This is a genomic window from Arthrobacter sp. Soil736 (assembly GCF_001428005.1).
Lineage (GTDB): Bacteria > Actinomycetota > Actinomycetes > Actinomycetales > Micrococcaceae > Arthrobacter.
On record NZ_LMSB01000001.1, the window covers coordinates 397,469 to 454,006 of the forward strand.

The 56,538-nt window shown below is 65.3% G+C and carries 53 protein-coding genes, 1 tRNA gene and 1 riboswitch (2 of these 55 only partly in view); of the genes, 33 read left to right on the top strand and 21 right to left on the bottom strand.

Annotated features, from left to right (window positions below; all coding sequences use genetic code 11):
• Window positions 1–1,359, bottom strand: partial view of a hypothetical protein gene (locus tag ASG92_RS29450; protein WP_056623559.1) — the 5' portion only. It extends 138 nt beyond the left edge of the window; the window shows 1,359 of its 1,497 coding nt (coding positions 1–1,359); the start codon lies at window positions 1,357–1,359; its stop codon lies beyond the left edge, outside the window.
• Window positions 1,360–1,604: 245 nt separating this feature from the next.
• Here ASG92_RS29450 and ASG92_RS01870 point away from each other — a divergent pair, with 245 nt between their 5' ends.
• The 6 genes from ASG92_RS01870 (at window position 1,605) to ASG92_RS01895 (ending at window position 7,396) form a co-directional block, all read left to right on the top strand.
• The gene (locus ASG92_RS01870; protein ID WP_082579239.1) at window positions 1,605–2,279 is read left to right on the top strand and encodes a multicopper oxidase domain-containing protein; all 675 of its coding nucleotides are present in this window, start codon (window positions 1,605–1,607) and stop codon (window positions 2,277–2,279) included.
• A 76-nt stretch (window positions 2,280–2,355) separates the two neighbouring features.
• Window positions 2,356–3,000, top strand: coding sequence for a LacI family DNA-binding transcriptional regulator (locus ASG92_RS01875; protein ID WP_056623565.1), 645 nt, complete (start codon window positions 2,356–2,358; stop codon window positions 2,998–3,000).
• 351 nt (window positions 3,001–3,351) lie between these two features.
• Window positions 3,352–4,260, top strand: coding sequence for an ABC transporter ATP-binding protein (locus ASG92_RS01880; RefSeq protein WP_056623569.1), 909 nt, complete (start codon window positions 3,352–3,354; stop codon window positions 4,258–4,260).
• A complete protein-coding gene (locus ASG92_RS01885) occupies window positions 4,260–5,183 on the top strand; it encodes an ABC transporter permease (protein ID WP_056623572.1) in 924 nt (307 codons plus the stop codon). The genes ASG92_RS01880 and ASG92_RS01885 overlap by 1 nt, the downstream gene beginning before the upstream one ends.
• A gap of 39 nt (window positions 5,184–5,222) precedes the next feature.
• A complete protein-coding gene (locus ASG92_RS01890) occupies window positions 5,223–6,692 on the top strand; it encodes an LLM class flavin-dependent oxidoreductase (RefSeq protein ID WP_240986957.1) in 1,470 nt (489 codons plus the stop codon).
• A gap of 98 nt (window positions 6,693–6,790) precedes the next feature.
• Entirely contained in the window at window positions 6,791–7,396 is a 606-nt protein-coding gene (locus tag ASG92_RS01895; protein ID WP_056623575.1) for an NAD(P)H-dependent oxidoreductase, read from the top strand.
• Between the two features lie 34 nt (window positions 7,397–7,430).
• Here the strand turns inward: ASG92_RS01895 and ASG92_RS01900 are convergent, their stop codons facing one another.
• Window positions 7,431–8,456 carry a bile acid:sodium symporter family protein gene (locus tag ASG92_RS01900; protein ID WP_056623578.1) on the bottom strand — a complete coding sequence of 342 codons (1,026 nt, stop codon included), beginning with the start codon at window positions 8,454–8,456 and terminating at the stop codon, window positions 7,431–7,433.
• A 156-nt stretch (window positions 8,457–8,612) separates the two neighbouring features.
• Here ASG92_RS01900 and ASG92_RS01905 point away from each other — a divergent pair, with 156 nt between their 5' ends.
• Window positions 8,613–9,752 (top strand): GGDEF domain-containing protein, encoded by a 1,140-nt coding sequence (locus ASG92_RS01905; protein ID WP_056623581.1) that lies wholly within the window; start codon window positions 8,613–8,615, stop codon window positions 9,750–9,752.
• A gap of 190 nt (window positions 9,753–9,942) precedes the next feature.
• Here the strand turns inward: ASG92_RS01905 and ASG92_RS01910 are convergent, their stop codons facing one another.
• The 4 genes from ASG92_RS01910 to ASG92_RS01925 form a co-directional block, all read right to left on the bottom strand.
• The gene (locus ASG92_RS01910) at window positions 9,943–10,464 is read right to left on the bottom strand and encodes a hypothetical protein (protein WP_056623584.1); all 522 of its coding nucleotides are present in this window, start codon (window positions 10,462–10,464) and stop codon (window positions 9,943–9,945) included.
• Window positions 10,465–10,673: 209 nt separating this feature from the next.
• On the bottom strand, window positions 10,674–11,441 hold the full coding sequence (locus tag ASG92_RS01915) for a hypothetical protein (protein ID WP_056623586.1): 768 nt from the start codon (window positions 11,439–11,441) through the stop codon (window positions 10,674–10,676).
• Window positions 11,442–11,444: 3 nt separating this feature from the next.
• Window positions 11,445–11,645: riboswitch (cyclic di-AMP (ydaO/yuaA leader) on the bottom strand.
• 102 nt (window positions 11,646–11,747) lie between these two features.
• Window positions 11,748–13,250: a SulP family inorganic anion transporter gene (locus tag ASG92_RS01920; protein ID WP_056623588.1), complete on the bottom strand. Its 1,503-nt coding sequence runs from the start codon at window positions 13,248–13,250 to the stop codon at window positions 11,748–11,750.
• Between the two features lie 6 nt (window positions 13,251–13,256).
• Window positions 13,257–14,363 (bottom strand): (p)ppGpp synthetase, encoded by a 1,107-nt coding sequence (locus tag ASG92_RS01925; RefSeq protein WP_056623591.1) that lies wholly within the window; start codon window positions 14,361–14,363, stop codon window positions 13,257–13,259.
• 259 nt (window positions 14,364–14,622) lie between these two features.
• Here ASG92_RS01925 and ASG92_RS01930 point away from each other — a divergent pair, with 259 nt between their 5' ends.
• The 10 genes from ASG92_RS01930 to ASG92_RS01975 all read left to right on the top strand — a co-directional run bounded on the left by ASG92_RS01930 (window position 14,623) and on the right by ASG92_RS01975 (window position 25,196).
• Window positions 14,623–15,450 (top strand): alpha/beta hydrolase, encoded by an 828-nt coding sequence (locus tag ASG92_RS01930; protein WP_056623917.1) that lies wholly within the window; start codon window positions 14,623–14,625, stop codon window positions 15,448–15,450.
• Between the two features lie 323 nt (window positions 15,451–15,773).
• The gene (locus ASG92_RS01935) at window positions 15,774–16,868 is read left to right on the top strand and encodes a ferredoxin reductase (protein ID WP_056623921.1); all 1,095 of its coding nucleotides are present in this window, start codon (window positions 15,774–15,776) and stop codon (window positions 16,866–16,868) included.
• A gap of 13 nt (window positions 16,869–16,881) precedes the next feature.
• The gene (locus ASG92_RS01940; protein WP_056623594.1) at window positions 16,882–18,060 is read left to right on the top strand and encodes an acyl-CoA desaturase; all 1,179 of its coding nucleotides are present in this window, start codon (window positions 16,882–16,884) and stop codon (window positions 18,058–18,060) included.
• Window positions 18,061–18,164: 104 nt separating this feature from the next.
• Entirely contained in the window at window positions 18,165–19,127 is a 963-nt protein-coding gene (locus tag ASG92_RS01945) for a carbohydrate kinase (protein WP_056623924.1), read from the top strand.
• A 9-nt stretch (window positions 19,128–19,136) separates the two neighbouring features.
• On the top strand, window positions 19,137–19,661 hold the full coding sequence (locus tag ASG92_RS01950; protein WP_056623597.1) for a YbhB/YbcL family Raf kinase inhibitor-like protein: 525 nt from the start codon (window positions 19,137–19,139) through the stop codon (window positions 19,659–19,661).
• 140 nt (window positions 19,662–19,801) lie between these two features.
• Window positions 19,802–20,713 (top strand): LysR family transcriptional regulator, encoded by a 912-nt coding sequence (locus tag ASG92_RS01955; protein ID WP_056623600.1) that lies wholly within the window; start codon window positions 19,802–19,804, stop codon window positions 20,711–20,713.
• A gap of 117 nt (window positions 20,714–20,830) precedes the next feature.
• Window positions 20,831–21,928, top strand: a complete 1,098-nt coding sequence (locus tag ASG92_RS01960; protein ID WP_056623603.1) for a tartrate dehydrogenase — start codon at window positions 20,831–20,833, stop codon at window positions 21,926–21,928.
• Window positions 21,929–22,098: 170 nt separating this feature from the next.
• On the top strand, window positions 22,099–23,574 hold the full coding sequence (gene dctA / locus ASG92_RS01965; RefSeq protein WP_056623606.1) for a C4-dicarboxylate transporter DctA: 1,476 nt from the start codon (window positions 22,099–22,101) through the stop codon (window positions 23,572–23,574).
• A gap of 1 nt (window position 23,575) precedes the next feature.
• Window positions 23,576–24,736: a glycerate kinase gene (locus ASG92_RS01970; protein ID WP_056623608.1), complete on the top strand. Its 1,161-nt coding sequence runs from the start codon at window positions 23,576–23,578 to the stop codon at window positions 24,734–24,736.
• Window positions 24,737–24,866: 130 nt separating this feature from the next.
• Window positions 24,867–25,196, top strand: coding sequence for a PepSY domain-containing protein (locus ASG92_RS01975; RefSeq protein WP_056623611.1), 330 nt, complete (start codon window positions 24,867–24,869; stop codon window positions 25,194–25,196).
• A gap of 133 nt (window positions 25,197–25,329) precedes the next feature.
• On the opposite strand, the gene ASG92_RS28005 is transcribed toward ASG92_RS01975, so the two are convergent.
• A complete protein-coding gene (locus tag ASG92_RS28005; protein WP_157372022.1) occupies window positions 25,330–25,752 on the bottom strand; it encodes a hypothetical protein in 423 nt (140 codons plus the stop codon).
• Window positions 25,753–26,047: 295 nt separating this feature from the next.
• Between ASG92_RS28005 and ASG92_RS01980 the strand changes: the two genes are divergently transcribed.
• Window positions 26,048–26,734 (top strand): response regulator transcription factor, encoded by a 687-nt coding sequence (locus ASG92_RS01980; protein ID WP_056623613.1) that lies wholly within the window; start codon window positions 26,048–26,050, stop codon window positions 26,732–26,734.
• A gap of 28 nt (window positions 26,735–26,762) precedes the next feature.
• Here ASG92_RS01980 and ASG92_RS01985 read toward each other — a convergent pair whose 3' ends face one another.
• A complete protein-coding gene (locus ASG92_RS01985; RefSeq protein WP_082579241.1) occupies window positions 26,763–28,217 on the bottom strand; it encodes an ATP-binding protein in 1,455 nt (484 codons plus the stop codon).
• Between the two features lie 292 nt (window positions 28,218–28,509).
• Between ASG92_RS01985 and ASG92_RS01990 the strand changes: the two genes are divergently transcribed.
• Complete coding sequence (locus tag ASG92_RS01990; protein ID WP_157372024.1) at window positions 28,510–29,958, top strand: sugar porter family MFS transporter; 1,449 nt, start codon at window positions 28,510–28,512, stop codon at window positions 29,956–29,958.
• Between the two features lie 47 nt (window positions 29,959–30,005).
• On the top strand, window positions 30,006–31,064 hold the full coding sequence (locus ASG92_RS01995) for a LacI family DNA-binding transcriptional regulator (RefSeq protein ID WP_056623625.1): 1,059 nt from the start codon (window positions 30,006–30,008) through the stop codon (window positions 31,062–31,064).
• Window positions 31,065–31,535: 471 nt separating this feature from the next.
• Here ASG92_RS01995 and ASG92_RS28010 read toward each other — a convergent pair whose 3' ends face one another.
• Window positions 31,536–31,850 (bottom strand): substrate-binding domain-containing protein, encoded by a 315-nt coding sequence (locus ASG92_RS28010; RefSeq protein WP_157372026.1) that lies wholly within the window; start codon window positions 31,848–31,850, stop codon window positions 31,536–31,538.
• On the opposite strand from ASG92_RS28010, the gene ASG92_RS28015 reads away from it, so the two are divergent.
• Window positions 31,828–31,957: transfer RNA gene (locus tag ASG92_RS28015), tRNA-OTHER, on the top strand. The two genes, ASG92_RS28010 and ASG92_RS28015, sit on opposite strands and share 23 nt — an antisense overlap.
• 52 nt (window positions 31,958–32,009) lie before the next feature.
• On the top strand, window positions 32,010–32,285 hold the full coding sequence (locus ASG92_RS28020; RefSeq protein ID WP_157372028.1) for a hypothetical protein: 276 nt from the start codon (window positions 32,010–32,012) through the stop codon (window positions 32,283–32,285).
• A gap of 388 nt (window positions 32,286–32,673) precedes the next feature.
• Here ASG92_RS28020 and ASG92_RS02005 read toward each other — a convergent pair whose 3' ends face one another.
• Window positions 32,674–34,032, bottom strand: coding sequence for an MFS transporter (locus ASG92_RS02005; RefSeq protein WP_056623631.1), 1,359 nt, complete (start codon window positions 34,030–34,032; stop codon window positions 32,674–32,676).
• 204 nt (window positions 34,033–34,236) lie between these two features.
• On the opposite strand from ASG92_RS02005, the gene hisD reads away from it, so the two are divergent.
• The 3 genes from hisD to ASG92_RS02020 are packed head-to-tail and all read left to right on the top strand — an operon-like array spanning window position 34,237 to window position 37,359.
• Window positions 34,237–35,583 carry a histidinol dehydrogenase gene (gene hisD, locus ASG92_RS02010; protein ID WP_240986958.1) on the top strand — a complete coding sequence of 449 codons (1,347 nt, stop codon included), beginning with the start codon at window positions 34,237–34,239 and terminating at the stop codon, window positions 35,581–35,583.
• A 9-nt stretch (window positions 35,584–35,592) separates the two neighbouring features.
• Window positions 35,593–36,339, top strand: coding sequence for an SDR family oxidoreductase (locus ASG92_RS02015; RefSeq protein ID WP_056623634.1), 747 nt, complete (start codon window positions 35,593–35,595; stop codon window positions 36,337–36,339).
• Between the two features lie 54 nt (window positions 36,340–36,393).
• Window positions 36,394–37,359: a 3-hydroxyacyl-CoA dehydrogenase family protein gene (locus ASG92_RS02020; RefSeq protein ID WP_056623930.1), complete on the top strand. Its 966-nt coding sequence runs from the start codon at window positions 36,394–36,396 to the stop codon at window positions 37,357–37,359.
• Window positions 37,360–37,365: 6 nt separating this feature from the next.
• Here ASG92_RS02020 and ASG92_RS02025 read toward each other — a convergent pair whose 3' ends face one another.
• Complete coding sequence (locus ASG92_RS02025) at window positions 37,366–38,079, bottom strand: NAD(P)-binding domain-containing protein (RefSeq protein WP_056623637.1); 714 nt, start codon at window positions 38,077–38,079, stop codon at window positions 37,366–37,368.
• Between the two features lie 254 nt (window positions 38,080–38,333).
• On the opposite strand from ASG92_RS02025, the gene ASG92_RS02030 reads away from it, so the two are divergent.
• A complete protein-coding gene (locus tag ASG92_RS02030) occupies window positions 38,334–39,086 on the top strand; it encodes a lytic transglycosylase domain-containing protein (RefSeq protein ID WP_056623640.1) in 753 nt (250 codons plus the stop codon).
• Here ASG92_RS02030 and ASG92_RS02035 read toward each other — a convergent pair.
• The 3 genes from ASG92_RS02035 to ASG92_RS02045 form a co-directional block, all read right to left on the bottom strand.
• Entirely contained in the window at window positions 39,081–39,335 is a 255-nt protein-coding gene (locus ASG92_RS02035; protein WP_056623642.1) for a hypothetical protein, read from the bottom strand. The two genes, ASG92_RS02030 and ASG92_RS02035, sit on opposite strands and share 6 nt — an antisense overlap.
• The gene (locus ASG92_RS02040; RefSeq protein WP_056623645.1) at window positions 39,322–40,494 is read right to left on the bottom strand and encodes a Glu/Leu/Phe/Val dehydrogenase dimerization domain-containing protein; all 1,173 of its coding nucleotides are present in this window, start codon (window positions 40,492–40,494) and stop codon (window positions 39,322–39,324) included. The genes ASG92_RS02035 and ASG92_RS02040 overlap by 14 nt, the downstream gene beginning before the upstream one ends.
• A gap of 181 nt (window positions 40,495–40,675) precedes the next feature.
• Window positions 40,676–41,599, bottom strand: coding sequence for a LysR family transcriptional regulator (locus ASG92_RS02045; protein WP_056623648.1), 924 nt, complete (start codon window positions 41,597–41,599; stop codon window positions 40,676–40,678).
• Window positions 41,600–42,057: 458 nt separating this feature from the next.
• Between ASG92_RS02045 and ASG92_RS02050 the strand changes: the two genes are divergently transcribed.
• The 4 genes from ASG92_RS02050 to ASG92_RS02065 are packed head-to-tail and all read left to right on the top strand — an operon-like array spanning window position 42,058 to window position 45,008.
• Complete coding sequence (locus tag ASG92_RS02050; RefSeq protein WP_056623650.1) at window positions 42,058–42,855, top strand: amino acid ABC transporter ATP-binding protein; 798 nt, start codon at window positions 42,058–42,060, stop codon at window positions 42,853–42,855.
• Window positions 42,856–42,860: 5 nt separating this feature from the next.
• Window positions 42,861–43,499: an amino acid ABC transporter permease gene (locus ASG92_RS02055; RefSeq protein ID WP_056623654.1), complete on the top strand. Its 639-nt coding sequence runs from the start codon at window positions 42,861–42,863 to the stop codon at window positions 43,497–43,499.
• On the top strand, window positions 43,496–44,149 hold the full coding sequence (locus ASG92_RS02060) for an amino acid ABC transporter permease (protein ID WP_056623659.1): 654 nt from the start codon (window positions 43,496–43,498) through the stop codon (window positions 44,147–44,149). Before ASG92_RS02055 ends, ASG92_RS02060 begins: the two co-directional genes overlap by 4 nt.
• Before the next feature lie 22 nt (window positions 44,150–44,171).
• Entirely contained in the window at window positions 44,172–45,008 is an 837-nt protein-coding gene (locus ASG92_RS02065; protein WP_056623662.1) for a transporter substrate-binding domain-containing protein, read from the top strand.
• 91 nt (window positions 45,009–45,099) lie between these two features.
• Here the strand turns inward: ASG92_RS02065 and ASG92_RS02070 are convergent, their stop codons facing one another.
• From ASG92_RS02070 to ASG92_RS02085, 4 genes are all read right to left on the bottom strand, one after another.
• On the bottom strand, window positions 45,100–46,449 hold the full coding sequence (locus ASG92_RS02070; RefSeq protein ID WP_056623666.1) for an FAD-linked oxidase C-terminal domain-containing protein: 1,350 nt from the start codon (window positions 46,447–46,449) through the stop codon (window positions 45,100–45,102).
• 240 nt (window positions 46,450–46,689) lie between these two features.
• Window positions 46,690–48,228, bottom strand: a complete 1,539-nt coding sequence (locus ASG92_RS02075; protein ID WP_056623670.1) for an aldehyde dehydrogenase family protein — start codon at window positions 48,226–48,228, stop codon at window positions 46,690–46,692.
• A 25-nt stretch (window positions 48,229–48,253) separates the two neighbouring features.
• Entirely contained in the window at window positions 48,254–49,666 is a 1,413-nt protein-coding gene (locus tag ASG92_RS02080) for a VOC family protein (RefSeq protein ID WP_056623674.1), read from the bottom strand.
• Window positions 49,667–49,734: 68 nt separating this feature from the next.
• Complete coding sequence (locus ASG92_RS02085) at window positions 49,735–50,925, bottom strand: FAD-binding oxidoreductase (RefSeq protein WP_240986959.1); 1,191 nt, start codon at window positions 50,923–50,925, stop codon at window positions 49,735–49,737.
• 112 nt (window positions 50,926–51,037) lie between these two features.
• On the opposite strand from ASG92_RS02085, the gene ASG92_RS02090 reads away from it, so the two are divergent.
• Window positions 51,038–51,952, top strand: a complete 915-nt coding sequence (locus ASG92_RS02090; RefSeq protein ID WP_056623680.1) for a LysR family transcriptional regulator — start codon at window positions 51,038–51,040, stop codon at window positions 51,950–51,952.
• Window positions 51,953–52,032: 80 nt separating this feature from the next.
• Here the strand turns inward: ASG92_RS02090 and ASG92_RS02095 are convergent, their stop codons facing one another.
• From ASG92_RS02095 to ASG92_RS02100, 3 genes are all read right to left on the bottom strand, one after another.
• Window positions 52,033–53,322: a GNAT family N-acetyltransferase gene (locus tag ASG92_RS02095; protein WP_056623683.1), complete on the bottom strand. Its 1,290-nt coding sequence runs from the start codon at window positions 53,320–53,322 to the stop codon at window positions 52,033–52,035.
• Window positions 53,323–53,380: 58 nt separating this feature from the next.
• Window positions 53,381–53,533, bottom strand: coding sequence for a hypothetical protein (locus tag ASG92_RS28030; RefSeq protein ID WP_157372030.1), 153 nt, complete (start codon window positions 53,531–53,533; stop codon window positions 53,381–53,383).
• Between the two features lie 307 nt (window positions 53,534–53,840).
• A partial coding sequence (locus ASG92_RS02100; RefSeq protein WP_240986960.1) for a hypothetical protein occupies window positions 53,841–54,086 on the bottom strand: 246 nt, incomplete at its 5' end.
• Window positions 54,087–54,665: 579 nt separating this feature from the next.
• Between ASG92_RS02100 and ASG92_RS02105 the strand changes: the two genes are divergently transcribed.
• Both ASG92_RS02105 and ASG92_RS02110 read left to right on the top strand, forming a co-directional pair.
• Window positions 54,666–56,114, top strand: a complete 1,449-nt coding sequence (locus ASG92_RS02105; protein ID WP_200951854.1) for an MFS transporter — start codon at window positions 54,666–54,668, stop codon at window positions 56,112–56,114.
• A gap of 202 nt (window positions 56,115–56,316) precedes the next feature.
• Window positions 56,317–56,538, top strand: the beginning of a protein-coding gene (locus ASG92_RS02110; protein ID WP_056623688.1) for a DUF5996 family protein. The gene runs 771 nt beyond the window's last position; only the first 222 of its 993 coding nucleotides appear in the window; it begins with the start codon at window positions 56,317–56,319; the stop codon falls past the right edge of the window.

Genomic DNA, 56,538 nt, shown 5'->3' on the forward strand with positions numbered 1-56,538 from the left:
AAAGCTCGAGCTGGCCGTGATGGCGCGGGCACCCCAGCCGGTGCCGATCTGCGGGCGGGCTTCGCTGCGGAAGTTGCCCCTGCCGTCCTGGCGGTAGAGGCGCAGAACACCGTCCCGGCCCGGTGCCAACAGGTCCGGAATCCCGTTGTCGTCCCAGTCCGCAATGGTGAAGTTTGTCAGGGTGCCCCACCCGCTGCCCACGAGACGGCGGCCCGCCAGTCCCCGCCCGGCGGGGTTGTCATAGAGCCAGAGCTTGCCCGCGGCGTCGCGCGCCAGGACGCCGGGGTACCGGCGGGAGGTGTCCCACGTGCCGGCCGTGATGGCCATCTGCTGCCACCCGGCGGTTCCGGCCGTGAAGGCAGCGCCGAAGCCTCCTGTGGACCGGCCGGGGTGGACGGTCAGCGTGCCGTTGGGCCACTGGGCCAGCAGGTCCAGCGTGCCGTCCCGGTTCCAGTCCACCTTGGACACCGAGCGGGCAGTTCCCCACCCCTTGCCGATCGGGGCGCGCTGGCCAAGGCCGCCGTTGCCGAGGGCCGGGTGGTTCCACAGCGTTCCGTCTGCGGCCACGCCCAGGGCATCTGAACTGCTGTGGACGGAGGAAAGGGACTTTCCTCCGGTGTCCGCAGGGCCCGTCCGTGAAGCTGATCGGAACACGTCGCCCACGGCGCCCATGACGATGCGGTCTCCCGGCCTGCTGGTCCGCAGGAACCTGGTCACCGTGGAGAGCGTGGTGGAGATGCAGCCTGCCGACGGGACGTTGCCGGCGTGGAGGAAGATGGCGTACGAGGCACCCTGGACCGTGGAGGCATCCGGCAGGCGGTTGTAATTGATGACGGCGGCCTGCTCGTAATAGCCCTGGTTCATGTACGTCCACAGGTTCTCGTCCGCAGGCCCGCCGCGGCCGTCAAAGTACTGGTTGTAGGTGGCTCCGCGCTCGCCTCCCCACCGGGAGGACGGGTTGATGGCGCGGTACCTGAGCGCCGTGCCCGGATTCCGCCGGCCCAGGGCCTCTGTGACAGTGAACGATCCGGTAGGGGAGCGGTAAGTGTCCTCCCAGGCCTGGCCCGGTGCGGAGAACCCCCGGCTGCCCGCGAAGCCGGTGGTCTGCCATTCGGTACTGTAGCCGGCACCTGATTTCACGCAGCCCGTAATGACCACCCGCGTCTGGTTCCGGTCCGGGGCCGTGGCGAAGGTGACCCGCGTGGCCCCGTAGGTGTTGAACTGCACCTGTCCTGCCGAGAGCCGTGCGCAGGCGTTGTAGACCGGGGCGGCGGCGCCGGACGGAGGAACAGTCCCCAGAGCCAGCAGCACGACCAGGGTTAAAACCACCAGGGGCCGCAGTCCGGACGGACGGTTCAACGAAAATAGCCTCAATTTATCCCCCCAATAAACGCGCAGCAGGGCCGCGCAGCCTGATCCGCCGCAGCGGATACCCCCTGTAGTAAACCACCCATACAGGTGGGTTCCCGCCTGGACAGGTGCCTTCCCCAAGGTTTTCAGAAGTCGACCGGCGCACGATGGCCTTGTTCCACTCCCGGATCGGTAGTTGTGCATGAAGTTGGTAGCCGCAGCCCATACGAACTACCAGGAACTTGGAGGAGGCCATGGCAACACGAAGGGACGTGCTGAAGCTGAGCATGCTGGGCGGCGCTGTAGCCATTACCGGGATGAAGGAGGGCCCGGTCCTGAACGGTGTATCGGCGAGACGTGGTGCCGATGATGCCACCACTTCTACGCCGATCACCACCCCGAGCAAGCTGGCCGCGAAGAACACGCCGGTCCCGTATACCGCCACGTTCCGCCGCCCTCCGGAACTTGTCCCGTTCTCCACGGGATTCGACGCTGACGGCCAGCCTTTCGCAAAGTACTCGCTGACCCAGAAACTGGGGCAGGCCCAGATCGCGCCGGGGCTGTCCACCACACTGGCCGGGTACAACGGGATCTTCCCCGGCCCCACCATCCGGGTTCCGCAAGGGACCCGCACCGCGGTCAGGATCAGCAATGCCCTCCCCGCGAAGGGACTCCTCTACACGGAGCCGTTCAACACCGTCACGCACCTTCATGGCTCGGCGTCGCTGCCGCAGTACGACGGCTACGCGAACGACCGCACCGCCCCGGGGAAAGTGAAGAACTATAAGTACCCGAACTGGCAGGTGGCGCGGACGCTCTGGTACCACGACCACAACCACATGCTCGCCGCCCAGGGCGTGTACTCAGGACTCGCCGCCACGTACGCGCTTTCCGACGCGCAAATAGACCACCCCCATACGGATGGCTGAGGCCAACCGACAAGTTCAATCAATCCGGTACGAAAATGCCGGCGCCGCTTAGCGGCGAGAGTGACAGGAGTAGGCAGTGAGGAGCGTATCCAACCCCACCATTCGCGATGTTGCCGAAAGGGCGGGAGTCTCCTTGACCACGGTTTCTTACGTGCTGTCCGGCAGGAGCGGCGGCACAACCCGGATCAGCCAGCCCACCCAGGAACGCGTGCTGGCCGCCGTCGGGGATCTCGGCTACGTACCCAACCAGGCGGCCCGCGGAATGCGCCGCGGGCGGACGGACCTGGTGGCCATCGCCATCGGCGATCTTGAGTGGCCGCCGGACCGCGCGCTGGCCACGGCGGCGGCTTCCATCCTTCCGCGCCACGGCTACCAGCCCGTCATTCTGCTGGGCCAGACCTGGCGGCAGTTCATGCTGTCCGGCGGTGCGGACGGCGTCATTGTGGGTGTGGCCCCGCATGCCGCCGCCGAGGACGGCACCATCACCGAACTCGCCAGGCGCGGCGTGGCGCAGGTGGTCATCTCGGAAACCATGCACGCCGAACAGGCCGTCGCACTGCTCATGGACCAGATGGAGGGAGGCGCGCCGCAGGACGCCGTGAGCCCGGCTCCTTGGAAGCGGCTCAGCGAAAACGTCCTGTTTGGCGGCGGTGTGCTGCACGTGCTTCACGAGGTGCTGTCCGCCGTCGACGTCTTTGCGCAGCAGCTCCCTGGCCTCTAGGAACCGGACGAGGGCGGCCGCGTAACAATCGGACCTGCTCCGTGCCCTTTTCCGGCTGAAGGGGAGGCGCCGCCGGGCTGCCGCTGCTGTCATTGTCCGTAGCCGTCCGAAACATCAGCCTGCCTTCGCGCCCGTAGCGGGCGCAATGCGTCATCCGATGGCGCCGGAAGACGCCCGCCATTACTCAGTGTTTCCTCGCGAGTCTCGTCGCGTCGTGGAACCAACTTTCCCAGCCGGCGCCGGGAGATTACGCCGCATTGCCCCTCATGACCGCGCCCTTCAGGCGGTGATCCATCTCTGCTCTCATGGTGGACACACCGCATTCAACGACCTGCTGAAGGGAAGCACAGCATGACCTCCGGTACCGGCCCCACCCCGAAAATCAGCCTCCAGAACATCACGAAGAAGTTCACCGTCCGGCCCACCAGGGAGAACCCAGAAGGCTCCGTCCTGACAGCCCTCGACGGCATCTCCCTGGACGTCTCCACCGGTGAGTTCATCACGCTCGTCGGGCCCAGCGGCTCCGGTAAAACCACGCTCCTCGACCTGCTGGCCGGGCTGACGAAGCCGGACGCCGGCAAAGTCCTGGTGGACGGCAGGGAAGTCACCGGACCGGGCCGGGACCGCGCCGTCGTCTTCCAGCAGTACGCGCTGTTCCCCTGGCGAACCGCGGCGGCGAACGTCTCCTTCGGCCTCGAAGGAGCCGGCAGCGACGGGAAACGCTTCAACCGCAAGGAGCGCGCCGAGAAGGCGCGCGAATACCTCGAACTCGTGGGCCTCGGCGGCTTCGAGGACCGGTACCCGCATGAGCTGTCCGGCGGGATGAAGCAGCGCGTCGCCATAGCCCGCAGCCTCGCCTACGAACCGGACGTCCTGCTGATGGACGAGCCGTTCGCGGCCCTGGATGCCCAGACCCGCGAGCAGCTCCAGGAGGAACTGCTGCGCATCTGGGCCGCCACCGGGAAGACCATCATCTTCATCACCCACGGCATTGACGAAGCCGTGTACCTGGGCCAGCGCGTGGCGGTGCTCAGTTCCCGGCCCGGCCGGCTCAAGCAGATCGTGGACATCGATCTGGGCGACCGGTCCGGGGACGAGGACGTCCGCTCGAACGCGGCATTCGTGGAACACCGGCACAAGGTCTGGTCGCTCCTTCACGACGAGGTGCGGCGGGCCCAGGAAGCCGGGCACGCCAAGATCCAGCCGGACGGCTCGGCACCCGATGAAGCAAGGAACATCCCCACCGGAAAGGCAGCCTGATGAGCACGCCAACACTAGCCAAAGACACGAACACCCTGGACGGTTCTGCGACGGGCCGTTCCGCAACGGACGGTCCTGCGACGGCCGCCGCGACTCAGGCGCCTCTTGCCGGCATCGCCGGGCCGTCACGGTTCCGCCTGGCTGCCTTGACGGCGGGGCGCGCCGTCTGGGGCGCGGGAGCCATCCTGCTGTTCCTGCTGCTGTGGGAACTGGGCCCGACGTACCTCGCGCCGGCGTCAACACGCGTCTTCCTTCCGCCCCTGCACGTGGTGCTTCAGGCGCTGGGAACCCTCATTGAGAACGGCCAGCTGCAGAACCACCTGGCGGCCAGCCTGACCCGCTCGGCCAGCGGCTTCGGCATCGCCGTGGTGGCCGCCGTCGCCCTCGGCCTGCTGGTGGCGTGGTACCGGGCCCTGGACCGCTTCCTGAACCCGCTCCTGGAGGTGTTCCGGAACACGGCGGCGCTCGCACTGCTTCCGGTTTTCACGCTGCTCCTGGGCATCGGGGAAACATCCAAGATCAGCATCGTGGCCTACGCCGCATTCTTCCCCGTCCTGCTGAACACCATCGCCGGCGTCCGGACCGTCGACCCGCTGCTGATCCGGGCCGCCCGCTCGCTGGGGCTGTCAAACTTCCAGCTGTTCCAGAAGGTCATCCTGCCCTCCGCCGTGCCCACCATCTTCACGGGCATCAGGATGGCGGGGACATCCTCCATCCTGGTCCTGATTGCCGCGGAAATGGTGGGAGCCAAGGCCGGCCTGGGCTATCTGATCGTCAATTCACAGATGAGCTTCCTGATCCCGGACATGTACGCGGGCATCCTGACCGTTTCGCTGCTGGGCCTGCTGGTCAACTACCTGCTGGTCGCCGCCGAACGCCATTTCTCCCGCTGGCGGACCGCCGTCGGATCACAGGCCGCCTGAGCGGCGCCCCATTACCGCCCCCGAACACCAAGGAACGTCATGCCAGAACGCACACAAACCACGCCCGCAGCGGCCGGCGGCGAACGCCAACTGCACCTGAACGCCTTCCTCATGAGCACCGGACACCACGAGGCGTCGTGGCGGCTGCCCGAAAGCGACAGCTTTGCGGGGACCCAGGTGGCACATTTCCAGCGGCTCGCCCGCACGGCTGAACGCGGAACCTTCGATTCGATCTTCTTCGCGGACTCGCCGGTGCTGCACGGCGACGTGCGCCAGCGCCCCTACGGCACGCTGGAACCCACGCTCCTGCTGAGCGCCATCGCCGCCGTCACCAAACGGATCGGGCTGATCGCCACGGCGTCCACCACCTACAACGATCCCTACAACCTGGCCCGGCGCTTCGCCTCGCTGGACCACATCAGCGGCGGCAGGGCGGGCTGGAACGTGGTGACCACCGCGGGCGAAGCCGCGGCGCGGAACTTCTCGCTGGATGACCAGCCCGCCCACTCGCGCCGCTACGAGCGGGCCGCCGAGTTCCTTGACGCCTCGCGGAAGCTCTGGGACAGCTGGGAGGACGACGCCCCGGTGGGGGACAAAGGCGCCGGCGTCTGGGCGGACAGTTCCCGGGTCCACGCCGTCAACCACACGGGCCGGTACTTCCGGATCCAGGGGCCGCTGGACGTGCCGCGGCCGCCGCAGGGCCACCCGGTGATAGTGCAGGCCGGCTCCTCCGAGGACGGCAAGGACTTCGCCGCCCGTTACGCCGAAGCCGTGTTCACCGCGCAGCAGACGCTCGCGGACGCCCAGCGGTTCTATGGCGACCTGAAGCGGAGGACTGCCGCCGTCGGACGGAACCCGGACCACATCAAGATCCTGCCCGGCATTGTTCCGATCATCGGCTCCACCGAGCAGGAAGCCCGACGCCTGGAACGCGAACTCGATGAGCTGATCCACCCGGAACACGCGCGGAAGCAGCTGGCGGGCATCCTGAGGGTTTCGCCCGAGTCGCTCCCGCTGGACGCACAGCTGCCGGAGGACCTCCCGTCGGAGGACGAGATCGAGGGCGCCAAGAGCAGGTACACGCTGATCGTGGACCTCGCCCGGCGGGAGCGGCTCACCGTCCGCCAGCTCATCGGCAGGCTGGGCGGCGGCCGCGGCCACCGCACCTTCTCCGGCACCCCGGAGCAGGTGGCGGACGCGATCCAGGGCTGGTTCGAGAAGGGCGCGGCGGACGGGTTCAACATCATGCCCCCCGTGCTTCCCTCGGGCCTCGACGCGTTCGTGGACCACGTCATCCCGATCCTGCGGGCCCGGGGACTGTTCCGGCGCGAATACACGGGCAGCACCCTGCGGGAGCACTACGGACTGCACCGGCCCGCCAGCGTTTTCGCCGCGGCCGGCCCGGCCGGCAGCTCCGGCTCGGCCCGCACCTCGGGACCCACCGGACCCGCCGCGCGCACCGAGCCCGCCGCGCCGACGAAAAGAGAATTCGTCGTTTCTGAACCGTGATTTAGGCCCGCCCGCCGCAGCCTTCCGGGGAAGAACGGGCGGTGTCCGGTTGTTAATACATAGTGGCAAAGCAAAGGTCGCGCCGAGGGAGGCCCGACATGACAAGGATTGCGATCGTACTGGGAAGCACCCGGCCCGGCCGGCTCGGAAAGGCGGTGGCCGACTGGGTGCTGCAGCGTGCTGCCGAGCGCACCGACGCCCAGTTCGAGCTCCTCGACGTCGCCGACTTTGACCTCCCGCTGCTGGATGAACCATTGCCGCCGTCGCTGGGCATGCACGAGCAGGGTCACACCAGGGCCTGGGCGGAAGCGGTGACCGGCTTTGACGGCTACATCTTCGTGACGGGCGAGTACAACCACTCGGTTCCGGGCGCGCTCAAGAACGCACTGGATTACCTCTACGCGGAATGGAACAACAAGGCGGCGGCCTTCGTCAGCTACGGCAGCGCGGGCGGCATCCGCGCCGTGGAGCACCTGCGCGGCGTGGCCGCAGAGCTGCAGATGGCCGATGTCCGTGCCCAGGTTGCACTGCCGCTGTCCACGGAATTCGAGCACTACAGGACGTTCACGCCCTCCGCCGCGGCGGAGAAGAATCTGGTCACCGTGTTCGATCAGGTCATTGCCTGGTCGGGGGCGCTGAAGGTGCTGCGCCCGCCGGCCGGAAAGAACACAGAGAACCGCGGTCATCTGGCGGCGTCCGCCTAAGACCCTCGTCGGCCGAACGCCCGGGCGGCTAGTCTTACGAGCCGCTCGGCGTGGAGTCCTGGAGGGGCCTCCGGGCCAGCCAGGCGGCCACGACGGCACCGGAAATGTTGTGCCACAGCGAGAATACGGCGGACGGAAGCGCGGCCAGCGGCGTGAAGTGGGCGGTGGCGAGTGTCGCCGCCAGTCCGGAGTTCTGCATGCCTACCTCGAACGCCAGTGCCCGGCGGGCCTTGTCGTCCAGGCGGCCCAGCTTGCCGGCCAGGTACCCGAGCCCAAGGCCGAAGCCGTTGTGAAGCACAACCGCCAGGAACACGATGCCGCCTGCTGCCACGATCTTGCCGGCACTTCCCGCCACCACCACGGCGACGATGAGGGAGATAACGACGGCGGATGCCCAGGGCAGCGCCGGGAGCGCCTTTGCGACGAGGTTCTTGAGGAACAGCCGCGCCATCAGCCCTGCAATGACGGGCACGAGGACGGTCTTGACGATGTCCAGGACCATGGCGCCGGCGTCGATGCTCAGGAAGGATCCGGCGAGGAAGAGCACCAGAATGGGCGTGACGATCGGGGCGATCAGCGTTGACACGCTCGCCACGGCCACGGACAGGGCCACATCGCCCTTGGCCAGGAAGGCCATGACGTTGGAGGCGGTGCCGGACGGTGCGCAGCCCACCAGGATCAGGCCCACGGCCAGGGCCGGCTCAAGCTGGAGGATGGTGGCGATCAGCCATCCCGCCCCCGGCATGATCACGTAGTGGGCAACGATGCCCAAGACCACGGCCCAGGGCCTCCGGGCCACAGCAGCGAAATCGGGAGGCGTCAGCGTCAGCCCCATGCAGAACATGATGATGCCCAGCAGGTACGGAACGGCGGGGCCGAGGGGCTGGAAGGCGCCGGGGAGCAGGAATCCGGCCACGCCGGCAGCCAGCACCAGCAGCGGGAACACGGTCACGGCAATACGCGCGACCTTGGCCTCCGCCGCGAGGGCCGGGTTCAGGGGCACGACGCCGGCCGCCGTGGCCAACGGAGCAGTTTCGGGGGTCTTTGTTGCCTCAAGCATTCAATAATGCTGGCACCGAAGAGCGGCCCCAAACCAATTCATGACTGATGTCAGACAAATGTGTCAGCCGCACAGAATAAGTCCGCGGCAGACCAATCGTTGGCGCAGTGCGGGTGCGATACTGGGTTGCACTGGATCGCGGTGCAGGGGGCGGAAATGATCCTAGACACGGCAACACTCCGCGTTGCCTTCAGCGTGATGGCTTTGGTCATGGGCATGCTGTTCTACTTCTCGGCGTTCCGCAGCACCCGTTCCGCGTACAGTGCCTGGTGGTGTGTGGCTCTGCTGCTGTTCCTCGCGGGCGCGGCATGCTTCCTTCTCGACGGCACGCCGCACCAGGTGTGGGCCAACCCGCTGGGAAACGTCCTGCTCGTTTCGGGCGTAGCAAGCGTGTGGGCCGCTGCACGCTCTCTGCGGATGCTCAAATGCAGCGTCTGGCTCTCCATCGCTGTGCCGGTCATCGCAGGCATTGCTGCTGCCCTGGACAATCCGGCATCCAATACCTGGGCCGGGGGCGCTGTGTTCCTGGCCTCTATGTGCCTCTTCATTGGCCTGGCTTCCCGCGAGCTGTGGCAGCTGGAGCCCGGCTACTCCCGGGTCCGGATACCAACGGCCATAGCTGCCGGAAGCGTCGCCGTCTTCTACGTGGGCCGCCTGGTCGTCTTCATCGCGGAGGGGCCGGCGGGGCCCACCTTCGTCACCTACTTCGGATCCTCCGTGACCACGCTGGTCACCATGGTGTTCCTCGTGGTGGGCTCTTTCAGCATGGCCGAGCTCAGCACGGAACAGCAGACGCGGGCACTCCGGACCGTGGCCAGGCAGGACGGCCTGACCGGCCTCCTCAACCGCAGCGCGTTCATTGAGCTGGCGACGGCCGAGCTGGGCCGCAGCCGGCAGTCAAACACCTACGGAACACTGATCATTGCCGATCTGGACCACTTCAAGACAGTGAATGACACGTTCGGACACGCGGCCGGCGACCTTGCCCTGCAGGCGTTCGCGGATGCCTGCACGGAGACGGTCCGCTCCACGGATCTTGTGGGGAGATACGGCGGGGAGGAGTTCATTCTCATGATTCCGGGGGTTGGTCCGCGCCGCGCCGAGGCCATCACCACGGAGATCAGCCGACGGTTGGCCAAGCACGTCTTGCCGGAGGTGCTCCGGATGCCGACTGTCAGCTACGGCCTCTCCAAATTCACGGCAGAAACGCAAGATCTGGACGAGCTGATCGCTGCCGCCGACGTGGCCCTGTACGAAGCAAAGTCGCAGGGGCGGAACCGCACCGTCCAGGGCTGATTGGTCTACGGCGGCCGTGGAACAGGCCTCCGGTACAGCGAGGGTGCTTCTGCGCAGCTCCTACGGCTCTCCTCAAGCGCGCAGTAGTGCGGCACGGGGCCCCGGGACAAGAAGACATGGGATGACGCGGTACCTGATCTCGTTCGATGACGGCGCCATGATGTCCGTGGGGCAGCGGTCTGACCGCACGTCATCCGTCGGACTTGAAGAAGCGCTCCGGCGTCGAGTCCAGCAGAAGCGCGTCAAGTTCCCGGATCTGCTCCGTTGCGCGGTCCAGGAGGCGGTTGGCCGTGGCGGGGTCGATGCGCTCGTCCGTTCGGGAGAGGACGAACAGTGTTTTCCAGAGCAGGGACTTTCCGGTGACCGCACTGAGGAGGCCTTCGAGGGCGAGCTGGCCGCTGGCTCCGTCGGGGGAGTGCAGCGGATTCAGCGGATCCATGGTGCCGAGCTGGGCGCTGATCCACGACAACGGCTTCTTATAGGCCGGCATGTGCAGATGCAGCTGGTCCGAGATCTCGTGCAGCGCTGCCTTGTCCGCGCTCACTTCGGCGGCAAGGTGGCTGAGGGTGGCGCCGTGCGGTGTGCCGTTCCAGCTCTTGGCTGCCTGTTCGAAGAGGCGCTCGCCGGCGGCTGCCGCTATCAGATGGCTGTGCAGATACGCGGACAACGATTTGTCGTCGATTGTTCCGCCGTTTACGTTGCTCTCATTCACGGTCTTTTCCTCCCCGGTGGCGGGCAGTCGTATTCGCTGTCCTGTCAGCATACTGAGAAGTTCGCGGCCGGTGCAGGGAAATGCGGGCGCATCCCGGGATACGGCATCGGAGCAGCCAAAGGGCCGGCGCTCCGCTGCCCCCAAGGCAGCGGAACACCGGCCCTTCACGCGATGCCCTAAGGCTTCGGTGAACGCAGGCTGCGGCGCTGTTAGGCCGCTGCCCGCACGAAGGTGACCGGGCCCGTGGCAGTCAGCCAGGACAGCGGGTGGACCACAGTCTGGTTGGAGCCGTTCATGCCGCCGCTGAGAACGTTTCCGTTGCCGACGAAGATTCCCACGTGGCCGGACTGGACCGCCATGTCCCCGGGCTGGGGCGTGGACACGACGCTTCCGTAGTTCATGAACTGCATCGGGGCCAGGTCGCCCACCGGAATGCCCGAGGCGCCCAGTGCCTTTTCAACCATGGCGGTGCAGTCCTGGGTGATGCCCAGCTGGGCGTAGGCGGACGAGACCATGGAGGCGTTGACGCTGCCGGCGGCAGCCGCAGGGGCCTTGGCCGGAGTCGCCGCGGCCTGGACGGTGATCTTGGCCGGTGCCGGTGCCGGTGCCGGTGCCGGAGCGGCTGCGGGCGCAGGCGCCGGGGTCTCTGCCGCGGGCGGTGCTTCCACGACGGGAGCCGGAGTGGACTTCACCGTGGGGCGCTCGTAGTCAATCCGGACGCTGGAATCCGCACTCAGCGGAGCCTGCGCCTGGCTGACGGCCTCGGGTGCGGCGGCGGGGGCCGCGTCCTGCTGGACGGGTCCGTTGGCGGCATTCGCCGCGATGCTTCCGGTGAAGGCAAGCCCCGACGCCGCGAGGATGACGGCGGTCTGGCGACCCAGTCCTCCGGCATTGGCCGTGACGGCGCGGGAGGCGGAGACGAGTGGATTTGGACGGGTGGCCGCTGCACGGCGGCCAGGGGTAATGCGTGACGACATGAAGGAGCCTCTCCCGATGCCTGCGAGGTGAGCTGTCGGATTCGGATGGGAGACACCCGGCCGCACGTCCTGAACAGAAGCAGGATCTTCGCGGCTTCACCCCAAGGCCCGTCTCAAGCGGGCCGAAAATTGGTTTCCCCGTCTCTGCCGTACATGGTCTGCGAACGGATCCCGGGCTGCGGCAGAGTTAGGCAATCAGCACGGGAGTGCCCTCTTCGGTGAAAAGGGCACCTTTTCCACGGTACGGGAGGCTCCTGCGAAAGTCACATTAAGGTAACGGCGCCCCCGGCGGCCGGGGCTCAGGCCCTAATGGCCGCCGTTGAGCTTCCCGGCGAGGCGTTCGCGCATCTGGATGCTGGCGGCGTTCAGGCCGATCAGTTCGACGTCCCTGCCGTGTCTGCGGTATTTCTCCGTCACCGCGTCCAGCACGGCGACGGTGGAGGCGTCCCAGAGGTGCGAGGCGTGCAGGTCGATCACCACTCCGGCGATGTGCGGCTCCGAGTCCCGGGCGTAGTCGAACTGGGTGTAGAGGTCATTCGAGGACGCGAAGAACAGCTCGCCGTCCACGGTGTACGTGGCCACGGTCCGGCCGTTCAGCTCCACCTCGGTCCGTTCCACCGTGGCAAAGTGGGCAACGCGCCGGGCGAACATCGCCATCGCGGCGAGCACACCGACGCCGACGCCGATCGCCAGGTTGTGGGTCACCACCACGGTGGCGACGGTGATCAGCATGACGGCTGTTTCGGAGCGGGGCATCCGCTTCAGGGTTTTCGGGGCAACCGAGTGCCAGTCGAAGGTGATGGCCGACACGAAGATCATGACCGCCACCAGCGCGGCCATGGGGATGAGCCCCACGACGTCGCCCAGCACCACCACCAGCACCAGCAGGAACACGCCAGCCAGGAACGTGGAAACCCGGCTCCGCGCGCCCGAGCCCTTGACGTTGATCATGGTCTGGCCGATCACCGCGCAACCGCCCATGCCGCCCAAAAATCCGGTGACAATGTTGGCCACGCCCTGGCCCCAGGACTCGCGGGTCTTGTTGGAGCGGGTGTCCGTGATGTCGTCCACGAGCTTGGCCGTCATGAGTGATTCCAGCAGCCCCACGAGCGCCATGGACAGCGCAAACGGGGCGATGGTCTGCAAGGTCTCCAGCGTCAGCGGCACGTTGGGCACGAATAGCGAAGGCAGGCTTTCGGGCAGCTGTCCCTTGTCCCGGACGGCGGGGACATTGATCCTGGCCAGGACTGCAAACAGGGTCAGGAGCACGATCGCCACCAGCGGCGACGGCACCGCCGTCGTGATCCGGGGAACGCCGACGACGATCAGCAGTCCCGCGGCCACCAGCGGATACACCGGCCACGGGACGCCGATCAGCTCCGGCAGCTGGGCCATGAACACCAGGATGGCCAGGGCGTTGACGAATCCCACCATCACCGAGCGGGGGATGAAGCGCATCAGCCGGGTGACGCCGAGGACCGCCAGGAGGATCTGGAAGACGCCGGCCAGGATCACGGCGGAAATCAGGTAGTCCAGACCGTGGCTGCGCATCAGCGGGGCGATCACCAGGGCCACGGCACCGGTGGCCGCCGAAATCATGGCGGGACGGCCTCCCACGAAGGAGATGGTCACGGCCATGGTGAAGGAGGCAAACAGGCCGATCCGGGGATCCACGCCTGCGATCACGGAGAAAGCGATGGCCTCCGGGATGAGCGCGAGGGCCACCACCAGGCCCGCCAGTGCCTCGGTCTTGAGGCGGCGCGGGGAGCGGAGTGTTGCCCGGACGGACTGGAGCTGCTCGGGCTTCATGGATCCCTATTTCTTGGTCTGGCGGTAGCGCTCGATCTGTTTCAGCCGCCGCTGGAGGCTGTCGCGCCGCGGGTGCGGAACGGCGTCGGGCGCCTCGGCGGTGAGGTCAATGTGTTTGGTGCCGTACTGCCAGAGGAGGAGGTCATCCAGCAGCCGGTCCGGGCCGGGGGAGTAGCGGTGGTCCAGGGCCTTGCGGACCTCGGTGATCCGGCTGGCGCTGAGCAGGCCGGCGAGCTGGACCGTCTGGTTGAGGCCGTGGGCTGCCATGAGCTCGGCGGCCCATCCCCAGTCGTCATCTACTTTACGGTCCACGTGCGGCAGCAGCGTACGCCAGACGTCGCGGATGCGGTTGGGCGTGAGCTGGGCCGAGCCCTCGCCGTCCATGTCCCAGTAGCCGCGGACCTCCTCGTAGCGTTCATGCAGGTCAGCGAAGGCGGTCTCCACCGTTTCGAGCATGGCGGCCGTGGCAGTGAACTGGCGGTCAAAGTGCGGGGTCCAGGCCCGCGGATCCTCCGCCTTGAACCGGATGTCGTGCTCGATTTCGCTCCACGCATGCGCAAACACGGTGCGGATCTGGCATTCGAAGAAGTAGCTGCCGTTGGGCTGCGCATCCGGATTGAAGACCTGCTGGTAGTCCTTGACTGCCTCGTTCTGGATGGTCCGCAGGATGAGGTGGCGGCTGGAGTAGCCGTACGTTCCGGACTCGATGGAGCCGATGTCCTTCTCGCGGTCGCCGCGGCAGTCGAAGAGCTGCCGCTGGCGCTTGATGAGGTTGGCCACCGCGGCGTTTTCCGCCGGCAGTTTGGTGATGACGCGGACGCCCACCATGTCATTGAGCGTGCGGAACGGATCGGGGAACTTCAGCACCCTTGGGCCGCCCGGTTCAAGCGGCTCCTCAGTGCGGGAGATTTTTTCCCGGAAGGACTCCACGGACTTGGTGCGGCCGGTGACGAACAGCGGTGTGACATCGGTGTCCTTAAGCATGGTCCGGAGGGTCAGCAGGACCTCGCGGGTGACCAGCTTCAGGGCAGGCCGGACACGCTCGTAGAGCTCTACGTTTTCCTGCACGGAGTCGCGCTGACTGACGTCCAGGCGATCCCAGTTGCTTGCCATGGTTCCAAACTATCAAGGGGGTGCGACAGCGGCGGGGGTGACACCCCCGCTGCCGGCCGCCGTCGCTATCCCTGAAACCGTACCGCTTGCCCGTTGCGGCGCCGGCTTCCGCCCGCCGGGACCAGCTCCCCTGTAGGCTCGGCATATGGCTGATGTGCGCCGTCGTGCCCTGCTGTCCAACGGACTGCAGGGGGCTGCGGCAGTGGTGACGCTGGCGGCGCTGGGCGCTTCCTGTTCACCGGGACCCAAGGAGGATGCAGTGAAGCGGCAGAAGTACAAGTACGGCGACCACCCCAGCCAATGGGGCGAGCTCTTTCTGCCGGAACCGCCGCCAGCATCCCCGTCCCGGAGCAAGCACTCCGTGACCCGCGGCGTGGTGGTGGTCATCCATGGCGGCTACTGGCGCTCCCAGTACGGCGCGGAGCTGGGCGAACCGCTCGCCAAGGACCTCGCCGCGCACGGGATGGCGGCCTGGAACCTTGAGTACCGGCGGGCAGGCAACGGCGGCGGCTGGCCGCACACCTTCGAGGACGTACTCGCCGGGATCGACAAACTGCGCGGAATTGCCGACGAGCACGGACTTGATATCTCCCGTGTCGTGGCGCTGGGACACTCCGCCGGCGGCCACCTCGCCGTCTGGGCCGCCGGCCGGGACCGGCTCGCCGGGCTCGGGACGCCGGACGCCGACCGGCAGGTCCTGCGGAACCTCAACGGCGAGGCGGTGCACCTTACGGGCGTGGTCAGCCAGTCCGGGCTGCTCAACCTGGCCCAGGCCGACTGGCTCGATCTCAGCAACGGCGCAGTGAGCAACCTCATGGGCGGCTCTGCCGGCAAGTACCCCAAGCGCCACAAGTATGCCGATCCCATGAGCGCCGTACCGCTGGACGTCCCGATCTACGCGGTCCACGGACTTGAGGACGACACCGTGCCCATGAGCCAGTCAGAGGCCTATGTGGCCGCCGCCCGTGCCGCGGGGGCGCCGGTGCAGGTGGTCAAGGTGCCGGGTGACCACTTCGCCCTGATCGACCCGAAGGCCTCGTCCTACCGGAAGTGCCGCGAGCTGGTGCAGGAGCTGCTGGGACTCTAGGTGAGGACGGCCCGCAGGACTCCGACGTGAACGTCAGCTCAATCCCGGCTGTGGCCCGTCCACCCAGAAGACGGGAACTCCGTCGACGTCTGTTCGTTGCACTGTCATGGGGTAGATAGTAAGGCCGCTGCCGGCTGAGGCCGGTCAGGGGCACGCCAGCCCTGCCCCGGAGCCACCCGGTCAGGCGCCCTGCACCGTACCCGGTTGCTAGCGGCATCTGCATGGGGGACTCTAGTAGCTGGGGGTTGGGGTAGTTTTGTATATTACGATCACCGGTTTCACTAGGAGAAATATATGGGTGAATCCAACAGGTGGTGGACAACATGATTCGGCTTCGCAAATTGGCGCGCGCCGCCTCCGTTCTGACCACCCCGTTGGCGCCGGAGGATGTTCTTGCGCTTTTTAACCCTGTGTTTTCCGCCCGCCAGCTGCGCGGCGTGGTTACCAAGGTTGTCCCGGAAACGGCGGATTCCGCCACGATTTTCTTCCACCCCGGCCGCGGCTGGAAGGCCCACAAGGCCGGCCAGTGGGCGCGGATCGGCGTGGAGCTCGACGGCGTGCGCCACTGGCGCTCGTATTCGCTCAGCGCGCCCGCCGGGCAGGATCCGGCCATCACCGTGAGCGACGTCGGCGCGGTTTCCGGCGTCTTGGTCCGGCAGACCAAGCCCGGGGACGTCCTGTTCCTGGCGCCGCCGCAGGGCGACTTCGTCCTGCCGGAACACCCCCGTCCGCTGCTGATGCTCACCGCGGGCAGCGGCATCACGCCGGTCATGTCCATGGTCCGCACCCTGGTGCCGCACCGCCCGGATGCCGACGTCGTGCTCATCCACTCGGCCCGCACGCCGCAGGACAGCATCTTCCACGAGGAACTGTCCGAGCTCGCGGACCAGTTCCCCAACTTCCGCGTCACCCATTGGTACACGGGCGAACGCGGCCGGCTGGACTTCGGGTCCACCACCCAGCTGGAGGAGCTGTGCCCGGACTGGCGCCAGCGCGCGGCCTACGCGTGCGGCCCCGAGGAGTTCCTTGACGACGCCGAGGCCTTGTGGTCCAGCGAAGCCGCCGCCCACGAGAAAGCAGCACCGGGTCCGTTCGCGGCCGACCCCATCAACCTGATCATCGAACGCTTCAACACCAGCCTGGTGGGCGGAGCCGGGCACGACGGCGGACTGGTCACCTTCGAGACCTCCGACCGCGAGGTCGAGGCGGACGGGAACACCCCGCTGCTCGACGTCGGCGAAGACGCGGGAGTCCTGATGCCCAGCGGCTGCCGCATGGGCATCTGCCACAGCTGCCTGCTCCCGCTGCGGGCCGGCCAGGTCCGTGACCTGCGCACCGGCGAAGTCCACGGCGAACCGGGCCAACTAATCCAGACGTGTGTTTCGGCAGCCGCCGGGCCCGTTAACCTCGAGATCTGAGGAGCAACACCGCATGACTGCAATATCTGACCGCACAGCCGCGAAATCAACGTCGATCAACGGGGAGGCGGCAAAACACCGCCCCGGTGCGCTGGCATCCTCCGGGAGCCCGCTGGTGCGTCCGCCCGCTGCTGCCCACCTTTCGGACGAACAGGTTGCCGAGATGGGCCGCGAACTGGACGCCATCCGCGACGACATCCTGGCCAAGCGCGGGGCGTCCGACGCCGCGTACATCCGGCGCGTCATCAAGATCCAGCGCGGCCTCGAGATTTCCGGCCGCGCCGCGCTGCTGATGGGCCGCAACAAGGGTGCCTGGGTCGCGGGCACCACGCTGCTGAGCCTCGCCAAGATCCTGGAAAACATGGAGATCGGGCACAACATCCTGCACGGCCAGTGGGACTGGATGCGGGACCCGGACATCCACTCCACCACCTGGGAATGGGACTTCGTCACCCCGGCACGTTCGTGGCAGCACACCCACAATGACCTGCACCACCGCTGGACCAACGTGGTGGGCAGGGACAACGACGTCGGATACAACCTCCTGCGCATGGACGCCGATCAGCCGTGGAAGCCCCACAACCTGGGCAACCCGCTGTACAACGCCATCCTGGCCCCCATCTTCGAGTGGGGGATCGCCATCTACGACCTCGAGCTGGCGGACTACCAGGAGGGAAAGAAGTCCAAGGAGGCCATGAAGCGTGACCTCAAGGCCCTGGGCATCAAGGCCATCAAGCAGTTCACCAAGGACTACGCCGCCACCCCGGCCGTTGCCATGCTGACCGGCTCGGGCAAGCAGGCGCTCTACGGGACGCTGACCGCCAACGCCGTCCGCAACGTCTGGGCCCATGCGGTGATTTTCTGCGGCCACTTCCCCGAAGGGGCGGACACGTTCACCGAGGAAATGGTGGAAGGCGAGACCCGCGGCGACTGGTACGTCCGGCAGATGATCGGATCCGCCAACATCTCCGGCTCCAAGTTCATGCACCTCATGACCGGAAACCTGTCCCACCAGATCGAGCACCACCTCTTCCCCGACCTGCCGTCCAACCGGTACGCCGAGGTTGCCCCGAAGGTGCAGGAAATCTGCAAGCGCTACGGCCTGCCGTACACCACCGGGCCGCTGCTCAAGCAGGTCGGATCGTCCTGGGCCAAGGTCTTCAAGCTCGCGCTGCCGGGAAAGAAGTCCTAACGAAGTACCGCAGCGGGCGTGTGCAGCGGGCCGGACGGTCCGCTGCACTGTTGCCTGCCCGGATCAACTGAGCGCCGGGCCGCGTTCTCTGGCAGAGTATGTCCATGCTCACAGTTATTGGCGAGGGCCTCGTTGACGTGGTCCAGCGCAGCTCCGGAATCGAAGCCCACGTCGGCGGAAGCCCGCTCAATGTCGCGGTGGGCCTCGCGCGCCTCGGCCACCCCGTGCAGTTCATCGGCCGCTACGGCCGTGACGCCTACGGCGAGTCGGTGGCCGCCCACCTGAAGGCCAGTTCGGTCATGCTCCCGCAGGCACCGGACGGCCTGCCCACCAGCGTGGCCACCGCACTGGTGGACGACGACGGCGCCGCCACCTACACGTTCGACCTCGCCTGGGAGCTTCCCGGACTCGCGGAACGGCTGCCGTTCATGCTGCAGGGCACCACCCTGCTGCACACCGGCTCCATTGCCACGATGCTGGCGCCGGGCGCCGCGGACGTCCTGGCCGCCGTCGAACATTCCCACCCCTCGGCCACCATCAGCTTTGACCCCAACTGCCGCCCCAGCATCATCACGGATGCGGACTATGCCCGGCGGCAGGTGGAGAAGTTCGTGACCCTTTCGGACATCGTCAAGGCCTCCGACGAGGACCTGGCCTGGCTGTACCCGGGCGTGGACGTGCTGGACTCGGCGCGGCGCTGGCTGTCGCTGGGCGGCGCGGAAGGCCCGGCCATGGTGGTGGTGACGCGCGGAGCATCAGGACCGTGGGGCATCACGGCCGCAGGGGAAGCCGAATTCGCCGTGCCCCGCGTGGACGTGGCGGACACCGTGGGCGCGGGTGACTCCTTCATGGCCGCGCTGCTGTCCGGCGTGGTGGACCGCGGCCTGGCCGGTGCCCAGAACCGGGCCGACCTCCGCGCCCTGCCGGCCAAAGACCTCGCCGCGCTCCTGGCACACGCCTCCCGCGCCGCCGCCGTCACGGTGTCCCGGCCCGGAGCCAATCCGCCCACGCGGGCCGAACTCAACCGCGTGGAAGCAGCAGCAGAGGAAGCAGAAGCCACCATCTGAAAGGCAGCCATGACATCCGCCAGTCCCTTTCCCAACCTCCCGGACGTACCGTCGTTCGAACTCACCAGCAGGTCCTTCCAGGACGGTGAGACCCTGCATCCCGCACAGCGCAGCGGCAGGCTGCATGCCGGCGGGGCGGACGAATCCCCGCAGCTGAGCTGGAGCGGCGCGCCGGCGGGAACCGGAAGCTTCGCCGTCACGGTCTTTGATCCCGACGCCCCTGGCGCCGGCGGTTTCTGGCACTGGGCCGTGCTCAATATCCCGGTCGACGTCACGTCGCTGGCAGAGGGAGCCGGAGCCGAGGCCGGCGCGCAGCTCCCGCCCAGCGCCGTTCAGCTGAAGAACGACGCCGGCTTCCGGGGCTATCTGGGCGCCGCGCCGCCGCCCGGACACGGCCGGCACCGGTACGTCGTTACCGTCTATGCGCTGGACGTCGAAGAACTGAAGGCCGGGAAGAGGCCTGCGGGGCTGGAAGACCAGCTGGCCAAGCACCTGCTGGGCAAGGCAACGCTGACGGGAATCTACAGCCGCTGATTGACGCTGATCGAGCTTGTCGAGATCGAGGTGGTTCCGGCAGGCTCAACCAGCGCGCGGGTATCCGATAGGCGTAGGCTATCTATGCTTTCTCGCTGCGCGTCGGAAGCCCTGGGATCGGAAGCGGTGAAGAAGCTGGCATGGACACGCGGAAGCTGAAGTATTTCCTTGCCGTGGTTGACCATGGCGGCTTCAACCGTGCCGCAGAACATCTGCTCATCGCCCAGCCCTCCCTGTCCCAGACCATCGCCGGCCTGGAGAACGAGCTCGGCGTGCCGCTCTTCCACCGCATTGGCCGCCGTGCGGTGCTCAGCGAAGCCGGCAAGGAACTCGTCGGACCCGCGCGGCTCGTGATGCGCGATCTCGACGCGGCGCAGTCGGCGGTCCAGGCTCTACGGGGCGTCCGCAGCGGCCGGCTGGACATCATCACCATGCCGTCGCCGGGTATTGAGCCGTTGACCTCGATGATCGCCGGCTTCATCCGGGCCCACCCGTCGGTCCGTCTCAATGTCAGCGCCGCGTTCACCCCGGAAGAGGTGATCGAATCCGTCCGTAGCGGAAGCACCGAGATTGGCCTGGCCGGCTCCTCCAGTGCCATCAAGGTTCCCGGCGTCCAGGTGCTCGACCTCGAGCGCCAGCCGCTGATCCTCATCGTCAATCCCCACGCGGACACCTTCGGTCCAGGGGAGGCAATCCAGCGTGAGGACCTTGGCGGGCACCGGCTGATCGCCAGCCAGCGCGGCTCGCTGATGCGCTGGCTCGTGGATGACGCCCTGGCCCACGGCGTCAACACCGAAATCGTCGTCGAGGTGGCGCACCGGACGTCGATCCTGCCCCTGGTGCTCGCGGGTGTGGGCCACGCGGTGATGCCGTCGTCCTGGGCCCCGACTGCCCACAAGGCGGGGCTGCGCACGCTGCTGATTGAACCGGTATCGCACCTGGAGGTGGCCATCCTGAGCCGGAAGGAAGACCTGACGCCGGCGGCGCGGGCGTTCCTGGCAGTCGCGGAGCTGCATGCCGTCCAGAAGGTCCAGGACGCCGCGAACCAATAGGCTGAACCTATCTACCGTATCGAATCTTGGTCTTGGACGCCGTTCGAGGTCATGGCCTCTACTTGAAGAGGAAGGGCAGTGTGACGCTGCTAACAGACTCAACGAGGAGGTAGGCACATGAGCGCCACCCAGAAATTCAGCATCGCTTCAATCCCCGCAGACGGGGTCGGCAAAGAGGTCGTTTCCGCAGGCCGCCGCGTCCTGGACGCCCTGGCCGAGAATTCCGGCGGCAAGTTCTCCTTCGAGTGGACCGAGTTCCCCTGGGGCTGCGGCTACTTCGAAAAGACCGGCCAGATGATGGACCCCAACGGCCTAGAGACCCTCAAGGACTTCGACGCCATCTACTTCGGCGCCGTCGGCTGGGAAAACGTCCCGGACCACATCAGCCTCTGGGGCCTGCGCCTGAACATCACCCAGAACTTTGACCAGTGGGCCAACATCCGCCCGGTGAAGTTCCTCCCCGGCATCCAGTCGCCCCTCCGCAAGGCCGACAACACCGAGCTCGACTGGGTGGTTGTCCGCGAAAACAGCGAAGGCGAATACGCCGGCCTCGGCGGACGGAACCTCAGCGGCCGCGGCCCGGGCAACGAGGTCGCCCTGCAGACCGCACTGTTCACGGAAAAGGGCTGCGAACGCATCATGCGCTTCGCCTTCGACCTGGCCCGGACCCGCACGGTCAAGAAGGTCTCCTCCGTGACCAAGTCCAACGCCCAGCAGTACGGCATGGTCCTCTGGGACGAAACCTTCCAGCGGGTGGCCCTGGACTACCCGGACGTGGCGACCGAAAGCGTACTGGTCGACGCGATGAGCGCGAAGTTCATCCTCAAGCCGGAGGACCTCTCCGTCGTCGTGGCCTCGAACCTGAACGCCGACATCCTCTCGGACCTTGGCTCGGCCCTGGCCGGAAGCCTGGGCCTGGCGGCCAGCGCGAACCTGAACCCGGAGCGCCGCTTCCCGTCCATGTTCGAACCGGTCCACGGCTCCGCCCCCGACATCGCGGGCCAGGGCATCAGCAACCCGATCGGTGCGATCGCCAGCGCCGCCCTGATGCTGGACCACTTCGGCCTGCACGAGGAAGCCCGCCGTGTCGAGGCCGCCATCGAGCAGACCACCGGCGCCGGCCACCTGACCCGCGACGTCGGCGGCGACTCCACCACGGACGACGTCACCGACGCCATCATCAAGGCCCTCACGCTGAGCCTGGCCGCCGTCTAAACAGAACGCCCGCTTTCTGAAACGTCCGACGGCGGCTGGCCCGCCGCCGTCGGACGCTTCCGCGGAAGTCCCTCCCCAACACTCGCAAGCTCGCGTCGGGGCCCTCGGGACGCCGCTTACCGAACCCTTCAAGCTTCACTCCAGCGAAATTCCACAACGAGGTAGGAATCATGGATCACATCACCACCGCCGGCACGGCAGCGCCGGCCCCCAAGACACGTTGGTACCGCCAGCTGTACTTCTGGGTACTGACCGCCATCCTCTTCGGCATCCTCCTGGGCTGGCTCGCGCCGTCCGCGGGCATCGCCATGGAACCCATCGGCACCACCTTCGTCAACTCGATGAAGATGCTCATCGGCCCGATCGTGTTCCTGACCATCGTCGGCGGCATCGCCAGCGTCGCGGACCTGAAAAAGGTCGGCATGACCGGCCTGAAGGCGCTGACGTACTTCCAGGTCGGCACCATCTTCGCCATGATCTTCGGCCTGGTCGCCATCAACATCTTCCGGCTCGGCGAAGGCGTCAACGCCGATGCGAGCACCATCAAGACCTCCGAGTCCGCCGCGAAGCTCATCGACGCCGGCCAGCACCAGGAATGGTGGCAGTTCCTCACCCACATCATTCCCAACAGCATCGTCGGTCCCTTCGTTGAGGGCGACATCCTGCAGATCATCTTCATCGCCGTGGTCTTCGGCATCGCCCTGAACGCGATGGGCAAGGTCGGCGCCCCAGTCCTGGACGGCGTGCAGCGCCTCACCGGGGTCATGTTCAAGATCCTGAGTTTCATCATGAAGGCCGCGCCCCTTGGTGCCTTTGGCGCGATGGCCTTCGCCGTCGGCAAGTACGGCGTCGCCTCCCTCACCAGCATGGGCGGGCTGATTGCCCTCTTCTACGTCACGTCGATCCTGTTCGTCGTCGTGGTCCTCGGCGCCGTCATGGCGTTCCTGAAGCTGAACATCTTCACGATGATCCGGCACCTCAAAGAGGAATACATGCTCATCCTGGGCACCTCGACTGCCGAACCGGCCCTGCCGGGCCTGATGCGCAAGCTCGAGCACGCCGGCGTGAAGAAGGAAACCGTCGGACTCGTCGTCCCCACCGGCTACAGCTTCAACCTCGACGGCGCCGCCATCTACCTGTCCCTCGCCGCCCTGTACATCGCCCAGGCCACCAACACGGACCTGACCATCGGCCAGCAGCTGGGCCTGCTCGCAGTCATGCTGCTCACCTCCAAGGGCGCGGCAGGCGTCGCCGGCGGCGGCTTCATCGCCCTGACGGCCACGCTGACCACCATCGGCACCATCCCGGCCGCCGGCATCATGCTCATCTTCGGCATCGACAAGTTCATGTCCGAGTGCCGGGCCCTGGTGAACTTCACGGGCAACGCCGTCGCCACGCTGTTCATCGCCTGGTGGGACCGGACCCTGGACGCGGACCGCGCCCGCCGCGTCTTCGCCGGCGAAACCGTTGAGCCGATGCCCAGTGAGGACCCGATCCACCTCGACGAAGTCACGGACATCGACGACGACCTGGCTGAGTACGGCCACCACGCCCCCAAGGAAATCCACGCAAAGAACGATGGCAACGCCGATGATGCCGGGAGGCACTCCCAGGGCCGCACTCCTGCCTACTCGGAAACCGTCTGACATGCACAACACAACCGCCCCGAAAACCGTACGGACCCTCATCGCACCCGACAAGTTCAAAGGCAGCCTCACCGCCGGCGAGGTAGCGGCCGCCCTGGCCGCGGGGCTCCGCTCCGCAACCGGTTCGACCGGCAGAGCCGGAGCGGTCCATTGCGAAGTGCTTCCCCTGGCGGACGGAGGTGACGGCAGCGTCGATGCCGCCGTCGCCTCCGGCTTCACCCGGCGAAGCTACACGGTCGCCGGCCCCACGGGCCAGCACGTCCAGGCCGACATCGCGTTCGACGGCGACACCGCCGTCGTCGAGGTCGCCAACACCTGCGGCCTCGGGCTCCTGCCGGAGGGAAAGCTGGAGCCGCTGAGCGCATCCAGCCGCGGCTTCGGCGAAGCCGTCCTGTTCGCCCTCAGCCTGAAGCCGGCCAGGATCGTCATGGCCCTGGGCGGCAGCGCCAGCACCGACGGCGGCATGGGAATGCTCACCGCCCTGGGCTACAGCTTCCGCGACGCCGACGGCCGGCAGCTCTACGGCAGCGGCAGGGCGCTGGGCCAGATCCACTCCATCCACCGGACCGACCTCCCCGAGCTGGCGGACACGGAACTTGTCGTTGCCAGCGACGTCCACAACCCGCTCCTCGGCGTCCAAGGGGCGCCGGCGGTCTTCGGACCGCAAAAGGGCGCCGGGCCGGAGGATATCGCGGCCCTCGACCAGGGTCTCGAGCACCTTGTTGCCAAGATGACGGAGGCAGGGTTCGCCGGCGCCGCGGTGTTGGCAGGGCACGACGGCGCCGGAAGCGCCGGCGGAATCGGCTACGCCTGCCTGCTCCTCGGCGCCGAGCAGGTCTCCGGCGCGGACTACTTCCTGGACCTGCTGGGCTTCAACGCCCGCAAGGACAGCTGCGACGTCGTCATCACCGGCGAAGGCAGTATCGACGAACAGACGCTATCCGGCAAGCTGCCGGCCGCCGTCGCCCGCCGGTCGGGCACCCGCCCGATCATCGCCGTCGCCGGCCGCTCCCTGCTGCCCCCGGAGCGGTGGCCGGAAATGGCATTGACCCGGGTGTACACCCTGACCGAATACACCGACCAGGACTCGTCCAAGGATCCCGAACTTTCCGCCGCCCTGCTCCGGCGGATCGGAAAAGACATCGGAACAAGCCTCCTGTAGCGGAAAGCCACCTGCCACAGGAACCAGATTCGCCCGCCCGGGGGTAGCCCGGGCGGGCGTTTCCTGTGGGGCGTTGTCCCGGTCCAATTTCGGTAGGACACTGGGAAAAACGATGTGAAAGGAGACCGTTGTGCGCAAGAGAACAGCATGGATCATCGGAGCAGCAGTGGCTGCGGCAGCCCTGGGAGGCGCAACGGTTGCGGTGGCAGCCGGAAACCTGGTTGTTGACGACTTGACCTCGAACGGAGGTTCCCAGAGCACCCTGAGCCAGGCCGATCGCGACAAAGCAGTCGAGGCCGCGCTTGCCAAGGTGGGACCGGGCACGGTGACCGACGTTGAGGGTGGCGGGGACCCGGGCTCTGCCTACGAAGTTGAGATCCGGCTGAACAGCGGCTCGGAAGTCGAAGTGAACCTCGGCCCGGACTTCCAGGTCCTGAATCAGGGCGCCGAGGACGACTGACCGCCCCGCGCTGATCGAGCGGGCCCGCTGATCGAGCCTGTCGAGATCGAGCAAACCCTGCTGATCGAGCCAACCCCGCTGATCGAGCCTGTCGAGATCGAGGTTCGACAGGCTCAACCACCGGGGCACCGCGTCACGCCGACCGGCGCCCTTTGGGGGTCTTCCAGTCCGGCAGGACGCTTAGGCCGTCATCGAGGATGCGGGTAAGGGAGCCCGCCTCAGCGTCGCGGCGTCGGCGGCGCAGCCATGCTGCGAGGTTGCGTTCTGCGGCTTCTGACGAGTTATTTGCGGGGTATCGGCCTGTTTGCCGCACCATTCCGACGAGCTCGTTCATACGTTGGACGCTTCGTCGGGTTGCCCTGGCGGGGTCACCGTTGGCGGCGGCAAAGTGCTCCTCACGAAGCGCCGGATCGGCGGTCCTTGCGGCAGTCAGGTGGTAACCCACGGTTGATATGGGCGCCCCCGTCTGCGCTGAGATTTGTCCGCGGCTGAGGCCGCGTCGATACATTAGTACCCACTCCGGGTTGGGAACCAGGTCCCATCGTATGTTTGCCACTGACTTTCACTTCCTCCATTGGTTCTTCTCGCTGGTTCGGGAGTGCGAAAAGGGTCAGGGTGGCTTGACCGTGCCCAGATTTGGGACCCACCACCAGGACCTCAGCGCGGGGTAGGTTAAGGCCGCGGGTCCTGCAGTGGCGTACATGGGTGGCATTCTTTCCTGTAGTGCGTTACGAAAGTCTTATGGACAGGATCGTGCACCGGTCATGAGAGCAAGCTGAGAAAGCCCGTGCCGTGGGGACAGGCAAGCTCCCTGTCAGGGATACTTCGAGGATGAGTGGGCGGGGGCGGGCGTGAGAATTCTCATTGTTGAGGACGAAAAGCAGTTGGCCGATACAGTCCGCCGCGGGCTGTCCAACGAGGGATTCGTGGTGGACGTCGTCCATGACGGGGTCAGCGGGGTCTGGGCTGCGACGGAGAAGCCCTACGATGTGATCCTGCTCGATCTGATGCTGCCGCTGAAGAATGGCTACGACGTGCTGAAAGAAATCCGGGGCCGCAAAATCTGGACGCCCGTTCTGATGCTGACGGCCAAGGACGGCGAGTATGACCAGGCGGACGCTTTCGACCTCGGAGCCGATGACTACTTGACCAAGCCGTTCAGCTTCGTCGTCCTGGTTGCCAGGATAAGGGCGCTGATGCGCCGCGGAGCGCCGGAGCGGCCCGTTGTCCTGGAGCTGGGATCCCTGAGCCTTGACACGGCAAGCCGCCAAGTGCGCCGCGGGGAGGCAGCGATTGCACTGACCGCCAAGGAGTACGCGCTGCTGCATTTCCTGATGCGGCGGCCTGGCCAGGTGGTTTCAAAGGGCGAGATTCTGGACAACGTGTGGGATGCGGCCTTTGAAGGAGGAGAGAACGTCGTCGAGGTCTACATTGGGTACCTCCGCCGGAAAATCGATGTCCCGTTCGATGTGCAGACCCTGATGACGGTGCGGGGCATGGGATACCTGCTCACCGCCGACAGGACCCCGGTGGCATAGCGCTACGCGAGTATGGACCTGGCTGGCGTTAGCGCGGGATTTTCTTGCCGGAGACCTTCTTGCCGGTGGGAGTTTCGCCGGCGGACGCGGCGTGGGGGAAGACCATTTCAAAGCGGCACCCGCCGCCTGGCCCTTCTGTTGCCCTGATCGACCCGTCATGGGCCGCCATGACGGCGGCCGCGATGGCAAGACCCAGGCCGCTGCCGCCTCGTTCACGGGACCGGCTTTCATCAAGCCGGACAAACCTCTCAAAGATCCGCTCCCGGTCTGCGGCCGGCACAGGCGGCCCGTCATTGTCGATGGTTATGGTGGCTTGGGCCTCGGCGTTGTGAACCTCGATGGAAACCACGGACTTGGCATACCGGTCGGCATTATCGAAGACATTCCTGACCACCTGGGCGAGCCTGCGCGCATCGCCGGTAATCCGTGCCGGTTCAAGATGTGCCACGATCCGATGCCGGCTCGTGGAGCGCAGCCGAACGATCTCGTCGTTCAGGACGTCGTCGAGATCGACGTCGGTCTTCTCCAGGCGCAGCCCTCCGTCATTGGCCTTGGCCAGTGTGAGCAGATTTTCAACGAGATACCGCATCCGGGCTGTTTCGCCGGCAAGGACCGACTTCACCTCGTCCCACGTTCGTCCGGAGGGATCGGCGGCGGCGATTTCCACCCCGGCGCTGAGGGTGGCCAGGGGGCTGCGCAGTTCATGGCTGGCGTCCGAGACGAAGCGCCGCTGTTCCAGATCGGCAGCCTCAAGCCGTTCCAGCATTGAGTTCATTGTCTGCGCCAGAGCCTGGATCTCATCGGCGGTAGGCGGGACTTCCACCCGTCCGTCCAGGCGGCGGGCGCTGATCATGGCAACCTGGCCCCGGATTCTCTCGACTTGGCGCAGGGACCGGCCCACCAGCATCCAGACGGCGATCCCTACGAGCGTCAACAACAGCGGCGTGGCGCCGAGCACGAACCACGACACCGTGGCGACGGTGTTGGCCTCGACCTGGGTCGTGACTGCCACCACCACCGTATAAAGGACGCCCTTGTCACGGACTCCGGTCGCCACAACCAGGAACTCGTCGTCGTTACCGAGGCTGGGCAGCTCGGGCACGCTCTGGATCAGAGTTTGCCCCGCGTCCGGACGCAAACCGGTCAGCGGAGCCGCTGCCGCGCCAGGTACCGAGGAGGCGACGACCGACCCCTGCGGATCCAGGAGCTGGACATACTGCCCGGCCTCGCCGGCAGACTCGATGAAATGGCGCCCCCCAGCAAGGCCCTGGTCGGCGACTTGGGCAGCGACCTCCGTGGCCTCGCCCCGGGCAGCGAACTCCGCAGTGGCGACGAGCGACTTCTGCAGCAGCACCAGCAGCGTCAGGCCGCCAATGAGAAGCGCCACAGCCACGACGACGACGGCAGTGGCCGTGGCGCGCTTTCGCACACCCCAGAGAGTCCGGGGCAGGCCACGACCGGCAAGCTTCCGGACAGCATCCATGCTCCAAGGATGCGGCCGCCACCGGCCATAAACAAACACCGGGTCCGGCTTTCTCAGCCTCTCCACAACAACTCTCAGCATTCGCTCAGTTGTGGCAACGGTCTTGAACAAATCCGGGCGGCAAAGGCTCGAGACAAGACGCCCGCTTTTTCGACTTTGAGCTTATGTCAGAACAAACTATTGACCCAGCCGTTAGAGCGCTCTAATCTGGATGGAAGTGAACTGCACCACTCGTAGCATTCCCCGCCCGAAGGCCGTGGCAGTTCGGCCGAACGATCCAAGGATGTCAACAATGTCGTTGCACGCAGCACACCGGCCCGCATCGGGCTCCAAACATGGCGGATATCTCACCCGTCTGACCATCATCTCCACCCTCGGCGGACTCCTGTTCGGCTACGACACCGGGGTCATCTCCGGTGCCCTGCTTTACATGCAGGACTCGTTGAACATGAACGCAGTCGAGCAGGCGACAGTGGTCAGCGCCTTGCTGTTCCCCGGCGCCGCCGTGGGCGCACTGACCGGAGGCCGGCTCGCAGATGCGCTCGGCCGCCGCGGCACCCTCCTGGTCTGCGCGCTGCTGTTCCTCCTCGGCGCCCTGGGCTGTGCCATTGCCCCCAATGTCGCCTTCATGGTGGCCGCCCGCGTGGTCCTCGGTCTCGGCGTGGGCGCCGCAGCCGTAACCTGCCCCCTGTATCTGGCGGAAATGGCGCCGGCCAATCTGCGGGGCCGCATGGTCACGATCAACGAGCTGATGATCGTCACCGGCCAAATGCTCGCTTTTGCCATCAACGCGCTTCTCGACACCCTCATCCACGACACATCCGTGTGGCGCCTCATGCTCGGCGTGGCTTCGATCCCCGCGATTGCGCTCCTGATCGGCATGCTGATGCTGCCGGAATCGCCGCGCTGGTTCGCGCTCCGGGACCGGTTTGCGGACAGCCGGCGCATCCTGGACCTGAGCCGGGACCCGGAAGAAGCTGACCTTGAATACAAGGAGATCGTCGAGTCGGCCACGACGGCCCGCAAGGAACGCTCACATGCCTGGCGCGACCTGAAGAACAACCCGTGGATGCGCAGGCTTCTCTGGATAGGCATCGGACTCGCAGTCGTCCAGCAGGCCACCGGCATCAACACCGTGAACTACTACGCGCCCAGCATCCTTGAACGCAGCGGGCTCGGTGTAAGCGCGTCACTGGTGGCAACCATCGCAGTGGGCGTGACCTCGGTGGTCATGACCATCGTGGGCATCTGGCTGCTCGGCTTCATCGGGCGCCGCCGAATGCTCATCATCGGGTTCTCCGGCGTTGTCGGTTCCCAGGCGCTTCTCGCCGTCGTGTTCATGCTCCCGCAGTCGAACGCCGTCAGTTACACGATCCTGGCCGCCATGATGCTCTTCGTCGCCTTCGTGCAGTGCTTCATCGGAACCTGCGTCTGGCTGCTCCTTTCGGAGATCTTCCCGATGGCCATCCGAGGATTCGCCATGGGTATCGCGGTCTTTGCCCTGTGGACCGTAAACGCGGCAATCTCCTTCCTGTTCCCGATCCTCGTGGTCGCCTTGGGGTCGACGGGAACCTTTGCCGTGTTCGTGCTGGTGAATGTTCTGTCCCTGGTCTTCGTGGCCAAGTTCGTGCCGGAGACAAAGGGGCAGTCCCTGGAAGAACTGGAGGTGCATTTCCGCACCGGCGCTTTGCCCATCATCGTTTCCGCGACGGCGGCCGGCGAGGCTGCGTCCACCCGTTGACGTTACGCTGGCCGGAAGGAGGCGGCCAATTGTCGGGGAGTGAAGTCATGCAACGGGGAACAGGCAAGCGTGCCACGATTGAAGATGTGGCGCAGGAAGCCGGCGTCTCGCGCGCACTGGTTTCCCTGGTACTGCGGGGGTCGCCCAAGGTCAGCGAGCAAAAGCGAGAGGCCGTTGCCAAGGCAATGGCCGCCCTCGATTACAGGCCGAGCAACGCCGCGCGCTCGCTGGCCAGCGGGCGCACGGGCGTTGTTGGCGTCCTGCTCGATGACCTGGCGAATCCTTGGTTCGTGGAGTTGCTCGACGGCCTCAGGAGCGTGTTCCTGGACAAGGACCTGCGGATGGTTCTCGGCGACCCCCGCTATCTCGCCCGCCCGGGGGAAAGCCCGGTGTCCCCGTTTATGGATCTGCGCGTCGACGGGCTCGTCATCGCGGGCGACATCCCGCCCGACGACGACCTCACGCGGGCATCCACGCACACGCCGACGGTCGTGGCAGGCATCCGCGGATTCGACCTGCCTGCAGCAGATCTGGTCGCCAACGACGACGTCGCCGGCGCACGCATCGCCGTCGAACACCTGATTGACCTCGGCCACCGCGACATCGCCCACCTTGGCGCACCCACCAGATCCGGTGCCCTGCGGGCCGGCTCATATCGGGACACCATGTCCCGCAACGGCCTCCAGGACTACGTCCGGGTGGAGCAAACGGACATGACTGAAAAGTCCGGCTTTGAGGCAATGGGCCGTCTCATCGACGGCGGACGGCCGCCCACGGCGGTCTTTGCCGCCAACGACATCGTCGCCGTCGGAGCGCTCTCCGCCGCCGCCGAGCGCTCCGTCAGCGTTCCTGCGCAGCTCTCACTCGTCGGATACGACAACACCTATCTCGGGCAGATCCGGCACCTTTCGCTGACAACCGTGGACCCCGTCAGCCGTGACGTGGGCATACGTGCCGCAGAGCTGCTCCTCCAACGCATGGCCGAACCCCTCTCGCCCCAACGCTCCGAAGTGCTGCCCCCTCGGCTCGTCGTTCGCGGCAGCACGGCTGCCGTCACCCGAGATTCAGGGCGATCTGCGGAACCCGGGAATAGGTCCGCGCAATAATTAATAGACCGGCAATTAATAGACCGGCACGGGTTTGTCCGACGTGCGGGCCGGAAACGGCAGAGAACAACCTGGGTCAGTGCGCTGGCCGTGTTGGGCGCAAGGCTCCCCGGAGTCATACCAATGATTCAGGTGGCCCGCACTTTTGCCCGGCTTCGGCCTGGACCAATGACGCCCGCCTGCCCGAGGAAGTCCGTCTGCAGGGATACATCGATGTCATGACGAGGCGGGGGCTGGAAGCCGACATAGACGTCGTCGGGTCTGACTGGACCCAGGAAGGCGGAGAAGCGGCCGGCAGGCACATCCTGTCCCGCGCCACCTGGCCCACGGCAATACATGCCGGCGCCGCACTTGGCACGCTCACGGCATTCTGGGGCGCCGGCATTGCTGTGCGAAGACGTATCTGCGAAGCGACAGACAAGTCTGCCTCTTCGCGCCCGCTGTATACGCCAAGCCCCTCAGCGCTGTCGGCTACGCCAGCTCCGTGCTTCCCCGGACGATGAGCTCGCAGGGGAAGTTCACGCGGCGGGGTGCGCGTCCAGGGGAGTAGATGCGGTCAATCATCATCTTCGCCCCGACGCGGGCCATTTCGCGGCTAGGCTGCCGGACGGTGGTGAGGCTGAATGATTCCCAGGCGGCCATCTCGACGTCGTCGTAACCGATGACCCAGCAGTCCCGGGGCTGGAGCTGGTTGGCGCGTAGGGCATCCAGGGCTCCGAAGGCCATGTGATCGTTGGCGCAGAAGACAGCCTGTGGGCGGTCGGCGCGGGAGAGCAAGCGGTTCATGACTTGGGCGCTGATGTCGTGGGAGAACCCGCCTTGGAAGCGGAAGTGCTCGGGCACGGGGTGGCCTTGATGCGCCATTCTGCCGAGGAATCCCTGCCCGCGCTCCAGGGAGGTGCTCGCGTTTGGTGCGCCTCCGATGAAGGCGACCCGGGTTTTGCCGTGAGCCAGCAGGTAGTCGGCGACGGCGGCGCCGCCGTCGGTGTTGCTGCTGGTTACCTGGTCGCATTCCAGACCGTCCACGACGCGGTTGATCAGGACGATCTGGCTGTTTTTTTCGATGGCTGCCTGGAGCTCGACCGAGTCTTCCGTGGCGGTGGTGAAAATGACGCCATCAACCGCGTGTTCCCGGATGGCCCTGAGCGCATCGTGGTGGCTGCCGCCGCCGGCGTTCCAAATGACGGCGCGGAAACCGGCGGCGTCGAGCTCGCGGCTTAGTTCGTCGAGAACCTCCGCGTAGAAGGGATTCGTGAGGTCCGCGACCACGACTCCGATGGTGTTGGTTCTCTTGGTTTTCATGGCTTGGGCGCCGGCGTGGGGCACATAGCCCAGGGTTTCCATGGCTGCCTGAACGCGCGCCCTCGTCGCGGGAGACAGCTTCGCGGGGGAGGACATGACCCGGGAAACAGTGGCTTGCGAGACGCCAGCCAGTTCTGCCACGTCACGGCTGGTCACCATCGTGGTGTCCTCCTTTCTTGGTTCGGACGGATGCCACCCGATTCATTGCAGTTGCTGGTTTCAGACTAGCCAACCTTCAGCACCTGCACCCGCCGGCGCCCACTCTTTGCTGGCGCCGGCGGGCCGGGGAGCACCGGTGAGGCCACTCTTACCGGGCGGTGGTGGGATCATATTCCGCGCTGAGTCCCCGCCGAAGCCGGACGCGGGGTGCTGTCTCGGGTGACCACAGCGCGCCAGCAATGGTGATGATCGAGGTCACCACCATATAGAGGGCAACCAGCCAGTAGCGGTCGAATTCGGGACCGATCAGTGCCGTGGCGATCAGCGGTGCGAAACCACCGGCGAAAACGGCTGCTACCTGAGGACCTACCGACGCGCCCGAATACCGCAGCTTCGGCTCGAAGAGTTCCGTGAAGTACGCCGGTTCCACGGAGTAGCAGAGGTCGCGGCCGACGTTGCAGGTCAGGATGAGCACGAGCAGAAGCATCAGGAAGTCACCGGTCTGCACCGCCCAGAAGAAGGGGAATGCCATCAGGAGCATGGTGCTTGCTCCGGCGATCACGGTGTAGCGGCGTCCCCAGCGGTCGGATACCCAGCCCCAGAACGGGATTGAGAAGATGCCCAGGCCTGCCATGATCATGGTTGCCAGCAGGATGCTGTTCTTTTCCAGCAGTACTGCGGGACCGTAGGCGAGCAGGAAGGTCGTGTAGATGTAGTAGTTCGCGTTCTCGGCAAACCGCATCATGATGACTTTGAGGATGGTCAGCGGGCGGGTCTTGATGACTTTGACCACCGGCATCTTCTCGATCTCACCCTTGCGCTTGATCTCTTCGAACGCCGGGGATTCGTCCACCTTGCTGCGGATGTAGAAGGAGAGCACCACCAGCAGGATCGAGACGAGGAACGGAATGCGCCATCCCCAGGCCACAAAAGCCTCGGGTGAGATCAAGTAGCCCATGACGTAGAAGGCGCCGTTGGCCAAGAGCGTTCCTGCAGGAACACCGATCTGGGGCCAGGATCCGAAGAACCCGCGTCGCTTAGCCGGGGCGAACTCGGTTGCCATCAGCGCGGCGCCGCCCCACTCGCCACCGACGCCGATACCCTGCACGATCCGCAAGAGCACCAGAAGGATCGGAGCCGCAATGCCAATAGTGGCGAAGTTCGGGAGGCAGCCAATGAGGAAGGTGCCGCCGCCCATCAGGCCCAGCGTCATCATGAGCATTTTCTTCCGGCCCAGGCGGTCGCCGAAGTGGGCGAAGATGATCCCGCCAATGGGACGGGCCGCGAAGCCGATCGCATAGGTGCTGAAAGAGAGCAAAATGCCGACGAACGGGCTCGCCTGCGGGAAAAACTGGCTGTTGAGGATGATGGCGGCGGCGACTCCGTAAACGTAGAAGTCGTACCACTCGATGCAGCTGCCCAGCACGGATGAAACGAGGGCCTTGCGGCGCATCTTCGGATCAATGGCGGGTGGCGCTGCGGTTGCTGTTGTCGCGGGGGTGCTCATTCAGAGACTCCTTTGTCTTCGACCGGACAGTGAGCGCAGCCACACCGGCTGCCTCGTGAAGGCAGTGTATACGTATGCAGGAGAGGCGCACAAGCCCTTGCGCCTGAGAAATGTATACGTATACACTCGGTCATCATGCAGGCCGGATGGCTTGGCTGGGGCGCTCCAGATGTCGCCCATCAATGAAGATGGAAGGTAAACCTGATGACGGTTACAAATGAAATCGGTTCGGCCGTGGACTCCACGATGTTGAAGGAGCCGGCCCGGAACAGCGTGTCCCGGGGCAGCACGCCGGAGGTTCGCGCGACCGTGGAAGGCGTAATCGCCGACATCCGCGAACGCGGAGACGCGGCCGTCCGCGAATATTCTGAGAAGTTTGATAAGTACGCGCCGGACTCGTTCCTGCTTAGTGAGAATCAGCTGGCCGAGATCATCGCCCGAGTGCCGGAACAGACGATTGAGGACATCAAGTTCGTTCAGGAACAGGTCCGCGTCATGGCGCAGAAGCAGCGGGAGTCCCTGACCGACTTCGAAATCGAAACCATGCCGGGCGTATTTCTGGGCCAGAAAAACGTGCCGGTCCAGGCTGCGGGAGCCTACATCCCCGGTGGCAAGTATCCGCTCCTGGCCAGCGCCCACATGACCATCATCACGGCCAAGGTCGCCGGCGTTGAGCGCGTAGCCGCCTGCACCCCGCTGATCCAGGGTGAGGTTCCGGACGCCACCGTCGCAGCTATGTATCTGGCCGGTGCCGATGAGATCTACCTGCTCGGCGGCATCCAGGCGGTAGCGGCCCTCGCCATCGGCACGGAAACCATCAAGCCGGTCAATATGCTGGCCGGCCCCGGCAACGCCTTCGTCGCGGAGGCCAAGCGCCAGCTCTTCGGCGAGGTCGGCATCGACCTCTTCGCCGGGCCTACCGAAGTCCTGATCGTGGCCGACGAGCACGCCGACCCGTTCATCGTCGCCGTCGACCTCCTGTCCCAGGCCGAGCACGGCCCCGACTCGCCGGCCGTTCTGATCACCACCAGCGAGGAGCTTGGCCGCAAGGTTATCGGGCACATCGACGCTATCCTCGTGGACATGCCCACCCGCGATTACGCCGGAGCAGCGTGGCGCGACTGGGGTGCAGTCCACGTTGTCGCGACCCTCGACGACGCGTACGTCCTGGCGGACGAGTACGCCTACGAGCACGTACAGATCCTCACCCAAAACCCCCGCGAAGCCTTGGACAAGATGCACGACTACGGCGCGTTGTTCCTCGGGGAAGGAACCTGCGTCTCCTACGGAGACAAGGTCATTGGCACCAACCACGTACTGCCCACCCGAGGTGCCGCCCGCTACACCGGCGGACTCTGGGTCGGAAAGTACCTGCGGACCGTCACCTACCAGGAAGTGACTAACACCGAATCCAGCGCCTTCTTCGGCGAGCTCTGCGGACGCGCATCCAGAGTCGAACGGTTTGAAGGCCACGCCCGCTCAGGAGACGTCAGGGCGGCGAAGTACCGCGGCACGGCCCTGCCCTGGTCGGACCACACCTTCGATAGCTAAGGACCGAAGGTGACGAATTTCCGCCTCGACGGCAAGAAAGCACTGGTCACCGGAGCGGCCCGCGGACTCGGCAAGGCCATCGCTGATGGCCTTGCCGAGTGCGGCGCCACCGTCTACGGGACCAGCCGCGACGCCGACAGTGCCCGCCGGATCAGCGAACGGTACGGCACTCCGGCGCTTCCCATCGACATAACCGAGACCGATGAGATACGCCGATTCGCTGACTATTTGATGGAGGAAAGCGGAGGCATTGATCTCCTCGTCAACAACGCCGGCGTCAACGTGCCCAAGCCTGCGCTGGAACTGACAGCCGAAGACTGGGACACGGTCTTTGACACCAACCTCAAAGGCATCTTCTTCCTGACCACCGCCGTGGCTCAGCACTGGGTAGACAAAGGAATTCCGGGGGCCATCGTCAACGTAGCGTCGCAGGCGGGAATCGTCGGAATCGAGGAACGGGCCGCCTACGGCACCAGCAAGGCCGGCCTGATCCACCTCACCAAGATCCTGGCCCTGGAATGGGCGCCGGCCGGAATTCGTGTCAACGCCGTCGCACCGACCTTCGTGCGCACTGAACTGACCGCTTCGACCCTCAGCAGGCCTGACTGGGCAGCCGAGCTGCTGTCCAGGATCCCGATTGGACGCTTCGGGGAACCGGAGGACATCGCCGGGGCAGTGGCATTTCTGCTGAGCGACGCCGCGTCGCTCATAACGGGCCACACGCTGGCCGTCGACGGCGGCTACACCATCCGCTAACCGCCCAGTGCCTTCGGTCCGGCACGCGGGACCATCTTTCCTAGGAGCATGTTCATGACAATCATCGATGCCATTTCAGCCACCGCCGTCGTCGGGTCCGGCTACATGGGAGGCGGTATCGCCCAGGTGCTGGCTTTACACGGCTACAAAGTCACGTTGGGCGACGTCGACGGCGAAACGGCCGAGCGTGCGCGCGTCCGGCTTGTGGAGCAGGCCCGAGAATTTGAGGCCCGCGGGCTGCTGCCAAAGGCAGCCTCGGAGGCTATCGAGGGCAACCTTGCCGCCGCCGGAAGCATCGAGGAAGCGGTGGCGGCGGCGGACTACATCGCCGAAGCGGTTCCCGAAGAACCCGACCTGAAGGCCAGTGTCCTCCGCCGGATCTCGGCCGCCGCGCCAGGCCGGGCGATCATCGGCACAAATACCTCGGCTATCCCCATCGGAGAACTGGCCACCTCGGTCGCTGGCCCGGAGCGGTTCCTCGGGGTCCACTGGATGAATCCCGCCCCGTTCATACCCGGCGTCGAACTCATTCCCGGCCCGGACACCGACCCCGATGTCCTCGACCTCGCCGAGCAGCTCATCCGCAGGCTGGGGAAGACGCCGGCGAGAGTGGCGGACACACCGGGATTCGTCGCGAACCGGCTTCAGTTCGCGCTGTACAAGGAAGCTGTCCAGATTGTTGACGACGGCGTCGCTACACCGGAACAGATCGACGCCGTCGTGAGCAACACGTTCGGATTCCGATTGGCCCTGTTTGGCCCCTTCGCAATCGGCGACATGGCAGGACTGGACGTGTACGAATCCGCATACCGCACCCTCGAAAAGGCATACGGTGAACGGTTCGCCGCCCCGGAAGCCCTCGTCGCCACCGTCAAGGACGGCAACACTGGACTGAAGAGTGGTTACGGATTCCTGGACATCGACCCTGCCGACCAGGCAGCCCTCCTGGCCTACCGCGACAATGCCTATGCACGCCTGTCCCAGCTCCGCGCGGATCTCGGTCAGACGCCGGGACTGTAACAGTCCCTAGAGTGCGGCGCGGGCCTCGTCGACGTTCAGCAGCCTCCCGCCGAGTCCGCCGTTCTGGTGAAGGTCGCCGCGCATCAGCTCGAGCCGCCCGGCCGCGTCGATTCCGCCGGCTTTGACCGGATCAAAGCCGGAGGCGCTGATGAGCCGTTCCACGGTTTCGGCCGCGGCGATTCCGCCGGCTTTGACCGGATCAAAGCCGGAGGCGCTGATGAGCCGTTCCACGGTTTCGGCCGCGGCGTCGTCGTCCGTTGCATAGAACAGAACTGCCCGCCCGGCCGGCCGGTTGGCCGCCGATCCCAGGGCCTCAGCTCCAAGGGTGCCGAACGCCTTCACGAAGTGCGCGCCGGCGGGGAGCAGGGCTGCCAGGACCGAAGCAGCCGATTGGTCGGCCGGCAGTGTGTTGGTATAGCCGCCGTGCCCGTCGGGCCCGATGGGGTTGGACGGGTCGATCACCACCTTGCCGACCAGAGACTCTGACAGTTGGGAAATGAGTTCTTTCCCGGTGTCCAGCCACACGGCGAACAGGACGGCGTCCGCCGCAGACACGGCATCAGCCACGCTCGCGGATGTCGCCAGCGGACCCAGTTCAGCGGCCAACGAGTCCGCGCCGGATTGATCACGTGCGGCTAAGGCGACCCGTTCGCCGCCCTGAACAAGGTTGCGGGCGGCCCGGGAACCGATGTTGCCGAGCCCGATAATTGCAGTTGTCATATCAGCCTCCACACTGTTGATGAAGCAAGCCTATGGCTGGAGGGACTGACCGTAAACGGCGCAATAGCTTGCCGAAATCCGCGCAAGGGACGACGCGCTTCGGGCGTGCCCGGCGGCCTCGTGCCAGGGAAATGCCGGTGCAATGGTGTAGGTTGCATCCCGGTCAGACAACAATCCCCGGAAAGAGAATCACCCACGTGGCAACCGATTACGACAAAGTCCGGGCCGGGACGCCCGCGGGCTGGTTCGCCTAGATGCTCCGTCTGAAACGGCTTGCAGTCCTCGCCCTTTTCGCATTCTGCGTCATCACCGGTTTCACGTTCTGGGTGCTCCACGTCTCCGGTATGCAGGCCAGCGGGGCCCATCCGCCGCCGCCACAATCGGAGGCGAAACTCGAGGTGCTGTCAGCCAACAGTGCCGTGGACATCACCCAAGCCACCTTTGACGCCCAGTGGCTCGTCCGGACTGCGGCGCGGACCGACATACCGGTCCGCGCGCTTCGGGCGTACGCGGCCGCGGCCGGGGTGGCCAACGCCGCCGCCCCAACGTGCGGGATCGGCTGGAACACGGTGGCGGCCATCGGCTTGGTCGAATCCGCCCACGGAACTCACGGCGGCGGAAGCCTGACTGCGGCCGGGCAGGCCGGCCGGCCCATTGTCGGCCCCAGCCTCGACGGCGACGGTTTCGCCGCTATCCCGGATACCGACGACGGCGCCCTGGACGGTGACGCTCTCTGGGACCACGCCGTCGGGCCGATGCAGTTCATTCCCTCCACCTGGCAGCTGGCTGGGCGGGACGGGAACGGTGACGGAGAAGCCGATCCCCTTAATATCGACGACGCCGCACTAAGTGCCGCCTCGTATCTGTGCGCCGGCGGCCGTGACCTCAGCACCGCCCAGGGCTGGACCGACGCCATCTACTCCTACAACCAGTCTGATTCCTACATGGGCCAGGTGAGCGAGCAGGCCAACGCCTACGCCGCACAGGCGGGTCCGGCTTCGTCATGACCGCCCTCCCCAGGCCAGCGCCGGATCGCTGATTTCCGGGGAACAGGCTTCGTAGGCGGCCGCGGCGATGGCGAGATCCTGCCATGGCATGCCGGTGGTTTTGAACACCGCGGGTCGCCCTTCTTGCCTGCGGCCGTCCAGCAGGAAATTTTCAAGCCGCTTGACCGCATCTGCGATGGCGATGGCGGGCTCCAGTTCAGAGCCGCTAATGAAGAGGGGAGCCGTCCCGGCCGTTCTATACCAGGACATCGATCGTGTCGGTCGCTTTCTTCGGAACCTGTCGGCGTAGCTGCATGGCTTCCAGGACCCGCCTTTGCGCCAAGGCGTATGCGGCTTCGTGCGGTGTCAGGCCGGCACGGTTGCTTTCGTCCAAAACCGCGGTGGTGTTGGCCCTCAGCTTCGTGGAAATCATGGTGAAGATCTCCGCCGGTTCCACCACGAAGGGGGAGTACCTGGCCGCCATCGAGTGGGCTGCCGCCACAATGCCGCCGGCATTGGCGATGAAGTCGGGGACGACGGCGATGCCCCGTTCGTGGAGAATCCTGCGGGAGTTGGGGGACGTGGGGAGGTTGGCCCCCTCGATCACGAGTTTCACGTTCGTTGACGCCGCGATGACGTCGTTGACGGTGTCTTCGCGAGCAGCGGGGATCAGGATGTCGGCGTCGGCGGTCAGCGCGGTGTCTGCAGGCAGCACCGATCCGTAGTGGCGGACGCATGCGTCCCCTGCCTCGGCGCGAAGATTCACGAGCCTGGCGACGTCGAGACCGTTCGGGTCATGGACCGCACCGGCCGCCGTCGAGACCGCCACGACAGTGGCCCCCAGCTCCACGAGGCGCACCGCCGCCGCCTGTCCTACCGCGCCGAATCCCTGAATGGAAACCCGCGATCCCTTGAGTGCGATGTTCCGGTTTTCCGCTGCGGCTTCCGCGGCTTCCGCGACTCCGTAACCTGTGACGCCGAGCTGGTCGTAAGGCAGGCCGCCCAGTGCCCGTGGAAGGCCCGTCGACGCGCCACGGTCACCAAGTTCGTCGAGAAATATTGCCGCATCCTCCTCGGCGAGCCCCATGTCGAGCCCGAAGACGTACTCCGAAGGGACCTCGTTGGACAGGGCGCGGGCGAAGGCGCGCAGTATCGCTTCCTTGTTCGGGTCGTTGGGGTCACCCAGGATTCCCGCCTTGGCGCCGCCGTGGAAGAGGTCCACAGCGGCCCACTTCCAGGTCATGGTCCTGGCGAGCCGTGCCACTTCCTGGACCGTGAGGCTGGGGCTCATCCGGGTCCCGCCTTTGCCTGTGCCCCGTGCGGTGTTGTCCAGGACCAGGACGCCCCGCATACCCGTTTTTCGGTCGGAGACGACAACGATCTTTTCCGGGCCCCATTCGTCGATCAGTCCAAATACGCCGTCAGTCACTTTAGATCCATCCCTGTCTCGGTGCGTTATTAATTCCTAATCAGCTTGGGGGCTGGATCCACGCGGACGCCAGAACCTCAGAGCCACAGTTGGTGCATCTGGCATAAGCAGTTCTTGCCCTGCCTTTCCAGCGGACGCGATCTGGGACACGGGCAAGGAGCGGGAGTTGGACGTGCCCGCGTCAGCGGGCCTGCACACCTGGCGTCAGGTCCGCAGCCGATCGGGCGGCGACCTTCAAGGCGGCGACGGCTCCTTGAACCGCCGGATTCACAGTCGTTGGCGGGTAGAGGGCCAGTACGTGCCGGCGGACCTTCAGGTCGACTATCCGCGCAGTGGAGATGCCGTCCGTGTCGATGTGGCCCAGCGCAGGGATGAGGGCAATTCCAAGTCCGGAGCGGACGAATCCCCTGATGACGTCATAGTCGTCACTGCGGAAGTTCACATCGGGTTCAAACCCGGCTGCGGCACATGCCCGGCGCAGGGAACGCGCCCCGGGGGTCCTTTCCCCTGTCGATACCCAGGTCTCGTCCTTGAGGTCCGCCAGGGAGATCTCGGCGCGCTCCGCCCGGTGGCCTGTGGGAAGGAGCAGTATGAGTTCCTCGCTCAGAAGGGGAGTGGACCTCAGGGCTTTGGGCCAGGCGTGGGGGACGAGGTCATAGTGGTAGACGAGGGCAAGGTCGAGGTCCCGGTCCATCAGCAGCGGAACGAGTTTGTCCGGTTCCCCTTCGTCGAGTTCGATTTTGACGTTCTCGTGGGACTGCACAAACTCTGAGAGAGCGAGCGGAAGTAGCTTTTGGCTGGCCGTCGGGAAACTGCCCAGCCGAACCCGTCCCACGCTGCCCTCGGACATGGCGCGCACCTCGTCTTCAAAGGTGCCGAACGCCGCCAGCACATCCTGCGCCTTTTCCGCCAGGAAGTCTGCCGTCGGGGTGGGCCTGATGCCGTGCGCGTCCCTCTCGAACAGTGACATCTTCACCGCCCGCTCCAGGCTGGCCATCTGTTGGGAAACGGCCGAGCCCGTATACCCAAGCCGGCGCGCGGCTTCGGCGAACGAGCCGGTCCGGAGAACAACCACGAGAGTTCTCAGGTGCAGGGGATTGAGCATACGGCCAGCTAACCCCATGCCGGTTGCAACCGCAAAGAACGCGGGGGATCGGGACAGGCTCTCCGACAGCACGTGCAGCGAGGGCAAGGAGCAGAAATGCGCCCCTGCGGGCCGCAGACCAGGCGTCCGCGGACGACGTCATGGAGTGGCCCTGAAACAAACTGTTTACATCAGGAACGTGCCTGTTGTTCAGCGCATTCCTGCCTGATTCCGCGTGCTGGCGCGACTGTGGTCTAAGTCTCACACGCAGTGCAAGTAATGCTTGCCCTAGTGCCACAATCGGTCATTCTGGATCGCTACCACGGGGCGGACTCGTCAGGCATAGTCGAGCAGATAAGCCGGGCAACCTTCGGACACGGACACCTTGCAAAGGGGGACCCGTCCCATCCAAGCCTTGCCTGGGCCTGACCTCCCACGCCCATGTATTCCATGAGCCAACCCACAGGAGCACAGCCAGAATGCCGCCACATATCGAGCCGCCACGTATCCAAGAAAAACCCCTGACCAAACCCTTTGCCATTCAGCTTGAGTCCGTTGCCAAGAAATACGGCGACCACACCGTCCTGAACAACGTGTCGCTGTCGGTGCGGGAGGGGGAGGTCACGGCCATGATCGGGCCCAGTGGCGCAGGCAAAAGCACCCTGCTGCGCTGCATCAACTTTCTGGAGCGTCCGGACACCGGATGCATCACGGTCGAAGGCAACCAGATCGATGCCGGCACCAACTTCACGGCCAAGGACCTGGCAGCCCTGCGGCGGAATGTCGGAATGGTGTTCCAATCCTTCAACCTTTTCCCGCACTTGAACGTCCTGCGGAACGTCAGCATTGCCCAGGAACGGGTCCTGGGACGCTCACGCAAGGAAGCGGACGTCCGCTCCATGCAGCTGCTGGAACGCGTCGGCCTGGCGGACAAGGCGAAGCAGTATCCCTCCCGCTGTTCCGGCGGCCAGCAGCAGCGCATCGCCATTGCCCGGGCACTGGCCCTGGACCCGCGGGTGATGCTCTTTGATGAGCCCACCTCGGCCCTGGACCCGGAGGTGGGCCTGGAAGTCCTGGCCGTCATGAAGGAACTGGCGGCTGAGGGAATGACCATGGTCGTCGTGACCCACGAGATGCAGTTCGCCCGGGATGTCTCTGACCATCTGGTGGTCATGGCCAACGGGACCATCATCGAAGAAGGTGACCCGGAACAGGTCTTCACGAACCCGGTCCAGACCCGCACCCGCGAATTCCTCCGCGCCGTGCTGGAGCGCTGAGGCAGATGGACATTTTCCTGACCATTCTCCAAGGCGTCCCGATGACCATCGGGCTGACGGTAAGCGCGCTGGCCCTCGGCGCCCTTGGCGGGATTCCCTTGGCCCTCGGCCGCCGCTCCACCATTCCCGGCGTCAGCTTTGTCGCCGTTTCCCTGATCGAAATCCTGCGCGGTATCCCGCCGATCGTATGGCTGTTCATCATCTACTTTGGCCTTGGCACCGCCTTGCCGATGCTCGATCCGCTCACCTCCGCCGTTGCGGGACTGGGACTGATTTCCTGCGCGTACATGGCCGAGATCTACCGCGGGGGTCTTTCGGCCATCACGCGCGGCCAGTGGGAGGCCGGTGAAGCGCTCGGCATGGGACGGCAGTCTGTGCTCACATTCATCATCGGACCCCAGGTCTTCCGCGTCTCGATTCCGGCAGCAGCCAGCTATGCAATCGGGCTGCTCAAAGACTCCTCGGTGGCCTACACCATCGGGGTATCCGAAATCGTTTACTTCGCCAATGACCAGTCCCGCCAAAGTTCGGACGCCCTCGGCCCGTTCTTCCTGTCTGCCCTGGTGTACGTCATCATGACCATTCCCTGTGCCTGGGCCACCCGGGCCCTTGATGCCCGACTGCGGATGCGAGTAGCCCGATGAACATTCTTACCGACTGGCCCGCCTTCCTGCCCGGGCTCCTCGCGGGCCTCGGTGTCAGCGTCCAGGTAGCCCTGCTGAGCCTGCTCATCGGTATTCCCGGCGGCCTGCTGCTGGCCATTGGTGCAAGCAGCAAGACGAAACTCGTCAGGATCCTCATCATCGGCATTGTCGAGATCGGCCGCGGAACGCCGGCCCTGGTGGTCCTGCAGATCTTCTACTTCGGGCTCCCGGCCAGCGGCCTCACGCTGTCATCGATGGGGGCAAGCGTTGTCGCGTTGGCCGCCACCACTGCGGCGTACACCAGCGAGATCCTCCGCGGCGGACTGCAGGCCGTGCCCCAAGGTGAAGTGGAAGCAGCGGGTGCGCTGGGAATGAGCCGGCGCGACACGCTGCGGTTCATCGTCATTCCGCAGGGCTTTAGGGTCGCAATCCCGTCCCTCATCGGCTTCGCCATCCTGATATTCCAGGCCACGTCCCTTGCCTACACTGTGGCGCTGCCGGAACTGCTGAGCCAGGCATATTCGATCGGTTCCACCACCTTCAACTACCTCAGTGTGCTGGTTCTGGCCGGCCTGATGTACGCAGCCATCACCATTCCTGCCAGTTGGCTCACGAGCCGGGCCGAAAAGCGCCTGGCCCGGCACCTTTAAGTCCCCACCCCAAGGAGAAACCATGAAAAACCACAAAACCGCTGTCGTTGCAGCCTTTGCCGTCGCCGCCACCGCTCTTTCGGGCTGCGGGGGCGCTGCCAGCAGCGCCCCGAATGCCGACTGCAAGCCGGCCCATGCCTTTCCGACCGTCGCCCAAGGAAAGCTGTCAGTCGTCCTGTATGACCTTCCCCCGTTCTCAAAGCTCGACGGCAACAAAGTGACCGGTGTCGACGGCGACATCGTCAATGCCATTGCCGGGATGGAGTGCCTGACGGTTTCGGCAAAATCGGTGGCGACAGCGGCGAACATTCCCACCGTGCAGGCCGGCCGCGCCGACCTATCCATTGCAGCGTGGTACCGCACAGCCTCCCGTGCCGAGATCGTGAACCTCACGGACCCGATCTACACCGACCAGATGGCCATCATCTCCAAGGACGGACTGGATGATGCCGAGCAGCTCAAGGGCAAGACCGTCGGCACCGTGGACGGCTACCTGTGGGTGGACGACATGAAGAAGCTGCTCGGCGATTCCCTGAAGGTCTACCCGACGACGCTGAACATGAACCAGGACCTCGCGGCCGGCCGCATCGACATCGGCATCGACAGCTACGGCTCGGCCCAGTTCAACAAAAAGGGAGACTTCAAGGTCGCCGTGATCAAGCCGAACGAGGCGATTGCCGCGTCCAAGGAAGCGGCACAGATCGGCATCCCCGTACCGAAGCAGAACACTGAACTCCTGGCGGCCCTGAACGCCGACCTGAAAACACTGCGGGAAAACGGCAAACTTAAGGAAATCCTGAAGGCCAATGGCCTGGACGCCTCAGCCGCCGACACGGGGGCGGCGCGCCTCATCAAATAGACCCCGCGCACAACCCATCGCAACAACACGAAAACGGCGGCCCCAGAAGGGACCGCCGTTTCGTGTCTCGTGCCGCAGACGACTCAGACGCTCATACGCCGCGGCCCGGGGTAAGGATTCCCTGCGGATCGAAAGCGGTCTTGATTCTCAAATGGGCCGCACGGGTGGCGGGATCAAGCTGCTTGGTGAGGGAACCGAATTTAAGCGATCCCACACCGTGCTCGCCGCTGATCGTTCCGCCCAGACTCAGCGCCCTGTCGGTGATGAGGTCCAGGATCCGTTCCGCTTCCGCGTAGGCTTCGGCCGACTCCCCGGCTACGACGACGGAAGGGTGGAGGTTTCCGTCGCCGGCGTGGGCAAATGTCGGTATGACCACGTTTTCGTCCGCGCTGATCTTCGCCAGCGCTTCGAACATGTCAGCCAGCCGCGCGATCGGTACGGCGACGTCGCAGGAGGCACGCAGCCCCCTGGCATCCAGCGCCTTACCGGACACCCGCCGCGCTTCCAGGAGCACGTCGCCTTCCGCCTGTTCGACGTCGCTGGCCCCTGCTTCCTTGCAGAGCCGTGCAGCCACCATTGCGTCCTCTTCGGAGCTGAGCGAAATGAACTGCCCGACGAGAATCGCTGCTCCGTCGGTCGACAGTCCGGTGGGATGGAACTTTTCCACGATCTCCACGCTGGCCCGGTCCATCAGTTCGAGGACGTCGGGGACCACGGAGCTGTTCATGATCGCGGTGACTGCCCGGCCCGCGGCGGCGGCGGACGGGAACGTCGCCCTAAAAGTGACGGGTTTGCCTGCCGGTCGGGGTTTGAGTCTCAGGGTCGCGGCTGTGACGATCCCGAGGGTCCCTTCTGAGCCGACAAAGAGGCTGGTGAGGTCGTAGCCGACGACGTTTTTGCGGGTCTTGGACCCGGTGCGGATGATGTCGCCGTTGGCCAGCACGACTTCAAGTCCGGCCACACTGTCGGTGGTTACGCCGTACTTGACGCAGCGGAGTCCGCCGGCGTTGGTGGCGATGTTGCCACCAATCGTCGATTGGCGGTAGCTGGCAGGATCCGGGGCGTACATCAGGCCGTATTCGGCAGCGGCAGCGTCGATGTCCGCCGTGATCACTCCGGCCTGGACCTCGGCGAGCCTGTTGCCGGGATCAATGCTCAGGATGGTGTCCATTTCGGCCAGTGAAATGACCAGGCCCTTCGGGTATGCGACGGCCCCGCCGGCAAGGCCGGTCCCCGCCCCGCGGACGGACACGGGCACGTTGTTCCGCGCGGCCCAGCGGAGCCCGGCAGCCACATCCTGTGTGGTCCGGGCTGTCAGGACGGCCAACGGCAGTCCCTGGGGCAGGGCTCGGGAGGCGTCGGAACTGTAGCGAACCAGCTCGTCCGGGTCGGTCAAGATCCGGCCCTCGAGCCCTTCTGTCAGCTCCTGGGTTGTAATCATGGATGGTCTTCCTTTGGCTGGTGCGGTCTGCCCGTCGGATGGTGCTGAACGAAAAATGCGGTGGCCGCCCGGAGGCGGCCACCGCATGTTCGGCTTCAGTCGGTTTCCGGGCCTGTGCAGTAAAAGCAGTCGCGGGCGCAGTCCGACGGGTCGCGGAACTGTTCCTGCCGTGAAGGTGGCTGCTGGTCTGTGGTTGCAGTCATGGCTGCTCCTTCCATCGCTGCGCCCGCGACGTAGTCCCTAGAGGAACTTGACGCCCTGGGCGAGCGGCAGTTCTCCCGAGAAGTTGATGGTGTTGGTGGCCTGGCGCATGTATACCTTCCAGGAGTCAGAACCGGATTCGCGCCCGCCGCCGGTTTCCTTTTCGCCGCCGAACGCGCCGCCGATTTCGGCTCCTGAGGTGCCGATGTTGACGTTGGCAATGCCGCAGTCGGACCCGCTGGCGGAGAGGAACTGTTCCGCTTCGGTCTGATCCTGGGTGAAGATTGCCGAGGACAGGCCCTGCGGAACGCTGTTGTGGATCTCGATGGCCTCATCCAGGGTGTCGTACGTCATCACGTACAGGATAGGAGCGAAGGTCTCATCGTGAACGACGGCGGTCTGGTCGGGCATGCGGACGACGGCCGGCTCAACGTAGTAGGCCTCGGGCTGGTCCTCGGCCAGAACGCGGTTACCGCCGTAGACCACCTCGCCGCCTTCTGCGACGGCCTGGATCAGTGCATCCTGCTGCGCCCGGAAGCTGCTGGCGTTGATCAGCGGTCCGACCAGCGTTTCTTCCTGCGTCGGGCTGCCGATGTTCAGGGTGCGGTAGGCATCCACGATCCGGCTGACCAGCGTGTCGGCGATCGAGGAGTGAACAATAAGCCGGCGAAGGGAGGTGCAGCGCTGGCCCGCGGTGCCGGCCGCGGCGAAAACGATGCCGCGCAGGGCAAGGTCCAGATCAGCGGACGGTGCGACGATGGCGCCGTTGTTGCCGCCGAGCTCCAGCAGCGCACGGCCGAAGCGCTTGGCGATCACCGGCGCGATTTCCTGGCCCATGCGCACGGAGCCGGTTGCTGAGACCAGTGCAATGCGCGGGTCTTCGACCAGCTTCTGGCCGCCGACGCGGTCCGTCAGGAGCAGATGGTGGATTCCTTCGGGTGCTCCAACGTCCTTGACGGCACGGGCCAGGAGGGTGTCGACGGCGAGGGCGGACAGGCGCGTGGCGTCTGCCGGCTTCCACACGACCGTATCGCCGGCAACCAGGGCCAGGGCAGTGTTCCAGGCGTAGACGGCGACCGGGAAGTTGAAGGCGGAGATGATGCCGACGACGCCGAGCGGGTGCCAGGTTTCGGCCAGGCGGTGGCCGGGGCGCTCGGAAGGCATCGTTTTGCCGTACAGCTGACGCGACTGGCCCACGGCCAGGTCCGCGATGTCAATCATTTCCTGGACTTCGCCCAGGGCCTCGGAACGGATCTTGCCGACCTCGGCGGTGATCAGCGTGGCGACGTCTTCTTTGTGTTCGGTCAGCAGCTGGCCCCAGCGCTTGACCAAGGCTCCCCGGACGGGCGCAGGGACGTTGCGCCAGGTCTTGAAGGCCTCGGCGGCCTGCGCGATGGCTGTTTCGATTTCCTCGTCGTTGTGGACCTTGGTGTGGAGGATGACTTCCCCGGTGACGGGCGTGCGGGTTTCCCGGGTTCCGTCCAGTGATGCCGGGTCCACGCCGATGGACCGGAGGCTCTTGAGCACCTCTTCGGTGATTTCGCTGGTTGCGGGGATGGAGGATGTAACGGTGGTCATTGTGTCCTTCTTTCGGATGTGGGTATTAGGAGGGAAGGTCTGTGATGGTGATGCCGAGCTGACGCCCGGCTGCCTCGATTGAGGCGGTCTGTTGCGCGGTGTACAGCTCGTTGGGGTCGAAAATTTTGCTTCCCAGCACCTCTGAGAGCCGGTCGATGTCGTACGGGGTCCCGAGCTGTCCGTCGTCGCGGGAACCGTCGTCGGTGAGGTTTGACTGGAAGATGCCCGCTGCCGACCGCGGCAGGAAGTCTTCATAGACAATGGGCTCCGGAATGAGGACGCCGGCCTCGACCAGCTCCCGCAGCGACGCGGATTCCTGCCTGGGGGCTTTGCCTGGCCCGGCGAGCCGGTAGGTGAAGTACGCCAGTCCCTGCAGGGCAAGTTCCTGTTCGGTGACCGGAAGGTTTCTCCGCCAGACCTGCGTGGCTACTTCCACCCGGGTGGTTCCTGCCGGGGACGCGGCCAGCCGGTTGTCGACTTCGGCGACCATTCTGTCGTAGAGGTCCCGGCCCTGCTCCGTCAGGGCAATTCCGCGCTGCTCGACTTCCCCGAACCGGACGCGGAGGGAGCCGGGGCGGACTTCACCGTCCGGGTGGCGGAAGTTCCGTTCCTCGGCGAGGGCGCGGAAGGACGTCTGGCGCAGCAGAACGTCGGGGCCTTCCCAGTTCGGCGGTCCCTGGATCTCGTCAATCATCGCGATTCCGCGGGCTTCCATCCGGGCGTAGAGGTCATCGATGTCCAGCACGCGCGGCGTCAGATGGTTGATGTGGGTTGAGGGGACGCCGCCGATGTCGGCGGCCACCGCGGAAATCCGCTCCAGCTTGAAGTACCAGTCGTGATCGACAGGCTCCTGCGAAAGCTCGAAGGCGGCCGTGGCCAGGTCCAGGAGGCGGGCGGCTTCTTCCTGCTTCAGTTCCTTCGCCGCGCTGGCCTTATCCGCAAGGTCGAGCAATTCCTCGCTGAACAGCGTGCGGGCACCGATGAAAGATGCCAGCTGCTTTTCCGTTTCCTCGTCAAAGAACCGCCGGTCGTCGTGGGCCAGCATGGAGGTGAAGACCCGGAACGGGTTCTTGGCCAGCTCATCAGGGTCGATCGGGCGAAAGGCCGTGGACACCACGGGAACGGAACTCTTCGAGGCGTCACGCAGGTCATAGAAACCGACCGGATACATGCCGAATGCGGCGAAGACCCGCGCGACCTGAGCGAGTTCCCGGGCGGAGCCGACGCGGATGGCGCCATGGCGTTCAGCAGTCACCCGGTGAATGCTGCCGAGCCGTTCGGCTTCCTCTCCGTTCTTGCTGATGAAGTCCTCATTGACCTCACGTGAGACGTCGACGAGGGTGTTGTAGGCGGGTACTTCGTTCCCGTAGAGCGTGGCCAGGCGCAGGGCGAACTCGGCCCGGAGTTCCCACAGCTGCAGCTTCGTTGTCGTTGGCATGGGTTTGTCCTTTCTGGTGCTGTGTATTTCGGCGGTAGTGGCGCAGAAGTTACGGCAGGATAGGTGATTCAGATGATGTGGACTTCCCTGACCTGGGAGAGCTCACCGACGAACCGCGCAGCGCTGAACTGTTCCGGATCCATGAAGGATTCCCTGCCCAGGTACATGTCCCGGACCAGCTCGCCCACGGCCGGTCCCTGCAGGAAGCCGTGGCCGGAGAATCCGGTGGCATACATGAAGCCATCCACGGTGTCCGAGGATCCGATCATGGCGTTGTGATCGGGGGTGTTCTCGTACAGCCCGGCCCAACCGACCTCCAGCTCCTGATGGGCCAGGGAGGGTGCGACGATTTCCGCGGCCCGGTTGAAGGCGGGCAGCCACTGGTAGTCGAACTCCCGGCAAAAGCCCGGCTCCTGATCCTGATTGGAAATGCCCAGGAGCATCCCGTTGAGGTAGTTGTGGAAGTACAAGGTGGTCGACAGGTCGAGGGTGAACGGAACCGTGGGCAGTGGCGTGGAACCCTGGGGCGTCATGCCGATTTGGCGGCGGACCGGCTCAATCGGCAGATGGACACCGGCCATGGCTCCGAGCCTGGTCGACCAGGCACCGGCCGTACATATGACGGTGGAGGCCCGGATTGATCCACGATTGGTGTGAACCGCCCGAACCGCCCCACCGGTTGCGTCGATGTCCAGGACTTCCGTGTCCTGGCAGATGGTCACGCCTAGCTCCTGTGCGGCGTCGGCGTAGGCCTGGACTACTTTGGAGGGCTGGGCGAACCCGTCCCTTGGGGAGTATGACGCCGCCATGAGCGCGCGCGGGTCAAGGAATGGATTGATCCGATGCGCCTCCTCCGCTGAAACCATCCTGCTGGAACCGCCAAGCCGGTTCTGAATATGAGTGCTGTCCTCAACCTGCAGGAGCTCTGCTTCGTTCCGGCACAGGAAGAGGTAGCCCACCTGGCGAAGGCCAATGTCTGTGCGGAACTTTTCACCGAACCGTTCGTAGGCCTCCAGGCTCCGTTGCCCGAGCCTGATGTTGCCCGGATCGGAGAACGTTGCGCGGACGCCGCCCAATGGCTTGGCGGAAGAGCCCGAACCAAGGACGTGCCGCTCGATCAGGACGATGTTCTTCACGCCGGACTCGGCCAGATGATAGGCAATGCTGGTTCCCATGATGCCCCCGCCGAGGATGACAACCTCACCAGCGGCAGGTAAAGCCCGGGCAGGCGATTTCGCCAGCTTAACTACGTTATCCACGTGTTTGGTTTGCATTGTGATCCCTCCAACAGGTCGTCTTGGATCAAGCTTCGGTCCGATCATCCATTTAGGTCAATCGATACATTTTCAACAATTCATATAGAATTGCTATATGAAATGGACCTTCGAACAGCTGAAGACTTTCAAGGTGGTTGCGGATCGGGGCACCATGACGTCGGCAGCTGAAGCTTTGGGGTTCACTCCGGGTGCGGTGTCGCAGCAGATGGCAGCGTTGCAGGCCGCCCTTCCGCGGCCAATATTCGCCCGTGACGGGCGCCGGGTCACGCTCACCGACGCTGGCGTGACCCTGCTGCGTCATGCCCGGATTCTGCTCGAGGACGAACGAAAGGCCGCAGCCGCGCTCAGCGGACCCCAGTCCGAGCAGCGATCGGTGGTCGCCGTTGGAGTCTTTGGTTCCGCGGCCGTTTCGGCCATGCAGCCTGCCATAGAGCACCTGCGCGAAACATCCCCGCACGTGGCCATCCAGGCGGTGGAAGTTGACGTCGAGAACATGCCACAGGCAATCCTGAACGATCAGATAGATATCGCACTTGGACTGAGCTACGACGACGCGCCACAGCCCCCAATGCGGGGCATCGTGACCGTACTGCTCCACCGCGAGCCGTTCTTGATGGTGCTTCCCCCGGAGGCCGCGGAACTGCGCGAAAACAATTCCGCCCTGGTGGACTATGCCAATGCCACCGACTGGGTCCTGCCGCCCCTTGAGACGTACTACGGGAGGGCATGCCGCTTCGCTTGCGCTCGGGCCGGAATCGAACCAAAAGTCCAACACACAGTCACGGACACGGCCGTCTCAATTTCACTCGCAGAGTCCGGAGTGGGCATTACGCTCGCTACTCCTCTCATGATGGGGCTGCGGCCCACGGACAGCCCCACTGCTACACTTCCCGGCAACTCATATCGAAGCGTCGTCGCGATCGCGCGCTCCTCGGCGCTCGAAAAGGAAAGCGTTCGCGCTGTTAGGGATGCATTAACCCAGGCATTCACGCCACTGCGGACAGCTTAGGAGCACCAGCGCCGGCTGGACGCAATCCGGGCCAAGCCGCTAGGCGCGGAAGGCCCACTTCGCCTCCGCGCCTAGCCTGGCTACACCCTCGCTATCCGTTCGATGTCTTCGACGAAGTCCTTGACTACGGTTTCTGTAACTGTTGCGCGGGTTCCTTCGATGGCCTTCAGGTAGGCGCGGGTTGTGAGGGCATGGTTTTCCGGAGTGGGTTGCCCGGTGCTCTGCACGGCGTGTTCGAGGGCCTGTTGTGACGCTTTTCGGGCCGCGAATTCGATGTCGGCGGGGGAGAACCGTTCGCTGGCCAGGGCCAGGGCGTCGAGGTCGATCTGCGGCGAGATTGAGGGCGGGATGTAGCGGTTCCAGATGGCCGTCCGCGCGTCCAGGTCCGGAGGGCCGATCGGTATGACGTAGTCGAAGCGTCCGTGGCGGAGGAAGGCCTTATCCAATGAGCGAATGAAGTTGGTGGCGCAGATCAGTAGGCGGCCTTCCTTCTCCCGGAAGGCCGGGATGATCTTCAGGAGCTCGTTGGTGACTCCCTGCAGGGGTGATGTTGCTTCTCCGGTGCGGGCGGAGGCTATCTCTTCGACTTCATCAATGAACACGACGGCGTGTTCGAGCCGGCCGATGTCCTGGAAGACCTGCCGCAGGGCTCCGGCGAGGCCTTGCGCGTCGGAGGTGAGCCGGGACGGGAACACCTCGATGAACGGCCACTCGAGTCGGGAAGCGACGGCCTTGGCGAACGTGGTCTTGCCGGTGCCGGGCGGGCCGAACAGGACCACGGATCGCGGCGGGGTGACTCCCAGGGATTTGGCGAGTTCCGTCCGTGCCAGTGGCAGGATCGGGCGGTTTTCAATGAGGGATTTTTCGCGCTGCATGCCTGCGAGGGCATCCCAGAGCCTGTGGGGGAGGAGGCGGCCGCCCAACTGGCTCAGCCGTCCGATCTCCCTGGGTTGAAGCGGGATGGTCCGCTCAAAATAGTGGAGGTCTTCCTCCACCTTGTATTCGCTGTTTCGGAAGGCACGGACTCTGGTTTCCGAGGCAGGGAGGAGTGCGGAAAACCGTCGTATCCCTTGGTTCGTCAGCCTGTCTTCCATCCCGGCCAGGAGAGCACTGCCGAGTCCCTGCTCCCGCCAGTCCCGAGCCTGTGCCAGCATGACCATCCAGGCGCGGGCATCCTGGACCTTGCAGGCCGCTGCCCCGACAACCCTTCCTTCCATCACGGCCACGGTAGCCACACCGGTGGAGCAGGCGTCGATAATCTCGGTGAGGGTGTAGACCGGGTGCACGCCGGGTGTCCGGGACTGCTGCCAGACACTGATGAGCTGATCGAGATCATCCGGGTGGAAGTCGCGCACGCTCCAGGGCTGCATGACAGGCCGGCTACTCGTTGGCGGGCTCATAACCGTCGTGGGTTCCGTCGGAGGCATTTCAGTCGGTTTCAGGGCAGGCGCAGTAGAAGCAGTCCTCGCCGCCGCTGCAGTCGGCGACAGGAGTGAGGAGTGCAGGTTCGGGCACAGTCCGGGCGAGTGGCGCCGGCCGGTCTTGAAGGTCCGGGGCCTGGGAGGAAATCAGATTGGTCATGGGTCCGTCGCATCCTGGTCGAGGGTGGCTGGGCGGCGGGGAGCCCTGGGGCAAACCACGCCGTCCTAAAGTCATGTCCAGTATGTAAGGAAGAACACTTAAGAAAAAGCGATGAGATGTGAAGTGTAAAGGTCAGGAACGATGATGATTCGGAATCCGTGATCAGCCGCTCTGATGACGCTGAAATCCAGCGTCGTGTCCGGACGCGAATGCAAGGCACTACGCCGGACCGTTCTCATCGTGCCGGTCCTCCGACAATGAAGTGAACGATCTGGCGCCGGGCCTGGGAGGGCCGCTTTGCCGAACCTCAGCGGCCCGGGCCGGTCTCTATCTGTGAGTTCGCCGGTTGTTCGCGCCGTTCGTGTGTCTGCCCGTAGGGGACGTCGCGGCTGACAGCGACGGTGTAGCTGGTGTATCCGTGCTGGGTGACGAGGATGCCGTGGCGGCATTCCTTCATGGCTTGTTCGCGGGCGATCTCTACGGCGGCGTTCAGGTCGTTTTCGACGGTGTCCGGGTCGTGGGCGGTGATTTCCAGGACGACGTCCGAGTGGCGNGGCATTCCTTCATGGCTTGTTCGCGGGCGATCTCTACGGCGGCGTTCAGGTCGTTTTCGACGGTGTCCGGGTCGTGGGCGGTGATTTCCAGGACGACGTCCGAGTGGCGCTTGATCATCGTGGTCTCTTTCTCGACGGGATGTGCCGGGGCTCTCAGCGGGCACGGGCTTCCGGGGCCGGGCATACCCGGGGCGGCGGAAAGCGGTGGTTCGAGAGGGGTTGCCCGGCATTCTCTGATGGGGCGGTGGCCGGCCGTAGTGTCTGGCGGGCTGGATCGGCGGAAACAATTTCCTGCGGATCTGTAGTCAGTGTGGATGATCGGCGCGCCGGGCGCAATACNCGGCCGTAGTGTCTGGCGGGCTGGATCGGCGGAAACAATTTCCTGCGGATCTGTAGTCAGTGTGGATGATCGGCGCGCCGGGCGCAATACAAAGTCCGAAAAAGATCGGCTGTGTCGGTGCAGTGCCGTCTTCGTCATCGAGCCATGTCGAACCCGCAGAAGAAGCGTCCGGAACTGTTGGTGGGGAGCTGGAACTGAGTGATCCCTTGCCGGGTGCGCCGCAGTGTTTACTGGAAGAGTGAGCTTCCCTCCGGCGACGCGTGCTCAGAGACTCGTCCTTTGGGTCGCGATTCTTGCCTCCTTCGTGTCCTTTTTGGACAGCAGCGTCATAAATGTGGCATTACCTGCCATTTCCCGTGAACTGGGAGGCGGTCTGACGACCCAGCAATGGGTCGTGGACGCCTACCTGATCACCCTCGGTTCCCTCATCCTCCTTGCAGGATCGCTGTCTGACGTGCTCGGACGGATCCTCATTCTCCGCGTCGGACTGCTCGGTTTCGGTCTGACGTCCCTGATGTGCGCGTTCGCGCCCACCGCTGGGGTTCTGATCATTTCCCGGGCCTTGCAAGGTATCGCCGGGGCCCTGCTCGTGCCCAGTTCGCTCGCGCTCATCACCTCACATTTTGACGGAACGGCCCGAGCCAAGGCCATTGGCCAATGGACTGCCGGTACCACCGTGGCCTTCATCGCCGGACCGCTCCTGGGCGGCCTGTTGGTCGATTCTGTCGGCTGGCGCTGGGTGTTTGGCATCAACGTTCTGCCGATCGCAGTGACCGTGGGTCTTCTGGCTGTGCTGCACGCGCCCGACATCCGCGAGGAGGGGGTGCGCATTGACTACCCGGGGGCAGTGCTGTGCGTTCTTGGGCTGGCCGGACCGGTGTATGCCCTGATTGAGCAGGGCGCCCAGGGGTGGGGGAGTCCGGTCATCCTGTTGCCCTTCATCCTCGGAGTACTCTGCTTTGCGGCGTTCATCTGGCGGCAGGCAACAGCGAGACAGCCACTCATGCCACTGAGTCTCTTCGCCGTCAGGAACTTTGCGGCCGGCAACATGGCCACAACGTTCATCTATGCCGCGCTCTCCATCGGCGGATTCATCATCGTGCTCTTCCTGCAGCAGGTGGCCGGATACCCGGCGACACTCGCCGCTCTTGCCCTGTTGCCGGTCAGCGTGCTGAGCATCTGCTTGTCGTCATGGTTCGGTTCACTCGCCGGCCGATACGGCCCGCGGTGGTTCATGGCTCTGGGTCCCGTCGGCGCCGGCCTGGGCTACCTCTTGATGGTCTCGTCGCAGACACCCGTCAATTACTGGAATCAAGTGCTGCCCGGAATCATCCTCTTTGGGGCCGGGCTCTCGGCAACAGTTGCACCGCTTACCGCCGCCATACTCGGATCGATCTCCGAACAGCAGTCCGGGATCGGCTCGGCAGTAAACAACGCGGTTGCCCGGGTATCGGGGCTGATTGGCATCGCCTTCGTCGGACTCATCGCCGGGAAGCAGCTAGACCTGGCAGGATTCCACCGGGTGCTGATCGCCACCGCCATCCTTCTGGTCATCGGAGGCGCGGTCTCAGCCTCCGGGATCAGGAACCCGCCACGGAACCTCGCACCGCGGGTACCGCCGCCGCCCAGGCTAAGCGGTGGAGTTATGCGGACGCCGGATAAGCCGAACGGCATCCAAAGCCCCTAGCCGGTCCGTCGGGGGCGTGGGCCTGTGCGGAAGGAATGGTAGACCGCGGATCGACGCTGATTCGTGGAGGGCTCCTGCGGCGACGCAAAGGCGATGCGCACCAGGAGGTGGGTGGCAGAATTGTTGGGAAGGGGACCGCACCTGCAGGGGTCAGTGCTGACGGTGCGCGGAGGGTGAAGTCCGGATGGCGGAGGAACCTGCGATGGACCACATGGAAGCTGCCGGGGCTCACAACGGATGGCCCCGCCTCCGCGTGGCTGACTGGACTGAAACCCGGGATACGGTGCACATGTGGGCGCAGATCGTGGGTAAGATCCGCATGGCCCATGCGCCGATGCTCAACCACTGGTGGCAAGTGACGCTGTACGTCACACCGCGCGGGCTGGCGACCTCCAGGATCCCGTATGGCCGCGGCGCTTTCGAC

Excerpts from the sequence above, each read along its gene's own strand:
- ASG92_RS01870 (WP_082579239.1), top strand. The coding sequence starts at position 1,605 with ATGGCAACACGAAGGGACGTGCTGAAGCTGAGCATGCTGGGCGGCGCT.
- ASG92_RS01880 (WP_056623569.1), top strand. The coding sequence starts at position 3,352 with ATGACCTCCGGTACCGGCCCCACCCCGAAAATCAGCCTCCAGAACATC.
- ASG92_RS01885 (WP_056623572.1), top strand. The coding sequence starts at position 4,260 with ATGAGCACGCCAACACTAGCCAAAGACACGAACACCCTGGACGGTTCT.
- ASG92_RS01890 (WP_240986957.1), top strand. The coding sequence starts at position 5,223 with ATGCCAGAACGCACACAAACCACGCCCGCAGCGGCCGGCGGCGAACGC.
- ASG92_RS01895 (WP_056623575.1), top strand. The coding sequence starts at position 6,791 with ATGACAAGGATTGCGATCGTACTGGGAAGCACCCGGCCCGGCCGGCTC.
- ASG92_RS01900 (WP_056623578.1), bottom strand. The coding sequence starts at position 8,456 with ATGCTTGAGGCAACAAAGACCCCCGAAACTGCTCCGTTGGCCACGGCG.
- ASG92_RS01905 (WP_056623581.1), top strand. The coding sequence starts at position 8,613 with ATGATCCTAGACACGGCAACACTCCGCGTTGCCTTCAGCGTGATGGCT.
- ASG92_RS01915 (WP_056623586.1), bottom strand. The coding sequence starts at position 11,441 with ATGTCGTCACGCATTACCCCTGGCCGCCGTGCAGCGGCCACCCGTCCA.
- ASG92_RS01920 (WP_056623588.1), bottom strand. The coding sequence starts at position 13,250 with ATGAAGCCCGAGCAGCTCCAGTCCGTCCGGGCAACACTCCGCTCCCCG.
- ASG92_RS01925 (WP_056623591.1), bottom strand. The coding sequence starts at position 14,363 with ATGGCAAGCAACTGGGATCGCCTGGACGTCAGTCAGCGCGACTCCGTG.
- ASG92_RS01935 (WP_056623921.1), top strand. The coding sequence starts at position 15,774 with ATGATTCGGCTTCGCAAATTGGCGCGCGCCGCCTCCGTTCTGACCACC.
- ASG92_RS01940 (WP_056623594.1), top strand. The coding sequence starts at position 16,882 with ATGACTGCAATATCTGACCGCACAGCCGCGAAATCAACGTCGATCAAC.
- ASG92_RS01945 (WP_056623924.1), top strand. The coding sequence starts at position 18,165 with ATGCTCACAGTTATTGGCGAGGGCCTCGTTGACGTGGTCCAGCGCAGC.
- ASG92_RS01950 (WP_056623597.1), top strand. The coding sequence starts at position 19,137 with ATGACATCCGCCAGTCCCTTTCCCAACCTCCCGGACGTACCGTCGTTC.
- ASG92_RS01955 (WP_056623600.1), top strand. The coding sequence starts at position 19,802 with ATGGACACGCGGAAGCTGAAGTATTTCCTTGCCGTGGTTGACCATGGC.
- ASG92_RS01960 (WP_056623603.1), top strand. The coding sequence starts at position 20,831 with ATGAGCGCCACCCAGAAATTCAGCATCGCTTCAATCCCCGCAGACGGG.
- dctA (WP_056623606.1), top strand. The coding sequence starts at position 22,099 with ATGGATCACATCACCACCGCCGGCACGGCAGCGCCGGCCCCCAAGACA.
- ASG92_RS01970 (WP_056623608.1), top strand. The coding sequence starts at position 23,576 with ATGCACAACACAACCGCCCCGAAAACCGTACGGACCCTCATCGCACCC.
- ASG92_RS01985 (WP_082579241.1), bottom strand. The coding sequence starts at position 28,217 with ATGGATGCTGTCCGGAAGCTTGCCGGTCGTGGCCTGCCCCGGACTCTC.
- ASG92_RS01990 (WP_157372024.1), top strand. The coding sequence starts at position 28,510 with ATGTCGTTGCACGCAGCACACCGGCCCGCATCGGGCTCCAAACATGGC.
- ASG92_RS01995 (WP_056623625.1), top strand. The coding sequence starts at position 30,006 with ATGCAACGGGGAACAGGCAAGCGTGCCACGATTGAAGATGTGGCGCAG.
- ASG92_RS28010 (WP_157372026.1), bottom strand. The coding sequence starts at position 31,850 with ATGAACCGCTTGCTCTCCCGCGCCGACCGCCCACAGGCTGTCTTCTGC.
- ASG92_RS02005 (WP_056623631.1), bottom strand. The coding sequence starts at position 34,032 with ATGAGCACCCCCGCGACAACAGCAACCGCAGCGCCACCCGCCATTGAT.
- hisD (WP_240986958.1), top strand. The coding sequence starts at position 34,237 with ATGACGGTTACAAATGAAATCGGTTCGGCCGTGGACTCCACGATGTTG.
- ASG92_RS02020 (WP_056623930.1), top strand. The coding sequence starts at position 36,394 with ATGACAATCATCGATGCCATTTCAGCCACCGCCGTCGTCGGGTCCGGC.
- ASG92_RS02025 (WP_056623637.1), bottom strand. The coding sequence starts at position 38,079 with ATGACAACTGCAATTATCGGGCTCGGCAACATCGGTTCCCGGGCCGCC.
- ASG92_RS02030 (WP_056623640.1), top strand. The coding sequence starts at position 38,334 with ATGCTCCGTCTGAAACGGCTTGCAGTCCTCGCCCTTTTCGCATTCTGC.
- ASG92_RS02035 (WP_056623642.1), bottom strand. The coding sequence starts at position 39,335 with ATGTCCTGGTATAGAACGGCCGGGACGGCTCCCCTCTTCATTAGCGGC.
- ASG92_RS02045 (WP_056623648.1), bottom strand. The coding sequence starts at position 41,599 with ATGCTCAATCCCCTGCACCTGAGAACTCTCGTGGTTGTTCTCCGGACC.
- ASG92_RS02050 (WP_056623650.1), top strand. The coding sequence starts at position 42,058 with ATGCCGCCACATATCGAGCCGCCACGTATCCAAGAAAAACCCCTGACC.
- ASG92_RS02055 (WP_056623654.1), top strand. The coding sequence starts at position 42,861 with ATGGACATTTTCCTGACCATTCTCCAAGGCGTCCCGATGACCATCGGG.
- ASG92_RS02060 (WP_056623659.1), top strand. The coding sequence starts at position 43,496 with ATGAACATTCTTACCGACTGGCCCGCCTTCCTGCCCGGGCTCCTCGCG.
- ASG92_RS02065 (WP_056623662.1), top strand. The coding sequence starts at position 44,172 with ATGAAAAACCACAAAACCGCTGTCGTTGCAGCCTTTGCCGTCGCCGCC.
- ASG92_RS02070 (WP_056623666.1), bottom strand. The coding sequence starts at position 46,449 with ATGATTACAACCCAGGAGCTGACAGAAGGGCTCGAGGGCCGGATCTTG.
- ASG92_RS02075 (WP_056623670.1), bottom strand. The coding sequence starts at position 48,228 with ATGACCACCGTTACATCCTCCATCCCCGCAACCAGCGAAATCACCGAA.
- ASG92_RS02080 (WP_056623674.1), bottom strand. The coding sequence starts at position 49,666 with ATGCCAACGACAACGAAGCTGCAGCTGTGGGAACTCCGGGCCGAGTTC.
- ASG92_RS02090 (WP_056623680.1), top strand. The coding sequence starts at position 51,038 with ATGAAATGGACCTTCGAACAGCTGAAGACTTTCAAGGTGGTTGCGGAT.
- ASG92_RS02095 (WP_056623683.1), bottom strand. The coding sequence starts at position 53,322 with ATGCAGCCCTGGAGCGTGCGCGACTTCCACCCGGATGATCTCGATCAG.
- ASG92_RS28030 (WP_157372030.1), bottom strand. The coding sequence starts at position 53,533 with ATGACCAATCTGATTTCCTCCCAGGCCCCGGACCTTCAAGACCGGCCG.